This window comes from Nonomuraea sp. NPDC048826 (assembly GCF_043198225.1).
In the GTDB taxonomy this organism is placed as follows: domain Bacteria; phylum Actinomycetota; class Actinomycetes; order Streptosporangiales; family Streptosporangiaceae; genus Nonomuraea.
The window spans coordinates 1-56106 of record NZ_JBICUQ010000009.1 but is presented as its reverse complement, the minus strand read 5'-3'; the positions used below and the strand labels follow the sequence as shown (position 1 = coordinate 56106).

The 56106-nt window shown below is 71.5% G+C and carries 53 protein-coding genes, 1 tRNA gene, 1 pseudogene and 1 riboswitch (1 of these 56 only partly in view); of the genes and pseudogenes, 30 read left to right on the top strand and 25 right to left on the bottom strand.

Features of this window, described 5'->3' with window-relative positions:
* Positions 1-2348, top strand: partial view of a hypothetical protein gene (locus ACGFI7_RS30775; protein ID WP_393410644.1) — the 3' portion only. It extends 106 nt beyond the left edge of the window; only the last 2348 of its 2454 coding nucleotides appear in the window; the start codon falls outside the window, past its left edge; it ends in the stop codon at positions 2346-2348.
* 652 nt (positions 2349-3000) lie between these two features.
* Here the strand turns inward: ACGFI7_RS30775 and mptB are convergent.
* The 3 genes and pseudogenes from mptB to ACGFI7_RS30760 all read right to left on the bottom strand — a co-directional run.
* Positions 3001-3852: pseudogene (gene mptB, locus ACGFI7_RS30770) on the bottom strand (polyprenol phosphomannose-dependent alpha 1,6 mannosyltransferase MptB); the annotation flags it as partial.
* Positions 3853-4726: 874 nt separating this feature from the next.
* Positions 4727-5455 (bottom strand): glycosyltransferase family 2 protein, encoded by a 729-nt coding sequence (locus ACGFI7_RS30765; RefSeq protein WP_393410642.1) that lies wholly within the window; start codon positions 5453-5455, stop codon positions 4727-4729.
* Complete coding sequence (locus tag ACGFI7_RS30760) at positions 5452-5799, bottom strand: STAS domain-containing protein (RefSeq protein ID WP_393410640.1); 348 nt, start codon at positions 5797-5799, stop codon at positions 5452-5454. The genes ACGFI7_RS30765 and ACGFI7_RS30760 overlap by 4 nt, the downstream gene beginning before the upstream one ends.
* Positions 5800-6050: 251 nt before the next feature.
* Between ACGFI7_RS30760 and ACGFI7_RS30755 the strand changes: the two genes are divergently transcribed.
* Complete coding sequence (locus tag ACGFI7_RS30755; RefSeq protein ID WP_393410638.1) at positions 6051-6527, top strand: hypothetical protein; 477 nt, start codon at positions 6051-6053, stop codon at positions 6525-6527.
* A gap of 347 nt (positions 6528-6874) precedes the next feature.
* On the opposite strand, the gene ACGFI7_RS30750 is transcribed toward ACGFI7_RS30755, so the two are convergent.
* Positions 6875-7957, bottom strand: coding sequence for a sensor histidine kinase (locus ACGFI7_RS30750; RefSeq protein WP_393410636.1), 1083 nt, complete (start codon positions 7955-7957; stop codon positions 6875-6877).
* Positions 7954-8652 carry a response regulator gene (locus ACGFI7_RS30745; protein ID WP_393410634.1) on the bottom strand — a complete coding sequence of 233 codons (699 nt, stop codon included), beginning with the start codon at positions 8650-8652 and terminating at the stop codon, positions 7954-7956. Before ACGFI7_RS30745 ends, ACGFI7_RS30750 begins: the two co-directional genes overlap by 4 nt.
* A 94-nt stretch (positions 8653-8746) precedes the next feature.
* Between ACGFI7_RS30745 and ACGFI7_RS30740 the strand changes: the two genes are divergently transcribed.
* The 3 genes from ACGFI7_RS30740 to ACGFI7_RS30730 are packed head-to-tail and all read left to right on the top strand — an operon-like array spanning position 8747 to position 9834.
* Positions 8747-8923: a hypothetical protein gene (locus ACGFI7_RS30740; RefSeq protein WP_393410632.1), complete on the top strand. Its 177-nt coding sequence runs from the start codon at positions 8747-8749 to the stop codon at positions 8921-8923.
* Positions 8920-9141, top strand: coding sequence for a DUF6412 domain-containing protein (locus ACGFI7_RS30735; RefSeq protein ID WP_393410630.1), 222 nt, complete (start codon positions 8920-8922; stop codon positions 9139-9141). The genes ACGFI7_RS30740 and ACGFI7_RS30735 overlap by 4 nt, the downstream gene beginning before the upstream one ends.
* 45 nt (positions 9142-9186) lie before the next feature.
* Entirely contained in the window at positions 9187-9834 is a 648-nt protein-coding gene (locus ACGFI7_RS30730) for a YidC/Oxa1 family membrane protein insertase (RefSeq protein ID WP_393410628.1), read from the top strand.
* Here the strand turns inward: ACGFI7_RS30730 and ACGFI7_RS30725 are convergent.
* On the bottom strand, positions 9818-10249 hold the full coding sequence (locus ACGFI7_RS30725) for an ATP-binding protein (protein ID WP_393410626.1): 432 nt from the start codon (positions 10247-10249) through the stop codon (positions 9818-9820). The two genes, ACGFI7_RS30730 and ACGFI7_RS30725, sit on opposite strands and share 17 nt — an antisense overlap.
* A gap of 142 nt (positions 10250-10391) precedes the next feature.
* Positions 10392-12260: an ATP-binding protein gene (locus ACGFI7_RS30720; RefSeq protein WP_393410624.1), complete on the bottom strand. Its 1869-nt coding sequence runs from the start codon at positions 12258-12260 to the stop codon at positions 10392-10394.
* A 91-nt stretch (positions 12261-12351) separates the two neighbouring features.
* Here ACGFI7_RS30720 and ACGFI7_RS30715 point away from each other — a divergent pair, with 91 nt between their 5' ends.
* Complete coding sequence (locus ACGFI7_RS30715; protein WP_393410622.1) at positions 12352-12912, top strand: methylated-DNA--[protein]-cysteine S-methyltransferase; 561 nt, start codon at positions 12352-12354, stop codon at positions 12910-12912.
* On the opposite strand, the gene ACGFI7_RS30710 is transcribed toward ACGFI7_RS30715, so the two are convergent.
* From ACGFI7_RS30710 to ACGFI7_RS30695, 4 genes are all read right to left on the bottom strand, one after another.
* On the bottom strand, positions 12887-14230 hold the full coding sequence (locus ACGFI7_RS30710; RefSeq protein WP_393410620.1) for a purine-cytosine permease family protein: 1344 nt from the start codon (positions 14228-14230) through the stop codon (positions 12887-12889). The two genes, ACGFI7_RS30715 and ACGFI7_RS30710, sit on opposite strands and share 26 nt — an antisense overlap.
* Positions 14221-14333, bottom strand: a riboswitch (TPP riboswitch). (Overlaps the previous gene by 10 nt.)
* 70 nt (positions 14334-14403) lie before the next feature.
* Complete coding sequence (locus tag ACGFI7_RS30705; RefSeq protein WP_393410618.1) at positions 14404-14727, bottom strand: rhodanese-like domain-containing protein; 324 nt, start codon at positions 14725-14727, stop codon at positions 14404-14406.
* Positions 14728-14775: 48 nt separating this feature from the next.
* On the bottom strand, positions 14776-15654 hold the full coding sequence (locus tag ACGFI7_RS30700) for an Fpg/Nei family DNA glycosylase (protein WP_393410616.1): 879 nt from the start codon (positions 15652-15654) through the stop codon (positions 14776-14778).
* Positions 15655-15674: 20 nt separating this feature from the next.
* Positions 15675-16280, bottom strand: a complete 606-nt coding sequence (locus ACGFI7_RS30695; protein WP_393410614.1) for a TenA family protein — start codon at positions 16278-16280, stop codon at positions 15675-15677.
* A 22-nt stretch (positions 16281-16302) separates the two neighbouring features.
* Between ACGFI7_RS30695 and ACGFI7_RS30690 the strand changes: the two genes are divergently transcribed.
* Entirely contained in the window at positions 16303-16947 is a 645-nt protein-coding gene (locus ACGFI7_RS30690) for a GPP34 family phosphoprotein (protein ID WP_393410612.1), read from the top strand.
* Here ACGFI7_RS30690 and ACGFI7_RS30685 read toward each other — a convergent pair.
* The gene (locus ACGFI7_RS30685) at positions 16944-18164 is read right to left on the bottom strand and encodes an LCP family protein (RefSeq protein WP_393410610.1); all 1221 of its coding nucleotides are present in this window, start codon (positions 18162-18164) and stop codon (positions 16944-16946) included. The genes ACGFI7_RS30690 and ACGFI7_RS30685 overlap by 4 nt on opposite strands.
* 247 nt (positions 18165-18411) lie before the next feature.
* Between ACGFI7_RS30685 and ACGFI7_RS30680 the strand changes: the two genes are divergently transcribed.
* Complete coding sequence (locus tag ACGFI7_RS30680) at positions 18412-19767, top strand: hemolysin family protein (RefSeq protein WP_393410608.1); 1356 nt, start codon at positions 18412-18414, stop codon at positions 19765-19767.
* A complete protein-coding gene (locus ACGFI7_RS30675; protein WP_393410606.1) occupies positions 19764-20780 on the top strand; it encodes a hemolysin family protein in 1017 nt (338 codons plus the stop codon). Before ACGFI7_RS30680 ends, ACGFI7_RS30675 begins: the two co-directional genes overlap by 4 nt.
* 211 nt (positions 20781-20991) lie before the next feature.
* Here the strand turns inward: ACGFI7_RS30675 and ACGFI7_RS30670 are convergent.
* Positions 20992-21074 (bottom strand) — tRNA-Leu (locus ACGFI7_RS30670).
* 200 nt (positions 21075-21274) lie between these two features.
* Here ACGFI7_RS30670 and ACGFI7_RS30665 point away from each other — a divergent pair.
* From ACGFI7_RS30665 to pknB, 7 genes are all read left to right on the top strand, one after another.
* Entirely contained in the window at positions 21275-22015 is a 741-nt protein-coding gene (locus tag ACGFI7_RS30665; protein WP_393410604.1) for an FhaA domain-containing protein, read from the top strand.
* A 17-nt stretch (positions 22016-22032) separates the two neighbouring features.
* Positions 22033-22503 (top strand): FHA domain-containing protein, encoded by a 471-nt coding sequence (locus ACGFI7_RS30660; protein ID WP_393410602.1) that lies wholly within the window; start codon positions 22033-22035, stop codon positions 22501-22503.
* Positions 22500-23768 carry a Stp1/IreP family PP2C-type Ser/Thr phosphatase gene (locus ACGFI7_RS30655; RefSeq protein WP_393410600.1) on the top strand — a complete coding sequence of 423 codons (1269 nt, stop codon included), beginning with the start codon at positions 22500-22502 and terminating at the stop codon, positions 23766-23768. Before ACGFI7_RS30660 ends, ACGFI7_RS30655 begins: the two co-directional genes overlap by 4 nt.
* Positions 23769-25163: an FtsW/RodA/SpoVE family cell cycle protein gene (locus ACGFI7_RS30650; RefSeq protein ID WP_393410598.1), complete on the top strand. Its 1395-nt coding sequence runs from the start codon at positions 23769-23771 to the stop codon at positions 25161-25163.
* Complete coding sequence (locus tag ACGFI7_RS30645; RefSeq protein WP_393410596.1) at positions 25160-26617, top strand: peptidoglycan D,D-transpeptidase FtsI family protein; 1458 nt, start codon at positions 25160-25162, stop codon at positions 26615-26617. The genes ACGFI7_RS30650 and ACGFI7_RS30645 overlap by 4 nt, the downstream gene beginning before the upstream one ends.
* Positions 26618-26638: 21 nt before the next feature.
* The gene (locus ACGFI7_RS30640; protein WP_393410594.1) at positions 26639-28003 is read left to right on the top strand and encodes a serine/threonine-protein kinase; all 1365 of its coding nucleotides are present in this window, start codon (positions 26639-26641) and stop codon (positions 28001-28003) included.
* A gap of 85 nt (positions 28004-28088) precedes the next feature.
* On the top strand, positions 28089-29948 hold the full coding sequence (pknB, locus tag ACGFI7_RS30635; protein WP_393410592.1) for a Stk1 family PASTA domain-containing Ser/Thr kinase: 1860 nt from the start codon (positions 28089-28091) through the stop codon (positions 29946-29948).
* Positions 29949-30101: 153 nt separating this feature from the next.
* On the opposite strand, the gene ACGFI7_RS30630 is transcribed toward pknB, so the two are convergent.
* From ACGFI7_RS30630 to ACGFI7_RS30620, 3 genes are read right to left on the bottom strand one after another with little or no spacing between them, the layout of a single operon-like run.
* Complete coding sequence (locus ACGFI7_RS30630; protein ID WP_393410590.1) at positions 30102-30674, bottom strand: anthranilate synthase component II; 573 nt, start codon at positions 30672-30674, stop codon at positions 30102-30104.
* Positions 30671-30829: a hypothetical protein gene (locus ACGFI7_RS30625; RefSeq protein WP_393410588.1), complete on the bottom strand. Its 159-nt coding sequence runs from the start codon at positions 30827-30829 to the stop codon at positions 30671-30673. The genes ACGFI7_RS30630 and ACGFI7_RS30625 overlap by 4 nt, the downstream gene beginning before the upstream one ends.
* Before the next feature lie 2 nt (positions 30830-30831).
* Entirely contained in the window at positions 30832-31443 is a 612-nt protein-coding gene (locus ACGFI7_RS30620) for a class E sortase (protein WP_393410586.1), read from the bottom strand.
* Positions 31444-31588: 145 nt separating this feature from the next.
* On the opposite strand from ACGFI7_RS30620, the gene ACGFI7_RS30615 reads away from it, so the two are divergent.
* Positions 31589-31834: a cell division protein CrgA gene (locus ACGFI7_RS30615; protein ID WP_393410584.1), complete on the top strand. Its 246-nt coding sequence runs from the start codon at positions 31589-31591 to the stop codon at positions 31832-31834.
* 33 nt (positions 31835-31867) lie between these two features.
* Here ACGFI7_RS30615 and ACGFI7_RS30610 read toward each other — a convergent pair whose 3' ends face one another.
* Together ACGFI7_RS30610 and ACGFI7_RS30605 are read right to left on the bottom strand one after the other, a co-directional pair.
* Positions 31868-32725, bottom strand: a complete 858-nt coding sequence (locus ACGFI7_RS30610) for a rhomboid family intramembrane serine protease (RefSeq protein ID WP_393410582.1) — start codon at positions 32723-32725, stop codon at positions 31868-31870.
* 147 nt (positions 32726-32872) lie between these two features.
* Entirely contained in the window at positions 32873-33409 is a 537-nt protein-coding gene (locus tag ACGFI7_RS30605; RefSeq protein ID WP_393410580.1) for a peptidylprolyl isomerase, read from the bottom strand.
* A gap of 224 nt (positions 33410-33633) precedes the next feature.
* On the opposite strand from ACGFI7_RS30605, the gene ACGFI7_RS30600 reads away from it, so the two are divergent.
* The 3 genes from ACGFI7_RS30600 (at position 33634) to ACGFI7_RS30590 (ending at position 37987) form a co-directional block, all read left to right on the top strand.
* Entirely contained in the window at positions 33634-34077 is a 444-nt protein-coding gene (locus ACGFI7_RS30600) for a hypothetical protein (RefSeq protein ID WP_393410578.1), read from the top strand.
* Positions 34078-34186: 109 nt separating this feature from the next.
* Entirely contained in the window at positions 34187-37030 is a 2844-nt protein-coding gene (locus ACGFI7_RS30595; RefSeq protein ID WP_393410576.1) for an AAA family ATPase, read from the top strand.
* Between the two features lie 54 nt (positions 37031-37084).
* The gene (locus ACGFI7_RS30590; protein ID WP_393410574.1) at positions 37085-37987 is read left to right on the top strand and encodes an alpha/beta fold hydrolase; all 903 of its coding nucleotides are present in this window, start codon (positions 37085-37087) and stop codon (positions 37985-37987) included.
* A 7-nt stretch (positions 37988-37994) separates the two neighbouring features.
* Here the strand turns inward: ACGFI7_RS30590 and ACGFI7_RS30585 are convergent, their stop codons facing one another.
* Positions 37995-38579 carry a TetR/AcrR family transcriptional regulator gene (locus ACGFI7_RS30585; protein ID WP_393410572.1) on the bottom strand — a complete coding sequence of 195 codons (585 nt, stop codon included), beginning with the start codon at positions 38577-38579 and terminating at the stop codon, positions 37995-37997.
* Between the two features lie 64 nt (positions 38580-38643).
* Between ACGFI7_RS30585 and ACGFI7_RS30580 the strand changes: the two genes are divergently transcribed.
* The gene (locus ACGFI7_RS30580; protein ID WP_393410570.1) at positions 38644-39927 is read left to right on the top strand and encodes a cytochrome P450; all 1284 of its coding nucleotides are present in this window, start codon (positions 38644-38646) and stop codon (positions 39925-39927) included.
* On the opposite strand, the gene ACGFI7_RS30575 is transcribed toward ACGFI7_RS30580, so the two are convergent.
* Positions 39890-40060: a DUF3073 family protein gene (locus ACGFI7_RS30575; protein WP_393410568.1), complete on the bottom strand. Its 171-nt coding sequence runs from the start codon at positions 40058-40060 to the stop codon at positions 39890-39892. The two genes, ACGFI7_RS30580 and ACGFI7_RS30575, sit on opposite strands and share 38 nt — an antisense overlap.
* An 89-nt stretch (positions 40061-40149) precedes the next feature.
* On the opposite strand from ACGFI7_RS30575, the gene ACGFI7_RS30570 reads away from it, so the two are divergent.
* Genes ACGFI7_RS30570 through ACGFI7_RS30560 form a run of 3 tightly spaced genes read left to right on the top strand, consistent with a single transcriptional unit; the run spans position 40150 to position 42340 of the window.
* Positions 40150-40482 (top strand): ArsR/SmtB family transcription factor, encoded by a 333-nt coding sequence (locus ACGFI7_RS30570; protein WP_393410566.1) that lies wholly within the window; start codon positions 40150-40152, stop codon positions 40480-40482.
* 43 nt (positions 40483-40525) lie between these two features.
* Positions 40526-41404 (top strand): 1,4-dihydroxy-2-naphthoyl-CoA synthase, encoded by an 879-nt coding sequence (locus ACGFI7_RS30565; RefSeq protein WP_393410564.1) that lies wholly within the window; start codon positions 40526-40528, stop codon positions 41402-41404.
* A 21-nt stretch (positions 41405-41425) separates the two neighbouring features.
* On the top strand, positions 41426-42340 hold the full coding sequence (locus ACGFI7_RS30560; protein ID WP_393410562.1) for an aminoglycoside phosphotransferase family protein: 915 nt from the start codon (positions 41426-41428) through the stop codon (positions 42338-42340).
* Here ACGFI7_RS30560 and ACGFI7_RS30555 read toward each other — a convergent pair.
* Together ACGFI7_RS30555 and ACGFI7_RS30550 are read right to left on the bottom strand one after the other, a co-directional pair.
* Positions 42328-42951 carry an HPP family protein gene (locus ACGFI7_RS30555; protein ID WP_393410560.1) on the bottom strand — a complete coding sequence of 208 codons (624 nt, stop codon included), beginning with the start codon at positions 42949-42951 and terminating at the stop codon, positions 42328-42330. The genes ACGFI7_RS30560 and ACGFI7_RS30555 overlap by 13 nt on opposite strands.
* Before the next feature lie 5 nt (positions 42952-42956).
* Entirely contained in the window at positions 42957-43814 is an 858-nt protein-coding gene (locus tag ACGFI7_RS30550) for an alpha/beta fold hydrolase (RefSeq protein WP_393410558.1), read from the bottom strand.
* 92 nt (positions 43815-43906) lie between these two features.
* Between ACGFI7_RS30550 and ACGFI7_RS30545 the strand changes: the two genes are divergently transcribed.
* Complete coding sequence (locus ACGFI7_RS30545; protein ID WP_393410556.1) at positions 43907-44428, top strand: CGNR zinc finger domain-containing protein; 522 nt, start codon at positions 43907-43909, stop codon at positions 44426-44428.
* Here ACGFI7_RS30545 and ACGFI7_RS30540 read toward each other — a convergent pair.
* Entirely contained in the window at positions 44425-45336 is a 912-nt protein-coding gene (locus tag ACGFI7_RS30540) for an NADP-dependent oxidoreductase (protein WP_393411395.1), read from the bottom strand. The genes ACGFI7_RS30545 and ACGFI7_RS30540 overlap by 4 nt on opposite strands.
* A 166-nt stretch (positions 45337-45502) precedes the next feature.
* Between ACGFI7_RS30540 and ACGFI7_RS30535 the strand changes: the two genes are divergently transcribed.
* The 3 genes from ACGFI7_RS30535 to ACGFI7_RS30525 are packed head-to-tail and all read left to right on the top strand — an operon-like array spanning position 45503 to position 52955.
* Positions 45503-46054 (top strand): hypothetical protein, encoded by a 552-nt coding sequence (locus tag ACGFI7_RS30535; RefSeq protein ID WP_393410554.1) that lies wholly within the window; start codon positions 45503-45505, stop codon positions 46052-46054.
* A 1-nt stretch (position 46055) separates the two neighbouring features.
* Positions 46056-48152: a flotillin family protein gene (locus ACGFI7_RS30530; protein WP_393411393.1), complete on the top strand. Its 2097-nt coding sequence runs from the start codon at positions 46056-46058 to the stop codon at positions 48150-48152.
* A gap of 3 nt (positions 48153-48155) precedes the next feature.
* Positions 48156-52955 carry a DNA repair ATPase gene (locus tag ACGFI7_RS30525; RefSeq protein ID WP_393410552.1) on the top strand — a complete coding sequence of 1600 codons (4800 nt, stop codon included), beginning with the start codon at positions 48156-48158 and terminating at the stop codon, positions 52953-52955.
* Here the strand turns inward: ACGFI7_RS30525 and dapA are convergent.
* Entirely contained in the window at positions 52942-53823 is an 882-nt protein-coding gene (gene dapA / locus ACGFI7_RS30520) for a 4-hydroxy-tetrahydrodipicolinate synthase (protein ID WP_393410550.1), read from the bottom strand. The two genes, ACGFI7_RS30525 and dapA, sit on opposite strands and share 14 nt — an antisense overlap.
* A 71-nt stretch (positions 53824-53894) precedes the next feature.
* On the opposite strand from dapA, the gene ACGFI7_RS30515 reads away from it, so the two are divergent.
* A complete protein-coding gene (locus tag ACGFI7_RS30515) occupies positions 53895-54764 on the top strand; it encodes a LysR substrate-binding domain-containing protein (protein WP_393410548.1) in 870 nt (289 codons plus the stop codon).
* On the opposite strand, the gene ACGFI7_RS30510 is transcribed toward ACGFI7_RS30515, so the two are convergent.
* Positions 54745-55707, bottom strand: coding sequence for a serine hydrolase domain-containing protein (locus tag ACGFI7_RS30510; RefSeq protein ID WP_393410546.1), 963 nt, complete (start codon positions 55705-55707; stop codon positions 54745-54747). The genes ACGFI7_RS30515 and ACGFI7_RS30510 overlap by 20 nt on opposite strands.
* A 98-nt stretch (positions 55708-55805) precedes the next feature.
* On the opposite strand from ACGFI7_RS30510, the gene ACGFI7_RS30505 reads away from it, so the two are divergent.
* Positions 55806-56015 (top strand): hypothetical protein, encoded by a 210-nt coding sequence (locus ACGFI7_RS30505; RefSeq protein ID WP_393410544.1) that lies wholly within the window; start codon positions 55806-55808, stop codon positions 56013-56015.
* Positions 56016-56106 lie beyond the last annotated feature (91 nt).

The window sequence follows — 56106 nt, the reverse complement described above, 5'->3', positions numbered from 1 at the left end:
CCGCCGCTCGGGAGCACATCGCCGCACCGGCCTCCGCCACCGCTCAGGGGCGGGTCGCCGTCATCGGCGTTCCCGGGCTCGAATGGAGCGACCTCGACGAGTCCCGTACGCCGAACCTCTGGAAACTGGCAGGCCAGGGCGGCACCGCCGCACTGTCCACCCGCGCCGTACCACCCCCCGACCGGGGCATCACCTGCCCCACGGCCGGCTGGCTGACCGTCTCGGCCGGCCAGCGCGCCGGCACCCCGGGCCGCGGCTGCCCGGCGGCGCCCGTGCCGCAGCCCACCGGCGACGCCCGCTCGGCCACCGTCCCCGGCTGGGCGGACCTCGTCGACCACCAGGCCACCACCGGGTACGCCGCCCGGCTCGGCACCCTCGCCCAGACCGTCGCCGACGGCGGCGGCCAGGTCGCCGCCGTCGGCCCCGGCGCCGCCCTCGCCGCCGCCGACACGACCGGACGGGTCGCCGCGTACGCCGACGCCCCGGCCGAGCTGGGCGACCTCTCCTCGTACGCGCTGATCGTCATGGACGCCCCGGACCTCGCCACCGCCTGGGCGGAGCAGCCCCTGGACGAGTACGGCGTCCCCGCGGCCATGCCGCCGGACGTCCGCCGCACGGCCGCGGCCGCCGCCGACCGCCGCGTCGGCGCGTTCCTGGCCGCGCTCCCGCCCGGCGGCACCGTGCTGGTGGCCGGGCTCTCCGACGTCTCCCCCGGCGCCCACCTGCACGTCGCCATCGCCACCGGCCCCTCCCTCTCGGGCGCCCCGTACGCCACCGGGCACCTCACGGCCGGCTCGACCCGCCAGGACGCGCTCGTCGCGATCCAGGACCTCACCGCCACCGCCATCCACCTGACCGGCCTCGAACCCCCGAGGCAGGTCGTGGGCCGCCCCTGGCAGCCCGGCGGCCCGGCCGCCCCCACCGTCGGTGAGACGGTCGCCGGCCTGGCGGACGCCGACCTGGCCAGCCAGGTGCTGCGCGAGGTCCGCGGCCCCTTCTTCGCCGTCTTCGTCACCGTCCAGCTCCTCTTCTACGCCTTCGCCGCCCTGGCCCTCCGCCGCCGCAGATCCCCCCGAGGATCGAACGCCACAGACGACCTCCCCCGTACACCCCCAGCGGACGGCCCGAACGACCTTCCACGTACGCACACCCCGGAGGGACCGGACACGGAGGGCGGCGTTGGGCGCACGCACACCCCGGAGGAACCAGGCGGAGCGAGCGACCTCCCGCGCACGAACACCGGGGGGCTTGATCTGGCTGCGGCGTCGCGGTTGCTGGTGGCCGTGCAGGTGGTCTCCGTGTTGAGTGGCGCTATCGCCGTGGCGACGTTCCTGGCGCAGCTCGTGCCGTGGTGGAGCCTGCCCGCGCCGATGGCCGCGCTCATCGTCACGATCCTCGTCATGGCAGGGCTCATCACCGGCCTGGCCTTCGCGGGACCGTGGCGCTCGCACGTGCTCGGGCCGCTCACCGTGGTCGCGCTGGTCACCTCCGTCGCGATGCTGGTGGACGTCATGACCGGGTCCAGCCTCCAGGTGAACGCCGTCTCGGGGTACGAGCCGGTGACCGGCGGACGGTTCTACGGCTTCAGCAACATCGCCTTCGCCATCTACGCCACCGGCACCATCCTCGGCCTGGCGGGCGTCGCCCAATGGCTGCGCGGTAAGGGCGCGCCCCGCTTGGCCGTGCTGGCGGTTTGCGTGTTGTACGGAGGACTGGCGGTCTTCGCGGACGGGTCGCCCGCCTGGGGGGCGGACTTCGGCGGCGTGCCGGCGTTCGTCGCCGGATTGGCGGTCTTCCTCATCCTCCTGGCCGGCGGGCGGGTGTCGATCGCGAAACTGCTGGTCGTCGGCCTGGCGGGGGCCGCGCTCATCGGCGCGATCTCCTTCGCCGACTGGCGGCGCCCGGCCGGGGAACGCACCCACCTCGGGACGTTCGTCCAGCAGGTGATCGACGGCCAGGCGTGGACCGTCGTCGGCCGCAAGTTCAGCGCCATGGTCGGGGTGACCGTGGGGAACTGGTCGCTCACCCTGCTCTCCCTGGTCGCGCTGGCGTTCCTGTTCCTGGTGCTGGCGCGGCCGTCACGCTGGGGGGCGTCGGCGCTCGGGCAGGCGTACGCGCTCGCCCCCACGCTGCGCGCCGGGCTCTTCGGCGCGCTGACCTGTGCTTTCATCGGCTTCCTGATGAACGACTCGGGCATCGCCATCCCGGCCATGGCGCTCACCGTGGCCGTGCCTCTGACGCTGGCGTCGTGCGTACGCGCCCTGCAGCTCTCCACGCCCACCACAGCAGAGCCGCCGTCAGCGCCAGCAGCAGCCACGGAACGACCTGACTCCGCACGACGGTCGTGAGCCATCCCAGCTCGGCCGGCTGCCCGACGACCCGCGCCGGCAGGTAGGCCACCGACAGCACCAGCAGATGGACCACCATGAACCGGTCCAGAGCAGACGCCGCCGCCAACGCCAACACCCCGAACGCCAACCCGTCGTACCAAGGCAACACGTAGGGAGAGGCGAACAGGTAGGCGACCACCATCACCCCCGCAACCACCACAGCCTCGCCACCCCGCCCCGCACCATCACCATGCCGCGCACTCTGGTCACGCACTCCGGCGACCGACCCCAACCGGAACGGCCCCCGGTCTGAGCCCGCTCCGAGAGACCCTCGCCCCGAGCCCTCTTTGGTTGGTTCCAGCCCGGAACCCTCTCCGGTTGGCCCATGCCCGGAGCCTGCTCCTGAAGGCCCTGGCCCCGAGCCCGATCCGGGAAGCTCTAGCCCGGAGTCCGCTCCCCAAGGCCCTTGCCCAGAGTCCACGCCACGTGGCCCTTGCCCAGAGTCCACGCCACAAGGCCCTCGGCCGGAGTCCCCTTCGGTTGGCCCTTGTCCTGGGCCTGCTCCGGAAAGCCCTTGTCCGGAGCTCGCTTCGGGAAGCCCTGGTCCTGGGCCTCTGCCGGAAGGCACTTGCCCCCAGCCTGCCCAGCGGGTGGTGAGGCCGGAGCGGGTGGTTAGGCGGAAGAGGGACCAGGCGATGAGAGCGAGCAGGAGGAGGGAACCGATCTGGATCTCGCCCCGGTAGGCGCTGCCCGTGCCGACGATCGACTGCAGCCAGCCTTGGACCAGCTTCCAGAACGAGGCGTTGGAGACCGACTTGCTGGTGCGGGTGACCGGGGCGAGGGCGTCGAAGCCGGCGAGGGCGTAGCCGGCGATCACCACCGCCAGGGCGACGCCTGCCATCAGGGCCAGGCGGCGGGGGGCGCGGCGCAGCTCCCAGGCGGGGCCGAGGGCGACCAGGCCGGCGTTGAGTTTGATGGCGACCCCCAGGCCGAGGAGCGCGCCTCCGACAACGGGTCGGGTGCGCGCCAGGAGGGCGGCGACCATGCAGGCGATGGCCAGGGTGTCGACGTGCATGCCGGCGACGAGTTGGTAGAGCAGGAGGGGGTTGGCCGTCCACAGCAGCGCGGCCCGTACCCGCGCGGCGGGATCGTCGCGGGTGAAGCGGTCGATCAGCAAGCCGGTGGCGATGAACGCGGCGGCGTTGACCAGGGCCAGCAGGAAGATCGTCAGGCGGAGGGAGTCTCCGGCCAGCCAGCTCGCGGCGGTGTGGAGAGCCGTGGCCACCGGGCCGTAGACCGTCGGCTCCTCGCGCCACGGGGCCTCGACGGCGTCGGTGACCGGGTCACCGGGGAGGTCGTCGGCGCCGTGGGTGTACGGGTCGATGCCGAGGGAGGCCAGGCGGCCGTAGCCGGCGTAGTTGAGATGATCACCCGAACCCGACGGCGGGAGGAAGGCGAGCAGGGCGGCGGCCAGGCAGCCGAGCAGCACGAGCGCCCGGGGCAGGCGGGCGGGAAACGACATGGCCGGGACCGTCAGGGCCGCCAGGAGACCGAGCCCGCCGAGCACCAGGGCGGCTGCGGCCAGGGAGATCACGAGGTAGGGGTGAGGGTCGGCGGCCATCGAGTAGGGCGGCTGCCAGGCGGGGCCGGACAGGGACGGGACCATGGCGGACGGGCCGAGCACGCCGATCAGCGCCGTCAGCAGGAACGAGACGGCGATGCAGACAAGGGCGGGCCACATCAGCCGATGGGAGGTGCTGACCCGCGTGTCGGAAGTCACCCGCAAATTCCAGCACACCCGCCCCAGGACTCCGGCCGCCCGTCCCCACCCTGTGGATAACTTCGTCCTGAAGACTGCTTCGCGCAAGCCCAGTTGTGCGGGAGCACCGTCCCGCCGAATCCCATATGGCAGGAGCACCGGAGGTTACGTCAGCGCCGGGGTCCCCGCATGACGGGAGGACTGCAATGTTGGAGCAAGAGTCTTGGAGGCCCGAGGGCAGCGCTGATCCCCGGGAAGGCCGGAGTCGGAGTACCGGAGGTCATGTCAGTGCCCTACCGGGGTCCCGCATGACGGGAGTCCGAAGGTCCGGGGTCTTGCAGGTTCGGGGTCTTGCAGGACCGGGGTTTGCAGGACCGGGGTTTGCAGGACCGGGGTTTGCAGGACCGGGGTCAGTGCCAGCCAGCGCCGGGTCAGCGCCGGGTCTGAGCCGGAACAACGCAGAGTCCCGCACAGGGAAGACGCAGAGCCCCTCACAGGGTCAACGCAGAGCCCCGCGCAGGGACGACGCAGAGCCCCGCGCAGGGACGACGCAGAGCCCCGCGCAGGGACGACGCAGAGCCCCGCGCAGGGACGACGCAAAGCCCATCACAGGGTCAACGCAGTCCCCTGCACCAGTTCACCGCCGAGGGCGGAGTTTGGCGAGGTTGTCGGCTACCAGGGGTTCGCGGGCTGCCAGCGCCAAGGCCACGTCGCGCAACTGCCTGGCCCTGTGGAGCTGGGAGCGCCAGTCGGAGCCGGTCGCCCGGTGGGCCATGTCGACCTCGACCTCCACCACGCGGAACCCCTTGCGGAGCAGGTCGATGGTCAGGGCCGTCTCCACGCCGAAGCCGTGGGCCAGCGGGCGGGCCGCCTCGAACGCCTCACGGGTGAGGCAGCGCTGGCCGTTGAGCGGCTGGCTGGCCTCGAAGCCGGTGGCGCGGCGGATGCCGTCTCTGGACAGCCGGACGACGATGCCGTGGCCGGCGAGCTTGACCCGGTTGGTGAACGCGGCGATGGTCATGTCGGCCAGGCCGGAGCGTACGGGCTCGGCTAACGCGGCCGCGGCCTCGGCGGTGCCGGCCAGGTCGGCGTCCAGGAAGAGCAGGTGGCGGGCGGCGCCGTCGTCGAGGAGGCGCACGGCCTCGGCGCCCGTCTCCATGGCGGCGGCCTTGCCGCGGTTGCGGCTGTGGCGCACGACCTTGGCCCCGGCCGCGCGGGCGACCCGTCCCGTCTGGTCGGTCGAACCGTCGTCGACCACGACGACGAGGTCGACACCGGGCAGGCCGAGGGCCGAGGTGACGGTGAGGCCGATGCGATCGGCCTCGTTCTTGGCCGGGATGACGACCGCGGTGTCGCCCGCCGTCATGACTTCTCGGAGATGAGGAACTCCTGCGGCACCTCGTCGTGCACGGTGAAGACCGAGTCGAGCCCGGTGACCTGCAGGATCTTCTGCACCGCCGGACGGGGCGCGGCCACCTCCAGGGTGCCGCCCCGCTCCTTCATCCGCTTGAGCGCGGACAGCAGCACGTTCATCCCCGTGGAGTCACAGAAATCCACGGCGGACATGTCGATGACGACCCGGCCGGGCCCCTCCTGGAGCAGACGGGTGAACTCCGACTGCAGGTGGGGTGCCGTATAGAGGTCGATTTCACCGGCGATCACCACGAGGGCGTGGCCGGCATGTGATCGAGTCGAGACCTTGAGCTCCACAGAGGCAGGCTAGCGGCGCGGAGGCTCCTGGTCACGTTGTCACGCCGATACGTGGGTGAAGGCATGAATCGAGGTGGCCGATCCCGAGCTGTGGACGAGAGTGGCCGTTTGGGCTCCATGAAGACGGAGAGTAGGCGAAACTTGACGGTGCGCCACCATGATGGCCGGAGAGGGGGCGGGCCGGAGCTCCGTGATCCGGTCACCACTTCACAGCAGGAGGAGGCTGGGCGAGCTCACGGGCCCGACGACCTATGAACACAGACCAACCGGAAGATCCTCAGCGTCAGAAACTCCGCGAACAGCTGGAGGCCATTCTCATCCGCAGCGAGAAGGCGACCTCGTGGCACGACGAGGCGGCCCGGCTGCGCGGGCTGGTCAACCACGAGGGGTACGTCCCGGTACGCGCCAAGCTGGCCGGGGATGACCTCGACTTCCTGTCGGGGGCCCGCGACGAGCTGCTCATGTTCTCCGAACTGGGGCTTCGCCTGCTCGACCTGCACCAGCCGCGCGACGCGGGCGGCATCACCAGCGACGCCGCGCACCCGATCCTGCGGTGCCGGAGCTGCATGTGGAGATGGCCCTGCCCGACATTTCGCGCGATGTCGGAGTCGTTCGGCTCCACCCCGGAAGCCGCCCTCAAGGAACCTATCCTCCCGGAACCCGCCCTCAAGGAAGCCGCCCTCAAGGAACCCATCCTCCCGGAGTCCGCCCTCCCGGAGTCCGCCTGACAGGCGCCGCCCGCCCCTCACCCGAGAACGCCACCGCCTCCCGAACCAGGAGGCACGTCGAACCGCCTCACACCGAGACACGTCGAGCGCACGCGCACATCGGGCGACACACACCGCCAGCCTCACGCAAGGTACGACGCGCACGCAGCACGACGCACGCGGCACGACGCGCACAGAGCACGACGCACGCAGCACGACGCACGCGGCACGACGCGCACAGAGCACGACGCACGCAGCACGACGCGCGGCAAGCCTCCGCCTCACGCAAGCACGTCCCGCGAGAGGCCGACCCGCACACGCGAAAAACCGCCGAGACCCCGCCGAGAACCGCCGAGAAAACCGCCGCCTCACGCGAGCGGAAGCCGGATCTCGAACCTGCACCCCGATCCCTCGTTAGCCACCCCGATCACCCCGTCGTGCGCCCGCACGATCCCCTGGGCGATCGCGAGCCCCAGCCCGGCCCCGCCGTCCGACGTCGGGGTCCGGGCCGCCTCGCCGCGGAAGGCCACCTCGAACACCCGGGGCAGGTCCTCCTCGGGGATGCCGCCGCAGGAGTCGCTCACCGACAGGCGGGCGGTCGCGACGTCCGCCCCGGCCCGCAGCACGACAGGCCGCCCGCTGGGCGTGTGCTCGATGGCGTTGACCACGAGGTTGCGCAGCGCGCGGCCGAGCGCGCTCGCGTCGGCCGAGACCGGCACGGGTTCGGCCGCCTCCGCGCTGAGCAGCACGCCTTTGGCCCTGGCCAGCGGTTCGGCCCCGGCCAGCGTGTCGGCGACCAGGTCGGCGAGCCCGACCCTGGCCGGCGTGAGCCGCAGCGCCCCGGCGTGGATCCTGGACAGCTCGAACAGGTCGTCGACCATGCCCGACAGCCGTTCCACCTCCCGTTTGATCTGGCGGTGGTAGCGCCCGACCGTCTCGGGGTCGGACACGACGCCGTCCTCCAGGGCCTCCGCCATGGCGCGCATCCCGGCCAGCGGGGTGCGCAGGTCGTGGCTGACCCAGGCGACGAGTTCGCGCCGGGCGCCTTCCAGGGCGCGTTCGCGCGCGTACGCCTCCTCCAGCGCGTCGGCGATGGCCTGGAGCTCGGCGGGCAGCCCGCGGGGCGCGGCGAACGGCGGCTCGCCGACCGCGGCCACCAGCCGCCTGCTCTCCGCCACGACGCGCCTGGCCACCACGAAGGCCACGCCAAGTCCGACGAGCCCGCCGACGGCGACCACGCTGAGCACGATGTCCCTGGCGGGACCCTCGATGATCATCCGCATGGTGATCGCGACGACGCCGGCCAGGGTGGCGGCCACCGCGACGACCACCACGATGGCCAGCATCACGCCGATCGAGCGGGTGCGCAGCCACCACATGACGGCCAGCCCCACCCCGGCCACGAGCAGGCCGAGCCCGGCGGTGACCGCGACGATCATGCCGAGGCTCACGCCGCGCCCTCCAGTGGCTCGTACCGGTAGCCCACCCCCCAGACCGTGACGATCCTGCGCGGTTCGGTCGGGTCGGCTTCGATTTTCTCCCGCAGGCGTCTGACGTGCACGGTCACGGTGGAGGAGTCGCCGAACGACCATCCCCACACCTGGTCGAGCAGCGCCGTCCGGCTGAACGCCTGCCTGGGGTTGCGCATCAGGTAGGCCAGCAGGTCGAACTCTCGGGCGGTCAGCATGACCCGCTCTTCGCCGAGCAGCACCTCGTGGGCGCCCACGTCCACCACCAGGTCGGCGTCGCGGAGCACTCCGGTGCCGCCGGTGATCGCGGCGCCGGACGCCCGGCGCAGCACCGACCGCACGCGTAAGGCCAGCTCGCGCGGGCTGAAGGGCTTGACCACGTAGTCGTCGGCGCCCGTCTCCAGGCCGGCCACCCGGTCGAGTTCCTCGCCGAGCGCGGTCAACATGATCACCGGCACCGGCCAGCGCTCCCTGAGCTTCCTGCACACCTCCAGCCCGTCGATCGCGGGCAGCATCAGGTCGAGCACCATCAGGTCGGGCGGGCTGGTCAGGGCGCGGCGCAGCGCCTCGGCGCCGTCGCCCACGCACTCGACCTCGTGCCCGTCGCGCTCCAGATAGCGCGCGACCACCTCGGACACGGTCGGGTCGTCGTCGACCACCAGGATGCGCGTGTTCACGCCTTCACGGTACGGCGCGGGGATGCCCGTGCGGCGATCACGTCATCGGACGGTAAGACTCGCACGGGGCAGCGGCACGACGTACGGTGGCCTCATGGGTCGAGTCATCATGCTCGTTGCGGGTGCCGCGCTGGCGCTCTTCGTGCTGTTCACCTTCATCATCCCCATGGTTCTGGGGCTGCTGAAGATCGCGCTGATCATCGGGGTGGTCGCGCTGCTGGTCTTCATCGTCGTCACGCTGGTCGGTAAGTCGTCGACGTCGTCCCGGTGACGGCTTTCCTGTTCGATCCGGGGCTCATCGCCGTCACCATGGTGGCGGTCCTGCTGCTCGTCTCGTGGGCGGCCAGGCTGCTGCCGGTCCTCGGCGGCGAGCCCTCCGGATTCCCCCTGGTGTACGCGCGGCGCACGGCCTTCCAGCGCCAGCGCGATCCCGGCGCGCCCGGCAGACCTCGCCCGCGCGCGCCATCGCCCTGCCCCGCTTCCGGTTAGCGGGGCTCGGACCCGAGCCCTGAGGTCTCTGTGTGAGAAGGGCTCATGATCGATTCACTCGTCTCGTTCGTCGTCGGCGTGTCCGGAGGGCACGCCGCTCTCGGCATCGTGCTGTTCACCCTGGCGGTGCGGCTCCTGCTGCTGCCGCTGGGCGTCCGCCAGGCCCGCAGCGCCAAGATCAGGCAGCGCCTCGCGCCCAGGCTGGGCGAGCTGCGCAAGAGGTTCGGGCGCGATCCGGAGCGGCTGGCCAGGGAGACGTCGGCGTTGTTCGCCAAGGAGGGCAGCTCGCCGCTGGCGGGGATCCTGCCGGGGCTGGCGCAGTTGCCGTTCCTGTGGTTGATGTTCCGGGTGGCCACGCATCCGACCGCGCTGGCGGGTCACGACCTGTTCGGGGCTCCGCTGGGTCAGCAGGTCGCGGCCGTGATCGCGCATTACGGTCTGGCTAGTGGCCCCTTTTCGGTCTTCGCTTTGGTGCTCGCGCTGATGGCCGTGGTGGCATGGCTGTCATCCCGTACGATGCGCGCGACGCTCACGGACGACCAGCCGGAGTTCATGCGGAAGCTGACACCGTGGCTGCCGTTCGGCTCGGTGCTGGCCGCGGCGGTGCTCCCCCTGGCCGCCGGGCTCTATCTGCTGGTGTCCACGGCGTGGACCACGGGAGAGCGCGCCGTGCTCGCTACCCGGCCTCTCTGAGGACGTGAACCTGCCCGTTCACCTTCCTTTTGGGCGCGGGCAGGATCGCCCACACCGTTGTCATGTCGCCGTCGTGCCGCACGCCCCAGCTCTCCGCCACGTACTCGACGATGCCCAGCCCGCGCCCGCCCAGCGAGGAAAGGGCCGGTCGGCCCGCCCTCGGCTCGGTGGCGGCTCCCCCGTCGCTGACCGCCACCTCGATGTGTTCGTCGCTACGCAGCCAGGACACCTTCACCATGCCCGAGGGCAGCGGGTGCGCGTGTCGCAGCGCGTTGCTGAGCAGCTCGCTCACCACGAGGACGGCATCGTCGATCGCGGCGCCGAAGACCCCGCAGTCCTGGAGATCGGAGCTGAGACGCTGGCGGGCGACGGCGACGCTGGACGGCGCGTACGGCAGTAGCACCACGCTTGACACACCCACCTCCCCGTCTCCCAGTGCCCCCCGCGGAAGCACCCCCGGTACGACCGAAATGCCCCGTTACTCGATCCCAGAAACCGCATCTCGATCACAGCTTGTACACATCGGACGATAGATCAGCGCAACCATGACCACCTCGTTACCGCCTCGGTGTGTCGGATCCGATAGGCGAAACGTACCTGAGCTGGAGCTTCATCCGTGTGCCGCCCCCCGGTCTGGCATGCGCGCTCACCTCTCCGCCCTGCGCCCTGGCCAGGCTCCGCACGATGTAGAGGCCGAGCCCGACGCCGCCGAACCTCCTGCGGTCGCCGGTCTCCACCTGGACGAACCGTTCGAAGATCCGCTCGCGGTCGGCCGGGGCGATTCCCACGCCCTCGTCGTCGACCACGACGACCACCCGGCCGTCCTCGCGCCAGGCGCCTACGCTGATCAGCCCGCCCTGCGGCGAGTACTTGAACGCGTTCTCCAGGAGCTGACCGAGCACGATGTCGGTGGCCAGCGGATCGCCCATCGCATGCGGCAGATCGGCGGCGACGTCCACGTCGATGCGGTGTCTATCGGACAGTACAGGCAGACCGAGCGTGGCCGCGCGTACCCGTTCGGCCAGGTCGAACGGCTCGTCGCCGACCACCTGTTCCTCGGCCCCGGCGCGGGCGCCGAGCAGCAGGTGGTCCATGAGCCGCCCGAGCGACCGGGAGCGCTCGGCGATCGTGTGCACGGCGGAGCGGCGTTCGGCGTCGCTGAGCTTGTCCCACCGGGCGTCGAGCGTGCTGGCGAAGCCGCCGACGACCGTGATCGGGGTGCGCAGCTCGTGGCTGGTGGTGGCCAGGAACAGGTCCTTGGCCTCCTCCAGCTCCTTGGCCGCGGTGACGTCGCGGAAGTCGACGACCAGCTCGCCGGTCTCCTCGATGCGCGCGCACACCACGTCCAGCCAGCGCCCGCCGGGCAGCTGGTGGGTCACCTTCTCGCCGGGGCCGGGCAGCGGGAACGGCGGCGGGCCGCCCGTGACCTCCTCGGCGCTCACGGCGGTGAGCGCGGCCGCGGCCGGGTTCCACCGCAGCACCCGGCCGTCGCCGTCGAGCACCGCGATGCCGTCGGCGCTGGCGTCGAAGACGGCCCGCTCGTGCGCCCGCTGCCGCACCGCCTCCTGGTAGGCGACCGCGTTGCCGACGGCGATGCCGGCGTGCCCGGCCAGCAGTTCCAGCAGCTCCAGTTCGAGATGACCGGGCTTGCGCCGGGCGAACAGCGCGTAGAGCGCCCCGTACGGCCGGCCGCCGACGGCGGCGAGGCCGAGCGCGACCGTGTGCAGGCCGCTGAGCCGCGCCCACTCCAGCCGGTCCACCCCTTCGGACTCCAGCAGCACGGTCTTGCCGGTGCGCAGCAGGGTGCCGACCAGGCTGGTGCGCAGGTCGGTGGTGGCGTCCTTCAGCGACTCCGGCAGCCGGTAGGTGCTGACCACGCGTAACCGGTCGCCCTCGATGAGCGCGAACCCGCCCGCGTCGGCCCCGGTCAGCTCGGTGAGGCTGGCCGAGATGCGGTCGAGCACGGCGGGCAGCTCCAGCTCGGCGTTGATGTCGCCGACCACGTCGGTGAGCCTGCGCACCAGCCTGGCCCGGCGCGCCATGCGGTCCTTGGCGGCGGCGTCGGCCTGCACCAGGTGGTAGACGCAGACGTAGCCGGCCGTCGCGCTGCCCACGCGCAGCGCGCTGATGTCGGCCCGCACGTCGAGCACGGCGCCGTCGGCGCGTGACCGCTTGGTGCGCAGCGACACCTGCTCGCCGGTGCGGACCCGTTCCAGGGCCGCGTGGTGCTCGGCCGCCAGCTCATCGGGCACGATCGGCGCCCGCCGGCCCAGCATGTCGGCCGCGGGCCAGCCGAAGAGCGCCTCCGCCGCCGCGTTCCACACCAGGACCGTCTGGTCCCTGTCGATCGCGACGACGGCGTTGGGCGAGCTGTCGAGCACCGCGCGGGCCATCTCGTCGTCACTCGAAGCCCTTGCGTCCCCCACGACTCCATAGTGCACGCGGCGTGGCGCCCGCGTCGGGCGATCCGTCCGATACGCTGCGGTCACGGCTGTTCGTACGGGTGGAGGTGAAGACGTGTCGGGCGACCTCGATGCCCTGCTGCGGGTCACGTCCGACACGTATCGCGGCAACACCCCGCCCGACATCGCGTTCGGCACCTACGACGGCGCCGTGGGCAGGCTCGTGCTCGCGGTCACCGCCCGCGGTCTCGTCTCGTGCAGCTACGAGGACGAGAACGTCGTGTTCGAGCGGGTGGCCAAGCAGGTGGGCCGGCTCATCGGCAGCGACGCCCGGCGGCTCGACCCGGTGCGCCGCGAGCTCGACGCCTACTTCTCCGGCCGCCTCCGCGCCTTCTCCACCCGGGTCGACCTGGCCCTGGCCACGCCGTTCGCGCGTACGGTGCTGCAGAAGACGATGGCCGTCCCGTACGGCACGACCACGACGCCGGGCCGCATCGGCGAGCTGATCGGCAGGCCGCGCGCGCTGCGCGCGGTCGGCAACGCGCTCGGCGCCAACCCCGTGTGCGTGATCGTGCCCTGTCACCGGGTGGTGGGCGAGGACGGCGAGCCCGGCGACTACGCGGGCGGCGCCGCCGCCAAGCGCCACCTGCTCACGATCGAGCGGCGCGGCGCCTGACCAGCCCGATCAGCAGCGTCGTCACGGCCGCGACGATGGCCGCGCCGAGCGCGCCGTTCATCCACGGCTCCCTGGTGAAGCCGATGGCGTCGCGCACCCCTGCCCAGAAGCCGTCCCACGGGGCGACGGTCGGGGTCGAGGTGGTCAGCCAGTACGCGGCGAACCCGAAGGCCCACGGCACCAGCATCGACCAGCGGGCCGGGGCGTCGGCGTCGGTGTTCCACCGGCCCGCGCCGCCGAGCAGGAAGTAGTCGACGGCGAGCACGGCGAACATCGGCACGAACACCGCGCCGATCACGCCCAGGAAGGCGCCGTAGGAGGTCACGTCCACCACCAGCGCGATGGCGATGGTGAGCAGGCCGATGACCGTGCTGATGATCCGCCGGTCGACGCGCGGCATGAGATTCTGCAGCGAGACGGTCGTGGAGTAGACGTTGGCGAACGACTGGTCGGCCTCGCGCAGCACCAGGACCGCGAAGAACAGCGCGCCCAGCGGCGCCGCGACGAACGGGGCGAAGACCGCCGTGCTGTCGGCCGCCACCGCCTGCGCCCCGGCGATCGCGACCGCGTACACGCCCAGCGCCAGGCAAGCCACCTGGGCGAGCGTGTAGCCGCCGACCACGCCGGTGAAGGCGGCCCGGCTGGACCTGGAGTGGCGGGCGAAGTCGGCGGCGAGCGGCACCCACGACACCGACAGCGCGATCACGTAGTCGACGGCCGGCGCGAACGCCTCCCAGGACCCGCCGGTCCGCGGCTGGGCGTCGCCCAGGAACTGCACCGCGAACCAGATCATCGCGATGATCACCAGGACGGTGATGTAGCGCCGGATCAGCCGGACGGCGCCCAGCGGCCAGACGCTCAGCACAGTGGTGACCACCCCGGCGACGATCACCCACACCGCGTACGGGACCGTGTCGCCGAAGATGGCCTGGGCGCCCTGGGCGATGACCCAGAGCTCGAAGGCGCCCCAGCCGATCATCTGGACGATGTTGAGCACGGTGGGGATGTACGACAGCCGCGCCCCGAACAGCCCGCGCAGCAGCACCATCGCGGGCTTACCTGTCTGCGTGCCGGGGATGGCCGCCAGCCCCACCATGGTGGTGCCGATCAGGCTGCCGACCACGGTGGCGACCAGGGCGGCGGTCAAGCTCAGCGGCGCGCCGCCGAGCGGGTCGATGAGGAACAGCGCTCCGGAGAACCCCAGCAGGCTGACCGCCAGGTTGGCCCAGAGCGCGCCCTGGTCGAGCACCCCCAGGGTCTTCGGCGGCTCGCCCTCAAGAGTCAGCGGAACTTCGTCGCCATGAATGGCATGCGACATAGCGCACTCCCTACGCCGGCATTACCCGGACAGGTTCATGCGGTCGGCAGCGGCGGTAGCTGCCCTCTCAGCCCGGTTGCCCCGAGCTCCCGCGATGGGCCGAACTCGGCCGGAGATCAACTCCGGCACGCGCCCCCATGATGCACTATTGGTGTGTTTTCGGCCAGTCTGAATCAGGCGACCACGGGCGGCTGACCGGTCTCGCTCACCATGGGCCGCTTGTCGTACTCCCAGGCCTGCATGCCGCCGCCGACGTTGATCGCCTCGCGGCCGAGCCGGTTGAGCCAGGCCGTGACCTGCATCGACCGGCCGCCGACGCGGCACACCACGTAGACGGGGTGGTCGGACGGGACCTCGTCGACCCGCGCCTGGATCTGCGTCATCGGGATGTGGACCGCCTCAGGGGCGTGACCCGCCACCCATTCGTCATGCTCGCGCACGTCGAGCAGGTAGGCGTCGGCGGGCACGTCGCGGACCTCGACCTCGGGAACCGTCATGCGCCCATTCTGCCCCGCCCGGCACGCTGCTCCGCACACCCGGGGCCGCTACTTGAGCAGCTTGGACATGCGGCGGTCGGCCAGCGGCTTCCCGCCGGTCTGGCAGGTCGGACAGTATTGCAGCGCGGAATCGGCGAACGACACCTCGCGAATCGTGTCGCCGCACACGTCACACGGCTGGCCGGCACGGTTGTGGACGCGCAGCCCGGTCTTCTTCTCCGCCTTGAGGTCCTTGGCCGCCAGCCCGCGGGCCCGCTCGACCGCCTCGCGCAGCGTGGTCACGATCGCCTCGTGCAGGTCGGCGACCTGCGTGTCGGTCAGCGTCGACGCGATCTTGAACGGTGACATCCGCGCGGCGTGCAGCACCTCGTCCGAGTAGGCGTTGCCGATGCCCGCGATGATCTTCTGGTCGCGCAGCAGCCCCTTGACCTGGGTGCGGTTGCCGCCGAGGATGCGCTGCAGCGCGGCGACGTCGAACGACGGGCCGAGAGGGTCGGGGCCCAGCGCGGCGACGCCCGGCACCTCGGCCGGGTCCTTGACCACGTAGACGGCCAGCCGCTTCTGGGTGCCGGCCTCCGTCAGCTCGAACCCCGGCGCCAGGCCCTCGGCGTCGGCCGCCAGCCGCACCCGTACGGCCAGCGGGCCCTTGCCCGGCCGGACCGGCTTGGCGCCCGAGAGGTCGTCGCGCCAGCGCAGCCAGCCCGCCCGGGCCAGGTGGATGACGAGGTGGAGGCCGTCGCAGTCGAGGTCGAGGAACTTGCCGTGGCGCGACACGCCCGTGACGGTCAGCCCGCCCAGCGCGGTCACCGGCGGGTCGAACGTCTTGAGCGCCTGGACGCCCAGCACGTCGACGCCCGCGATCGCGCGTCCGACCGCCCGCTCACGCAGGAACGCGGCGAGCGACTCCACCTCGGGAAGCTCCGGCATGCCCTCCAGCCTACGTGGCGCTAGGGCACGTCCCAGAACGCCAGCTCGTGCGCCATCCCCTCCAGGAACAGCTCCTCGGCCCGCACCGGGTCGGGGTCCGCCTCGTCGATCATCCGCGCGATCCGCTCGGTCAGCGCCGCGAACCCCGGATCGGCGTACGTGTCGACCCAGGCGCGGTAGCGCGGCTCCGCGGGCGGGTTCTCCGCCAGGATCCGCCCCAGCGTCGAGTAGCCCCACATGCACGGGTACAGCGCCGCCAGCCCCTCCCCGTACGAGGCCGCCGCCTCCAGCAGGAAGGTCGTGTACGCGACACAGGCCGGCCCCTTCACGGCCCCGTCCAGATCGGCGCCGAACTCGGCCGACAGCGAACGGTGCAGATCCAGCTCCTCGTGGTAGGTCGAGTGCGCCAGGTCCACCAGGTCACCGACGTGCGCGTCGGGCGCCTGCCAGGCCAGCCTGGCGAAGACGCGCACGTAGTCGAGCAGGTAGAGGTAGTCCTGCTCCAGCCACGACCGGAACACGGGCTCGGGCAGGTCGCCCCTGCCGATGCCGATCACCGTCGGATGCGCCAGCTGGGCCTCCAGCAGCGGCCTGCCGATAACGTGCAACTTTTCCGAGATGGTCATGGTCGCACGTTAGTGTCAGAGGATGAGTGTGACGATCGCGGAGGAGATCCTCCTTCTCGCCTTCGGCGAGGACGACGGCAGGCAGTTGCTCTCCGCCATCCAGCTCGACCCCGCCGTGGCCGGGGCGCTCCTGGCCGAGCTGGCGCTCAACGAGCGCATCACGCTCCGCGACAAGAAGGTGACGGTCGTGAACCCCGCCCCGCTGGGCGACGAGGAGCTCGACGGCGCGCTGGCCCGCATCGCCGAGAGCGCCAAGGAGCGCAAGCCCGCCGCGTGGGTGCAGCAGCTCCAGTCGGGCAAGCTCCGCACCCGGCTGCTGACCCGGCTCGCCACCGCGGGCGTGCTGGCCGAGGAGCGCGGCCGGGTGTTCGGCATCTTCCGCACCACCCGCTGGCCCGAGCTCGACGGCAGCGTCGAGGCCCGGGTGCGGGAGCGGGTCGCGGGCGCTCTCGGCGGCGCCGAGCCCGACCCGCGCACCGCCGTGCTGATCGCGGTCATGCACGCCGCCAAGCTCGACCGCAAGGCGTTCCCCGGCGCCGACAAGGACCGGGTCAAGCAGATCTCCGCCGGGGCCTGGGAGGCCGAGGCCGTGGCGCAGACGATCGCCGCGATCAACGCGGGCGTCTCGATCGCCGTCACCACGGCCGCCATCACCGCGATGAGCTAGTTGGCGTCGATGATCTCCTTCGGCACCGGCTTGTCGGCGGCCAGGGCCTCGAACAAGGCCAGGGCGCTGGTCCTGTCCCACTTGACGGCCTCGCCGCCGGCGACGTTCTCGGTGCCGCCGAAGGGCACCACCGTGGTCACCGGGTTGTCGCCCATGGCCAGGCCCAGCGAGAGCATGTCGAACACGCCGGTGTCCTCGTCGACCGCGACCGCCTCGGTGGCGCTCATCGCCAGCGGGATCGAGGTGAACGGGTTGATCAGGGTGCCGGGGCTGGCCGCCTTCTTCACCACCGCGCCGAGGAACTGGCGCTGCCGCTTGGTGCGTTCGTAGTCGGGCAGGTTGCCGCCCTGGCGGGTGCGGACGTAGCCGAGCGCCTGGGCGCCGGTCAGGGTCTGGGTGCCCTTCTTGAGCTTCAGGCCCGCCTTGGGGTCGTTCACCGCGGCGCGCACGTTGATCTCGACGCCGCCGACGGCGTCCACGATCTCGACGAACCCGGCGAAGCCGATCTCCATGTAGTTGTCGACGCGCACTCCGGTGACCGTCTCGACGGTGCGGACCAGGAGCTTGGGCCCGCCGATCGCGTAGGCGGCGTTGAGCTTGTTGCGGCCCTGGCCGGGGATGGTGACGGCGGAGTCGCGGGGCAGGCTGACCAGCGTCGGCCGGTCGCCGCTCTCCGGCAGGTGGAGCAGCATCATCGAGTCGGTGCGCTGGCCCGCGCTGCTGCCGGTGGCGAGCTTCTTGCGCTGGCGCGCCGACAGGCCCTTGCGGCTGTCGGAGCCGACCAGGAGCCAGTTGGTGCCGGGGGTGTCGGCCGGGCGGCCCTCGTACTCGTCCAGGATCCCGGCGGGCAGCCCGCCCAGCCGGCCGTCGATCCAGACCAGCAGGCCGGCGGCGACCAGCACCAGCGCGGCCACGAGCGCCGCGAGGATCTTGAGGATGGTGGAGCCCCTGATCCGCCTGCGCGGCCGCCGGTCCGACGGGGGCGGCGGCGGCTGCTCGGAGCCGCGCCGCATCGGCTTGACGGGGCTGCCGCCGGAGCGAGGCTTGCCGTAGACCCGCGAACTGGCCCGCGGCACGTCGTCGCCGACCGGTGGCGCGGCCGGCTGCGGGAACTGGTGCGCCGGGGCCCCCGCCGCGCGCAGCCCGTCATTCCTCGGCGGCAGCGGGCGGCGCTCGCCAGGCGAGCGCATGGCCCGCGTCCGGTCGTCCTCAGACACTTGGCTCCTTCTTCCCATCGCTTGACATAGACGCTACGTCCAAGACTTCGCTCAGTGCAGTACACCGGCTGATGTTCCGCCACGGAAAAGTACGCAGAACCGGGCAGATATGACCACCGGAAACACAGAGGGCATGCGCATCGTTAGTTTTATGGACCAGATCTAGAGAAAGGATGATCGTGTCCACTGCGGACCCATGGAGTAGCCGCCCGTGCAGGAGCACGGGTACCCCTGAGAGCTCGCGCCGGTGAGCGCTTATCTGGGCCTCCTCGCCCTCTTCCTGCTCACTGCCGCGACGGGCTACTTCGTCGCCCAGGAGTTCGCCTTCGTCGCCGCCGACCGGGCCGTCCTGCGCGAGCAGGCCGCCGCCGGTGATCAGGCCGCGGAAAAGGCGCTCCGGGTGACTTCTCGGCTCTCGTTCATGCTGTCGGGCGCCCAGCTCGGCATCACCGTCACCGCCCTGCTGGTCGGTTTCCTGGCGGAGCCCGCCATCGCCGCGATCGTACGGCCCTGGCTGACCGACGCCGGGCTCTCGGACACCCTCATCACGGGTCTCTCCGTCGCCATCGGCGTGGGCGTGGCCACCGTGGTGCAGATGGTGCTCGGCGAGCTGGCGCCGAAGAACCTCGGCATCGCCAGGCCGGAGCCGGTGGCCAAGTTCCTCGCCGGCTCGACGCTGGCCTACCTGGCCGTGGTCGGCCCGGTGGTCCGGCTGTTCGACTCCGCCGCCACCGGGCTGCTCAGGAAGCTGGGCATCGAGCCCGTCGAGGAGGTGGAGCACGGCGCCACCCCGGAGGAGCTCTCCCGGATCATCGAGGAGTCCACCGAGGCCGGCGAGCTTACGCCCCGCCTGTCGGAGCTGCTGGAGCGCGCCCTGGAGTTCGGCGACCACACGGCCGAGGAGATCATGGTGCCGCGGCCGCGGGTGGTCACGCTCCGCGCCGCCCAGCCGATCTCCGAGCTGCTGGAGACCATGCGCGCCCGGGGGCACACCCGATACCCGGTGCTCGGCGACGACGGCGACGTGGCGGGCGTGACCGGCGTGCGTGAGCTGCTCGCCTCCGGCGTGGAGGAGGGCACGGTCGGCGACATCACCCGGCAGGCGCTGCTGGTGCCCGACTCGCTGCCGCTGCCCGTGGTGCTCGACCGGATGCGCGTCGCGGGCGACGACCTCGTCTGCGTCATCGACGAGTACGGCGGCCTGGCCGGTGTGATCACCGCCGAGGACCTGGCGGAGGAGCTGGTCGGCGAGCTCGTCGACGAGAACGACCCGGACCCGGTGGGCGCCGTGCGGCAGCCCGGCGGCGTCTGGGAGGTGCCCGGCAGCCTCCGGCTCGACGAGGTCGAGCGGGCCACCGGCATCGCGCTCCCCGAGAGCGACGACTACGACACGCTGGGCGGCCTGATCCTGGCGGAGCTGGGGCGGATGCCCGAGCCCGGTGACACGGTCACGGTGCGGACCGTCGTCGAGGCCGACCCGTTCGAGGCCGAGGACGACGACGCGCAGCTGGCCGAGCTGACGGTGTTGTCCATCGCCAGGCGGGTGCCCGAATGGGTGCGCCTGGCGCCGGTCCAGCAGCACGCGGAGGCGACGACCCGATGACGATGATCCTGATCAGCGTGGCGCTGCTGGCGTTCAACGCCCTGTTCGTGGCCGCCGAGTTCGCCTTCGTGTCCTCCCGGCGGCACCGCCTGGAGGAGATCGCGACGGGCGGCAACCGGATGGTCCGCTTCGCGGCCAGGTCGGCCGCCGGCGGCAGCCGCCAGCTCTCCCTCATGCTCGCCGGCGCCCAGCTCGGCATCACGCTGTGCACGCTGGGCCTCGGGTACGTGACCGAGCCGGCCATCGAGCACTATCTGGAGCCGGTGTTCGCGGCCATCGGCGTGGCCGAGCCGCTGCGCATGCCGATCGCGTTGACGCTCTCGCTGGCCCTGGTGACGTTCCTGCACATGGTGGTGGGCGAGATGGCGCCCAAGTCGTGGGCGCTGACCCACCCCGAGCGGGCGGCCCTGGTGCTCACCCTGCCCTTCCGGGCCTTCACCTGGGTGATGAAGCCGCTGCTGTCGACGCTCAACGGCCTGACCAACCTGCTGCTGCGGCTCTTCGGCGTGCAGCCGCGCGACGAGCTGGCCACGACCAGGACGCCGCGCCAGCTCGCCATGCTGGTCGGCGAGTCCGGCCGGATGGGCCTGCTCGACCGGGAGGAGCACGACCTGCTCACCCGGGCGCTGCGGTTCGAGGCGGCGGGCATCGAGCGGCTCATGGTGCCGATCGACCGGGTCGTCACCGTGCCGCCGCAGGCCGGCACGGCCGAGATCCGCCGCGTGGCGGCCGGCAGCGGCCACCTGCGGCTGCTCGTGAGCGACGGCGGCCGGATGACGGGCGTCCTGCACGCCCGTGACGCCCTGCTGGAGCCCGGTCGTACGGCCGGCGAGCTCGCCAGGCCGGTGCCGGAGCTGCCGAGCCTCACACAGGTCCCCGAGGCCGTGGCGGCGCTCCAGGAGGCGCGGGCGCACCTGGCGCTGGTCACCGGGGCCGACGGGACGATCATCGGGATGGTGAGCCTCACGGACCTGCTGGGGCAGCTGCTGGACACCCGCACGATCGCGGCCTGATATCCCGATTGCTCTGCTGTGAGCGAAAACACAGAGAATGCCCCGGCTGGAAGCGGTTTGAAAGCAAGCTGCAACCAGCCGGGCGTATCTTTCGCCGAGCGACGGCCACAAGAGGACATGAAGTAGACGGAAAAGATGAAGCCCCGGCTCTTGCGAACCGGGGCTCTCTTTCGCCAGTGTGGGTCTGCCGATTTCATCGGCGTGACCGAGGTGGGCGAGGAGGGATTTGAACCCTCACGTCCTTTCGGACACACGGACCTGAACCGTGCGCGTCTGCCGTTCCGCCACCCGCCCTTGTGGGTGCGGAGAAACACTAGCACGTAACAGCCACTGGTACTGAACCCGGATACGATCGCATAAGACACGGGAGCGGAGGAGCTGGGCGCGAGTGCGTGAAGAGCGCCGGGGATCTCCACCCCGTGGTTCGAGCGGAGACCGGGCGCCACGCGCGTCTGGGGGCCGCGATCATATGCACGGAGGAAGGGAGGTACCCGGTGGGAGTCCTTCAGCGCTTCGAGCGACGGCTCGAAGGCTTGGTTGAGGGGGCCTTTGCGCGGGCGTTCAAATCTGACCTTCAGCCGGTCGAGGTCGCCAGCGCGGTTCAGCGGGAGATGGACGAGCGGGCGGCGATCGTCGCCCAGGGCCGTACCCTCGTCCCCAACGACTTCGTGGTGGAGCTGTCCACGACCGACGCCGAGCGGTTGGAGGTCTACGCCGACAGCATCAGCCACGAGCTGGCCAACCTCGCCAGGGAGTACGCCAAGGAGCAGGGCTACTCCTTCGTAGGACCGGTCCGGGTCCGATTCGAGACGGCGGGCGACCTGGCTGTGGGGTTGTTCCGCATCAGGTCCGGCGTCATCCGGGGGGCGACGGTCGAGCAGGACGAGATCCGCCAGCCGACGAGCGACCTGCCCCCGTCCCGGCCCAACGCGTTCAACGGGCGGCCCAGGCTGCTCGTCAGCACTCAGGACGATCCGCAGGGCGACCGCTCCTACGAGCTCACCACGCCGGTGACCTTGCTCGGGCGCGGCACCGACTGCGACCTTCGTCTCGTCGACCCCGGCGTGTCCCGCCACCACGCGGAGCTGCGCGTCGAGGGTCAGCAAGTCGTCCTGGTCGATCTCGGATCGACCAACGGCACTTTCGTCAACGGCCAGCCGGTACGCAGAATCGAGCTCCAGAACGGCACGCGAGTGACGCTGGGACGCACGACTCTGGTGTTCCGGCGCGATTAGAGGTAGACAGACGGTCCATGTCCGAGCTCACGCTGGTGCTGATCCGGCTCGCATTCCTGGCGGTGCTGTGGTTCTTCGTCATCGCCGCGGTCGGTGTGATCCGGACTGACCTGTTCGGGTCACGTACGGCTCCCGCCGGCCCGGGCAAGGGGGCCAAACCCGCCAAACCCGTGGCCAAGCCCAAGAGCAGGAAGGGAGAGCCGCGCCAGCTCATCGTGACGGGTGGCCCGCTGCAAGGCACCACCATTAACCTCACGGAGACGCCCATCACCATTGGCCGGGCGAACGACGCCACGCTGGTAGTCAGCGACGACTACGCATCCAGCCGGCACGCCCGGCTCTTTCCCCAGGACGGTCAGTGGATCGTGGAAGATCTCGGCTCTACCAACGGCACGTATCTCGACCGCTCGAAAGTCACCCGCCCGACCCCGGTGCCGCTCGGTGTTCCGATCCGTGTCGGCAAGACAGTCATTGAATTGCGCAAATGACCATCGCACTCCGCTACGCCGCCCGCTCGGACGTCGGCCTCCTCCGCGAAGGAAACGAGGACTCGGCGTACGCCAGCGGCCGCCTGCTCGCCGTCGCCGACGGCATGGGCGGGCACGCACACGGCGAGGTGGCGAGTTCCGTCGCCATCGCCGCGATGGCCTCTCTCGAAGAGGCCCAGCAGGGGGGTGACCTGCTCAACGCCATCGAGGCAGCGGTACGCGACGCCAATCGCAAGCTGCACGAGATGGTGGGACGGGATCCCAGCCTCAAAGGCATGGGCACCACACTCACCGCCATGCTCTGGAACGGCACCCAGGTCGCCCTGGTGCACGTCGGCGACTCGCGCGCCTACCTGCTCAGACGCGGGGAGCTCTACCAGATCACCCATGACCACACGCTCGTGCAGCAGCTGGTCGACGACGGGCGCATCACCCCGGAGGAGGCCGCGACCCATCCGCAGCGTTCGATCCTGCTGCGGGCGCTCGACGGCAGCGGCGAGGTCGACCCCGACCTGACGCTGCGCGAGGCCCAGGTGGGCGACCGCTATCTCCTCTGCTCCGACGGGCTGTCCGGGGTGGTGAGCGCGGAGACCCTGCACGCCACGCTGACCAACCTCGACGATCCGGAAGAGGTCGTACGCCAGCTCATCGACCTGGCCAACCGCGGCGGCGGGCCCGACAACATCACCTGCGTGATCGCCGACGTGCTGGAGATCACCGACGGGCAGGCGGTGCCCGTCGAGGCCGCCGTCGTCGGCGCCGCCGGCATGACCCGGCTGCACGGCGGCGAGGAGCCGGCGCCGGGGCGAGCGGGCGCGGTGACCGCTCCCCAGCCGGCCATCACCGATGACGATTTCGACGAGCCGGTCGCGCGAGCGTCCCGCAAGTCGGGCAAGCGTCGCCGGGTGTGGCCCGTGCTGGTCACCGTGCTGACCGTGGCCGCCGTCGTCGTGGGCGTCGGCGGCTATTTCGGATGGAAGTGGACCCAAGACCAGTTCTTCGTCGGAGCCTGGGCCGACGAAGTGGTCGTCTTCCAGGGCATCCAGCAGGAGTTGGGCCCCGTGCAGTTCTTCAAGGTGGCCCAACACACCGGCAAGGCCCTGTCCCAGCTGTCGCCGCCTGATCAGGCCCTGGTCAAGGACGGCATCGAGGTCGGCAACGTGGCCGAGGGCCTCACCAAGATCAATACGATGAAGTTCGCGGAACCGACCCCCACCGCGAGCACGTCGCCATCTCCGACTCCCACAAGGACGAAACCCCAATAGATGAGCGAAGTGGCCGCAGCCCCCGTGCCCATGCCCGCCAAGCGACGCATGGCCCAGCTCGTCATGCTCGCGTTCGCGGTCGTCATCACCATGGGCGCCTACGCCAACGTCGGGCTGGCGATGGACGGGGCGATCCCCTCGGGCATGCTGACGTACGGTTTGAGCCTGGGCGGCCTGATGCTGGCCGCCTACCTCGTGCTCGCCAAGTTCGCGCCCTGGGCCGATCCGCTGATCCTGCCGTTGGTGACGCTGGTCAACGGGCTCGGGCTGGTGATGATCTTCCGGTTGTCGGAGACCGACTCCAAGCTGCCGTCGGCCACGCTGGCCTCGCCCAACACGCAGCTGATGTGGACGCTCATCGGCATCGTGCTGTTCAGCGCCACCCTGATCTTCCTGCGTGACCACCGCGCCCTGCAACGGCTCACCTACACCGCGGGCGCGCTGGGGATCGCGCTGCTGATCTCGCCGCTGCTCCCGTTCGTCGGCCAGGAGATCAACGGCGCGCGCATCTGGGTCGGCATCTCCGGGGTCGGCCAGATCCAGCCGGCCGAGTTCGCGAAGCTGGCGCTGGTCATCTTCTTCGCCGGCTATCTCGTGGCCAAGCGCGACGTGCTCGCCCTGGCCGGGCGGCGGCTGCTCTTCATCGACCTGCCACGCGCCCGTGACCTCGGCCCGGTGCTCATCACCTGGGGCATCAGCCTGGGCATCCTGGTCCTGCAGAAGGACCTCGGCTCCTCGCTGCTGCTGTTCGGCACGTTCATCGCGATGCTCTACATCGCCACCCAGCGCATCTCCTGGGTGATCATCGGCATCCTGCTCTTCCTGGGCGGCGCGATCCTGGCCGGCATGGTCTTCGACCACGTCCAGCAGCGCTTCGAGGTCTACCTCGACCCGAGCAACCCCGAGCTCTTCGACGCCGTCGGCGGCAGCGGCCAGCTCATGCAGGGCCTGTTCGCCATGGGGTCGGGCGGCATCCTCGGCACCGGGCTCGGCCAGGGCCACCCGGAGCTGATCCCGCTGGCCTTCTCCGACTTCATCTTCGCCGCCACCGGCGAGGAGCTGGGCCTGACGGGCCTGATGGCGCTCCTGATGATCTACGCGTTGATCGTGCAGCGCGGGCTGCGCGCCTCGCTCGCCGCCCGCGACCCGTTCACCAAGCTGCTGTCCGCCGGCCTGTCGTTCCTGCTGGCCTGGCAGATCTTCATCATCGTCGGCGGTGTCACCAACCTCATCCCCCTGACCGGCCTGGTCACCCCGTTCATGTCACAGGGTGGCTCGGCGCTGCTGTCCAACTGGATCCTCATCGCGCTGCTCGTGCGCATGTCCGACGCGGCGCGCAGGCCGCCGCCCCAGGCGATCCAGAACGAAGGATTGACGCAGGTGTTCCAGCGATGAACCGGACTATCAAGCGCGCGGCCGTCGCCTGCCTGGCGATGTTCGCGCTACTGATGATCAACGTGAACATCCTCCAGGGCGTCCGCGCCACGACCCTGAGCGAGGACGCCCGCAACACCCGCAACTTCTACGAGCGGTACGCGGTGCAGCGCGGGCGCATCACCGCCGGCGGCAAGGTCATCCTGGCCCAGTCGAAGGAGACCAAGGGCGACTTCCGATTCCTCAGGGAGTACCCCGAAGGCCGCCTGTACGCGCACGTCACCGGCTTCTTCTCGCCGGAGAGCGAGTCCGCCATCGAGCGCAGCGAGAACGCCCTGCTCGACGGCTCCAGCGCCTCCCTCCTGCTGCAGCGCGGCATCGACCTGTTCACCGGCGAGCCGACCCGAGGCGCGAACGTCGACCTGACGATCAACCCGGAGGCGCAGAAGGCCGCCTACGACGCGCTGCGCGAGAGCGGCAAGCGCGGCGCGGTGGCGGCGCTCGACCCGAAGACCGGCGGCATCCTCGCCATGGTCTCGCTGCCGACCTACGACCCGGCCGAGCTCTCGGGCACCGACAAGGGCACCGTGTTCGGCCGCTACGACGAGCTGGCCAAGGACAAGAGCCAGCCGCTGCTCAACCGCACCATCGAGCGCACCTACCCGCCGGGCTCGACGTTCAAGGTGGTGACCGCCGCCGCCTTCCTGGAGGACGACTCCGGCCGCGGCGCCGACACCACCGTCGACGCCCCGCAGGTCCTCGACCTGCCCAACACCACCGCCGACCTGCCCAACTACGGCGGCGCGGCGTGCGGCTCCGGCCAGGTCACGCTCCGCTTCGCGCTGGAGAGGTCCTGCAACACGCCGTTCGGCAAGATCGGCATCGACCTCGGCTACGACGCGATGCGCGACCAGCTGGAGAAGTTCGGTGCCGGCGAGCCGCTGGCCGTCCCGATGTCGGTGGCCAAGAGCGACTTCGGCCCCAAGGAAGACGCGGCGGCCGTCGCCCAGGCCTCCATCGGCCAGCGCAGCAACCAGATGACGCCGCTCCAGATGGCCATGATCGCGGCCGGCATCGCCAACGACGGCGTGGTCATGAAGCCCCACCTCGTCAACAAGATCACCGACTCCAACGGCGACACGATCGACCAGGCCGACCCGGAGGAGTTCACCGAGGCGGTCAGCAAGGAGACGGCCGACGAGCTCACCGACATGATGGTGAGCGTCGTGGCCAACGGCACCGCGAACCGCGCGCAGATTCCCGGCGTCCAAGTAGCGGGAAAGACCGGCACCGCCGAGACCGCTCAGGGCCAGCAACCGCACGCCTGGTTCATCTCGTTCGCGCCCGCGGACGACCCGAAGATCGCGATCGCGGTGATGGTCGAGTCCGGCGCCGTGCGCGGCGGCGGGGAGGCGACGGGTGGCGGCACGGCCGCGCCGATCGCCAAGGCAGTGATGGAGGCGGTGCTGAAGTGACGGACGGTAACGTGCTGGACCATGCGGCTCGGTAACCGCTATCTCCTGGTCTCCCGCATCGCCGCAGGCGGCATGGGGGAGGTTTGGCGTGCCCGCGACGAGCTGCTCGGCCGCGAGGTCGCCGTCAAGGTGCTCCACAGCCACATCCACGCCGACCCCGCGTTCCGCGGCCGGTTCCGCAACGAGGCGCGTATCACCGCCGCTCTGACCGACCACGGCATCGCGCAGATCTTCGACTACGGCGAGCAGGCCGACCTGGCCTACCTGGTGATGGAGCTGGTGCACGGCGAACCGCTGTCGGCCATCCTGACCCGCAACGGCCCGCTCGGCGCCGAGGTCACCCTCGACGTGCTCCACCAGACGGCCAAGGCGCTGCACGCGGCCCACTCCTCCGGCGTGATCCACCGCGACATCAAGCCCGGCAATCTGCTGGTGACGCCCGAGGGCACGATCAAGGTGACCGACTTCGGCATCGCCAGGGCCCTGGAGGCGGCGCCGGTGACGCAGACCGGCACCGTCCTCGGCACCGCCCAGTACGTCAGCCCCGAGCAGGCGCAGGGCCTGACGCTCACGCCCTCCACCGACCTCTACTCCCTGGGCGTGGTGGCCTACGAGTGCCTGTCCGGCCGGCCCCCGTTCCACGGTGACAGCGCGGTCGCGATCGCGCTGCGCCACCTCAACGAGCAGCCGCCCCCGCTGGGCGTCGACGTGCCCGCCCCGGTGCGCGCCCTGGTGATGGCGCTGCTGGCCAAGGACCCGGCGCACCGCCCCGGCTCGGCGCTGGAGCTGGCCGACCGGGCGTACGTGCTGCGCGAGTCGCTGACGACCGGCGGCGACACCGCGCTCGGCTCGCTCACCGACCCGGCCGGGTTCCCGGTACGCCCCCGGCAGGAAGACCCGGCGCCGGTCGGACCCGGGACGCTGGGCGGCGCAGCGGCCGTCACGGAGGTGCAGGCGCCGCCGCGGCGGCGCCGGGTCGGACGGACGGTGGCGACGGTGGCCGCGGCCGGCACCGTCGCGGCCGTGGGGTTCAGCGCGCTGGCGCTCGCCCCCATCGCGCAGGCCCCGCTGCCGACCACCCCGGAGACGACGAACTCCCCCCTGCCCGCCTCCGTCACGCCCCGGCAGAAACCGCCGCCCAACAAGACCAAGACCAGTCGGCCCCCGGCGGTTACGGTCAAGTCGACAAGGCCGGTAGCCTCACCGTCGGCTACGGTAAGCAAGTCGGCAACACCGACGAGGCGGCCGACGCCGAGCCCGACCCCGACCAAGACCCGTACCCCGACCCCGACGCCGACCCCGACCCCCACCACGACGCCGACGACCCCGACACCTTCCGCCTCGCCGGACCCGGGTGACTCGAACCCGCCGAAGGAGGAGACGTGATGCGCCAACGGGTCGATGATGGACACCGGCGGCCGCCCCCCGAGCAGGCCGGCACCAAGATGAACGGTAAGGGACAGTGCAGGAAATGACTCAGCCTCGGCTTCTCGGAGGTCGCTACGAGCTCGACGGCGTCGTCGGGCGAGGCGGCATGGCCGAGGTGTATCGCGCCAGAGACATCCGGCTGGACCGGGTGGTCGCGATCAAGACTCTCCGGTCGGATCTGGCCCGTGACCACACGTTCCAGGCCCGTTTCCGCCGTGAGGCACAGTCTGCGGCGTCGCTGAACCACCCGGCCGTGGTCGCGGTCTACGACACCGGTGAGGATGTCACCGACGGCACCCCCGTGCCCTACATCGTGATGGAGTACGTCGACGGCCGGACGCTGCGCGACCTGCTCCGCGCCGACCGGCGGCTGCTGCCGGAGCGCGCGGTCGAGCTGGTCGACGGCATCCTGCGCGCGCTCGACTACAGCCACCGCGGCGGCATCGTGCACCGCGACATCAAGCCGGCCAACGTGATGATCACCACCGCCGGCGACGTCAAGGTGATGGATTTCGGCATCGCCCGCGCGATGGCCGACTCTGCCGCCACGATGACGCAGACGGCGCAGGTCATCGGCACCGCCCAGTATCTGTCGCCGGAGCAGGCCCGCGGTGAGCGCGTGGACGCCCGCAGCGACATCTACTCAACCGGTTGCGTGCTCTACGAGCTGCTGACGGGCCAGCCGCCGTTCACCGGCGACTCCCCTGTCGCGATCGCCTACCAGCACGTCCGCGAGGAGCCGATCCCGCCGTCGCAGATCGACCCGGAGATCCCCCCGTGGTGTGACGCGATCGTGCTCAAGGCCATGGCCAAGGATCCCGCGCACCGCTACCAGAGCGCGACCGAGATGCGGGCCGACATCCAGCGGGCCATGTCCGGCATGCCGGTCGACGCCCAGACGATGGCGATGACCGGCCAGTACGGTCAGGGCACCCGCATGATGACGGCCACCCAGTCCGCCACCGGCCCGGCCACCCAGCGCTCCAACGCCATCCCGGACTACGAGTACGGCGAGGGCGGCGGGCGCGGCGGGCGCCGCCGGGCCAACAACGGCGGCGGCAACGCGGTCAAGACCGCCCTGTGGATCATCATCCCGCTGCTGATCATCGGCGCCTTCGTCACCGTGGGCTACGTCATGTTCAGCGGCGGCGGCAGCCCCTCGGCGCCGACCACGGTCAAGGTGCCGGGGCTGGAGTCCAAGGCGCGCGACTACGCCGAGAGCCAACTCCAGCAGCTCGGCCTCAAGCCGGAGGTCACCGAGGAGTTCAGCACCGAGTTCGACAAGGACACGGTGATCAAGACCGATCCGGCCGAGGGCACCGAGGTGGAGAAGGGCGCCACCGTCCAGGTGTTCGTCTCCAAGGGCCCGGAGAAGGTCAAGGTGCCCGCCGGGCTGATCGGCCTGACCGTCGAAGAGGCCAACGCGAAGCTGTCGGAGCTGGGGCTCACCGGCTCGGTCAAGACGCGGGCGTCCAGCCGGGCCCAGGGCAAGGTCTTCCAGACCGACCCCAAGGCTGGCGCGTCGGTCAACAAGGGCGACACGGTCACCCTCTATATCCCGAAGGAGGCCGTGGCCGTCCCGAGCGTGCTGAGCATGACCGAGGAGGACGCGCGCCGCACGCTGGAGGACGCCGGCTTCAAGGTCAAGGTCGTCACCCAGCCGAGCGACCAGGCCCAGGGCACGGTCATCCAGCAGAACCCGGGTGAGGGCGCCAAGCTGCAGCCCAACATGACGGTCACGATCGTCGTGTCGGAGGGGCCGGCCGCGCCGACGCCGACCGAGCAGCCGTCCGACGACTTCCCGACGGACGACGTGCCGAGCGACGAGCCGACCGACGACGACGGCTTCCCGACGGACGACGAGCCGCCGGAGGACAACCCGATCAGCGACGGCTTCGGCTGATCCGGACCTGACGCAAGGGCCGTCACCCCACTCCGGGGTGGCGGCCCTTCGCTTTCACGGGGCGGCGGAGGGGTTACAGACGAAGAACGCCCCCGCCGCTCGGGGGCAACGGCGGGGACGTTCATCTGGTTGTCGCTGTGAGGCTCCGGTTCGTTACAGCGTATTTCGCAGCCAGTTTCCGAGCAGCCGGTGGCCGTGTTCGGAGAGCACCGACTCGGGGTGGAACTGGACGCCCTCGATCGGCGCGGTGCGGTGGCGCAGGCCCATGATGACGCCGTCGGCGGTGCGGGCGGTGACCTCCAGCTCCGGCGGGACGGTCTCCGGGAGCACCGCCAGCGAGTGGTAGCGGGTCATCCGGACCGGGGAGGGCAGCGTGGCGAACACCCCCTTGCCGTCGTGGCTGACGGCGCTGGTGCCGCCGTGCACGAGCTCGGGCGCGCGGGCGACGGTGGCGCCGTAGGCGTGCGCGATCGCCTGGTGGCCGAGGCAGACGCCGAGCAGCGGCTGACCGCGCCGGGCGGCGTGGTGGACGAGCGGGACGCTCACCCCGGCGGCCTCGGGGGTGCCGGGGCCTGGGCTGACGAGGACCCCGTCGAAGCCGTCGGCGTCGCTCACCCGCACCTCGTCGCGCGGGCGGACGTCACAGGTCGCGCCCAGCACCCTCAGGTACTGGACGATGGTGTGCACGAAACTGTCGTGGTTGTCCACGACGAGCACGCGGGTCATCGGCGCACGGTCACCTCGTCGAGCGTCACAGCGGGTTCCAGCAGCGGGAACACCACGTACCAGAGTACGACCGCCGTCCCCGCGGCCAGCAGGGCGGCCCAGAGCAGCCGCCGCCACGGGCCGCCGGGCAGACCGCGCCAGAGCCAGCCGTACATCCTCACGTCCTCCTGGGCTCGGTGTCCTTCAGCACCCCGTACACGATCAGCCGTTGCGCGGCCGAGTACTCGGGATGGCACGTCGTCAGCGTGATGTACGCCCGGACGGGCCGCAGGCCCGGACTGCCGGGCACCGGGGCGACCACGTCCACCTCGTCGGGGTCGACGATGTCCTGTGAGGTGACCCGGTAGGTGTAGCGGGCCTCGCGGGCCTCGACCACGAGCTCGTCGCCGCGTTCCAGCTCGTCGAGGCGGTTGAACGGGGCCGCGTAGGTGGTGCGGTGGCCGGAGACGACGAAGTTGCCGATCTCGCCGGGCATGGCCGTGCCGGGGTAGTGGCCGGGGCCCTTCTTCAGGTGCTCGGCCCGTACGCCCTCGATCACCGCGTAGCGATAGCTCCGGCCGAGTCTCGGGATGCGCAGCAGCGCCACGGCGCCGCCCAGCTCGACGCGGGGCGGGCGGGCGGCGTTCTCGGCGGCCAGGGTGCGCCGCAGCAGCAGTTGCTGGCTCGCCGTGTACGCGCCGGTGCCCCAGAGCAGATAGGCGCAGAACAGCGCCAGGACCAGGCCGGCGGTGATGCTCAGCTCTCCGATGGTCCGCAGCACGACCCGCACGTGACTCAGCGTAAACGGGACGGCACGCGCCGGCGGGGATCGCCATCACGTGCGCGTGGCGACTATTCTGGGGCTCTCTACCACTACCCTTAACGCAGAGCCTGCGGACGATCCGGAAGCCCAGGCCCTCAGCAGGAGTTATCCAGTGCCCAAGTCCAGGACGCGCAAGAAGGCGGTCTACACGCCGCCGCAGAAGTCCCAGCAGGTCAAGGTCAGCCCTCGCTGGCTGGCGCCGACGATGGTCGCCGCGTGGCTCATCGGCATCCTGTGGATCGCCACCTATTACGTGGCGCCGCGAGCACCCTTCATCGGCGATCTGCAGAACTGGAACCTGCTGATCGGGTTCGTTTTCATCATCTTCGGTGTGGTGCTCTCCACCCGCTGGCGTTAGTTCTTTTCCACAGCTTTTCCACAGCTGGGGACGTCAGTTCAGCATCGCCAAGACCATGGGCACCCTGACGACCACGAGCACGGCGAGCAGCACCACGAATCCCGTGATCGCCAGCACCTGCCACAGGGTGCGCTTGTCCTTGGGCGCGTAGGCCAGCGCGCCCGCCAGGGCTGCCCCGGTGATCAGGCCGCCGATGTGGCCGGTCCAGCTGATGCCGGGGACGATGAAGGTGATGCCCAGGTTGATCGCGATCAGCACGGCGATGCCGCGTACGTCCAGGTTCAGCTTGCGGCCGACCACGAACACTGCGCCGAACAGGCCGAAGATGGCTCCCGACGCGCCGACGGTGAGCACTCTCGGGTCGTCCATCCACAGCCCGAGCACCGATCCGCCGAGCGCGCTCACCAGATAGAGCGCGACGAAGCGGGCGTGCCCGAACGCGCGCTCCAGGTAGGGCCCGACCACGTAGAGGGCCCAGCAGTTGAACAGGATGTGGAAGGGCCCGCCGTGCACGAACGCGGCGGTGATCATCCGGTAGTACTCGTCGCCGAAGGCGACCATCACGGAGTTCATGCCCAGGTAGCGGTCGACGTTCGGCACGAGGTAACCGGCGGCGAACACGACCACGTTGACCACCAGGATGGTCCACGTCACGTACGGGGTGCGGACCACCGAGCCGCCGAAGGCCGACTTCGCCTGCCGGATCCCGCGATTGCCCTCGGCCACGCACTCGGGGCACTGGAACCCGACGGCGGCGTCACGCATGCAGTCGGGACAGATGGGCCGGTCGCACCGCTGGCAGCGGACCCACGTCTCCCTGTCGGGATGCCGATAACACGTGGGCACCGCCTCCGCGGGCTGTTCGGGCTGGACGGGCGGCTGGCTGGTCATGTCCGCAGCCTAAAGCCTGTCGACCGTTGCCGCGTCCCCCTGCGCCCCTGCTGGAGGGCGGAGCAGGGCGCCTCGTGGCCCGTCCGGCGCGTCCGGGCCTCCGGGGAGGGGGGCCGAGCGCGGGCCCCCGAAGGCCGGACGGACGCGTCAGGCCGGAACGCGGTCGACGGTGACCGACTCCAGGACGACTTCCTCGACCGGCTTGTCGTTGCGCCCGGTCTTGGTCTTGGAGATGGCGTCGACGACGTCCTGCCCCTCGACGACCTCGCCGAAGATCGTGTGACGACCGTTGAGGTGCGGCGTCGGCACGGTGGTGATGAAGAACTGCGACCCGTTGGTGCCCTTGCCCATCCGCTTGCCGGCGTTGGCCATGGCGAGCAGGTAGGGACGGTCGAAGTAGAGCTCGGGGTGGATCTCGTCGTCGAACTCGTAACCGGGGCCGCCGAAGCCCTCGCCGAGCGGGTCGCCGCCCTGGATCATGAAGTTCGGGATGACGCGGTGGAAGATCGTGCCGTCGTAGTAGCGGCCGGTGCCCTTCTCTCCGGTGCCGGGGTGGGTCCACTCGCGGGCGCCTTCGGCCAGCTCCACGAAGTTGCGGACGGTCTTGGGAGCTCTGTTGGGGAAGAGCTCGACCTTGATCATGCCGCGGTTGGTCTGCAGGTTTGCGATCAGCTTCTCAGCCACGAGACAGCTGCCTTCCTCTATACACGGAATGGAAATTGTGGTGTTTTGATGGCTATGGCCCTATGGCCTTCGCTGCCATCCTCCCACGACGGGCCATGATTGAGCCGCTTTGTATCGGGCAGGTCAGGCGCGGGGCCCCAACGATAGGGGAGGTTGTCGTGTCCCTGACACTGAGAAGACGCCGCCGCGTGGCCATAGAAGTGCCCACCACGTGGACGGGCCGAGTGAAGGCCCAGGCAGTGAAGACCGGCCAGCGTGTGACGCCGATGGCCGACCAGGCCAAGCTGGTCGCCTACAAGAGCGTCGACGACGCCAGGAGATGGGCTGCGCCCAGGCTGGAGAACGCCGCCCACCGGGTCGAGGACCAACTCGCACCGGCGGTCAGCTCGATGCTGAACGAGGCCGCCATCCGAGTGGATCCGCGCCGTTCGCCCAGGTCTCGGCGCTGGCCCATGTTCATCCTGGTGTCCGGTCTGGCGATCGGCGTGGCCGGAGTCATGTTCTATCGGCGCAACGCCCAGCAATGGACGGAGCACATGAAGGACTCCGCGTCCGACGCGTCCCGCTGGGCGCACGAGCGGCCCGACCGGGTCACGCAGTCGTCCACGGACCCGGCGGCCACGCCGATGTCCGAGCGGACCGATGAGGCGTCGCGCAAGATGCCATGATTCGCGGTGAAGGCGCGCTCCCGGTATTCGGGGGCGCGCCTTTTCGTGTATTCGGACATGCAGCAGTACGTGAGATTCATCACGATATTTGGCCTTATAGGGTCGTTTCATGTTGTACGGCAGAGCCACGGAGATCGCCGCGATCCAGGGCGTGATCGACGCGGCGGCGGCCGGCGCGGGACAGGCCCTGCTGCTGCGCGGCGAGGCGGGCATCGGCAAGTCGACCCTGCTCGACCTGGCCGCCGAGCACGCCGGACCCCGGACGACCGTGCTGCGCGCGTGCGGCGCCGAGGCCGAGGCCGACCTGGCGTTCGCCGCGCTGCACCAGCTGCTGCGCCCGGTGACCGGGCTGCTCGACGCACTCCCGGGGCCGCAGCGCGAAGCCGTGGCGGGGGCGCTCGGGCTGGCGGCGCCGAGCGAGGACCGGTTCCTGGTGGCGGCCGGGGTGCTCTCGCTGCTCGCGGAGGCGGCCGCGGACGGGGGCGTCCTCTGCCTGGTGGACGACCTCCAATGGCTGGACCGGGCGTCGGCGGACGCGCTGCTGTTCACCGCCCGCCGGGTCCGCACCGAGCGGATCGGGATGCTGCTGGCGGTCCGGGGTGACGGCACGTACAAAGGTGTGCCCGAGATACGGGTGCGCGGGCTGGACGACGAGAGCGCGGCCACCCTGGTGGACGCCCGCGCCTCGGCGGCACCGGCCGTCCGCGCCCGCCTGATCACCCTCACCGGCGGCAACCCCCTCGTCCTCGGCGAGACCCTGTCGTCGCTGACCCCCGACCAACTCACCGGCCTGCGTCCCCTCCCCGACCCCCTCCCAGGCGGCGCCCAACTCTTCGGCGACCCCATCACCCGCCTCTCGGCCCCGGCCCGGCACATCCTCCTGGCAGCCTCCCTGGAACCGGACACCACCCTGACCCTCCACACCGCCGCCCGGATGCTCAGCTGGGATGCGAAGGAGAAGGTGACGGGGGCAGGGCTGAAGGTCGCGGCGGCTGGGCTGGATGAGGCGGAGCAGGCTGGGCTGGTGGTCGTCGACGGGGCGGTGATCCGGTTCCGGCACCCGCTGGTGCGGTCGGCGATGCATGCCGCGGCCGGGCCGGTGGAGGTGCGGCGGGCGCACGCCGTGCTGGCGGAGCTGGTGGAAGGGGATCGGCGGGCCTGGCATCTGGCCTCCGCCGCCGTGGGTCAGGACGAGCAGGTGGCCGCCGCGCTGGCCGCCTCGGCAGGCCGGGCCCGTGCTCGGGGCGGGTACGGCGACGCGGCGACGGCGCTCGGCCGGGCGGCGGAGCTGACCCCGGACCCGTGGGCCCGCGCCCGCCGCTACACCGACGCGGCCACCGCCGCCTGGCTCGGCGGCCGCCCCGGCCAGGCCCAGACCTACCTGGCCGAGGCCCGCGCCCTCACCACCCCGCCTTCCCTCCCCGACGACCTGTACGACTCGTACAACCCTCTCGATCCGCAGGATCAGCAGGATGGGGATCTGCAAGGTCGGCGGCGTCTGCAGGGTCTACAGGGTCCGCAGGCCCAGCAGGGTCTGCAGGGGGCGCGAGGTCCGTACGAGCACCGCGACCCGTACCACCCCCAGGACCCGACGGACCCCGCGCCCCGGTGGGACGGGTTGCGGCGGGAGGTCAGGCAGTTGCGGGGGCGGTTCGAGTTGAACTCCGGGGATGCCGTCGAGGCCGTGCGGATCCTGGGCGCCGACGACAGCATGGAGTTGCTGGCCGACGCGTCCGAGGCGGCGAGTTATGCGGGCGACGTCCGGGCTCTGGTGGAGATCGGGCGCAGGGCGGCGGCGCATCCGCCGGGGTTTCTGCGGGACGTGGTGGCCGGGATCGGGCGGATGCTCGACGACGGCGGCGGGGTCGCGTTGCTGCGTGGCGCGCTGGAGCGGGTCGACGAACTGCGGGAGGCGGCCGAGTTCCTGTGGGCGTCGGCGGCGGCGAGCCATCTGGGTGAGGCGGATCTGTCGGCCGAGCTGGTCGAGCGGGCGGGCCGGGTGGCGCGCGTGTCGGGCATGGTGGGGCAGCTGCCGGTGGTGCTGGAGTTCGTGTCCACGGCCGAACGGCTCAAGGGCCGGCTGGCGGAGAGCGAGGCCATCGCCGAGGAGGGTCTGGCGCTGGCCAGGGAGGCCGGATACACCAACAGCGAGGCCGCGCATCTGGCGAACCTGGCCGTGGTGGCGGCGTTGCGCGGCGCGGAGGAGGCCTGCCGGGAGCATGCCCGCCGGGCGCTGGCCATCGCGGTGCCGCACCGGGTGGGGTTGCGCGCGGGTGTGGCCTCGTACGCGCTGGCGATGCTGGATCTGGGGCTGGGCAGGTACGACGCGGCGCACGCCCGGTTCTCGGCCCTGGCGGCGACGGGGCATCCGACGGTGGTGTGGCGCTCGACGCCGGACCGGGTGGAGGCGGCGGTGGCGGCCGGCGAGCCGGGGTCGGCCAGGGAGGCGCTCGAGGGACTGGAGCGGTGGGCCGCGCACGCCAGGACCCCCGAGTCGCGGGCGCTGCTGCTGCGCTGCCGGGCCCTGGTGGACGGGGACGCGGCGCTGTTCGAGGAGGCGGCGCGGCTGCACGGGGAGCCGTTCGAGGCGGCCCGCACCGCCCTGCTGCACGGCGAGCGGCTGCGCCGGGCCCATCGTCCTGGGCAGGCGCGGGCGCACCTGCGGTCGGCGCTGGAGACGTTCACCAGGTTGCGGGCGGAGCCGTGGGCCCGGCGCGCGAGCGGGGAGCTGCGCGCGGCCGGGGAGACGGCGGGCGCGCCCGGGGCGGTGGACGTGACGGCGGCGCTGACCCCGCAGGAGGCGCGCATCGCCCGCCTGGTCGCCGAGGGCGCGTCGAGCAAGGAGGTGGCGGCGCGGCTGTTCCTCAGCCCGCGCACGGTCGAGTACCACCTGTACAAGATCTATCCGAAACTCGGCATCACCAGTCGTACGGAACTCGCCCGCCTTCTGTAGAGCCCAGTAGTCCTACGGAAGGCACCGGCGCCGATCCCGGCCAAGCTTGGGGACATGACAGAGAACCTGATCAACGCGAACGGCATCGAGCTCTGGACCGAGGAGTTCGGCGACCCCGAGCACCCGCCCGTGCTCCTGGTGATGGGGTCGATGTCGCAGGGCATCCTGTGGCCGGAGGAGTTCGTCGGCCGGCTGGTCGCCGGCGGGCTCCGGGTGATCCGCTACGACCACCGCGACACGGGCAGGTCGGGCACCGTCGACTTCGACGCGCACCCCTACACCTGGCATGACATCAAGGACGACGTGCTGCGCGTGCTGGACGCGTACGAGCTGGACAGCGCGCACCTGGTGGGCCACTCGGCGGGCGGGCTGCTCGCCCAGTTCGTGGCCGTGGAGTCGCCGGAGCGGGTGCGCACCCTCACCGTGATCGGCTCGTCGCCGCTGGGCGGGCACGAGGGCGAGGTGATCATGCGGGCGCTCACCGGGCAGCCGCAGCCGGAAGGCAGCCTGCCGCCGCCGGCGCCGGAGTTCACCGCCCACTACACGAAGGTGATCATGAGCCCGCCGGCGGCCACCCGGGGCGAGCAAATCGACCGGATGATCGCCGAGGCGCGGGTGCTGAACGGAACGGCGCTGCCGTTCGACGAGGACGCGGAGCGGCGGCTGGCCGAGCGGATCTTCGAGCGGGCCCGGGACCTGGACGCGGCGGCCAACCACCGGCGGGCGGCCGCGGCGGACCCGGGGTTCGAGCCCGAGGGCGTGCTCGGCCAGGTCAAGGCGCCGACGCTGGTCATCGAGGGCACGCACGAACCGGCCAAGCCGGGCCACGGCGCGCTCATCGCCGCGGAGATCCCGGGCGCGGAGCTGCTCATGGTGCCGGACATGGGTCACATGCTGGCGGCCCAGGTGCGCGACGTGGTGGCCGACGCGATCTTGGCGCACACGGCCCGCGGCTGACCCGGACCTAGAGCACGGCGGAGATCGCGGCGAGCGCGTCGACGACCTGGCGGGAGTCGGGCGTGCTCTCCGGGTCGAGCAGCCACTGGATCATCAGCCCGTCGGCGATGGCGATCACCACGGAGACCAGCACCTCGGGCGCGACCGGCAGCTCGACCGCCGACTCGGCGGCGGCCCGCCGCAGGATGCCGACCCCCGCCGCGCGGGCCTGGGCGTACCCGCCGGCGAGGCGTTCGCGCAGCGCCTCCTCGCGCAGGGCGGCGGGGTAGCCCTCGACCAGGCCCATCAGCGTCGGCCGCATGTCGGCGAACACGTCGACCAGCGCCGCCATGGCGCGCTCCAGCAGCTCGCGGGGCGAGCCGAGGGCGTCGGCGAAGACGGCCTGCTCGGTCCGCACGGTCCACGCCTCGAAGCAGGCGATGATCGCCTCGTTGAGCAGGGCGTCCTTGCCGCCGAAGTGGTAGCCGATGGAGGCGAGGTTGGTGCCCGACGCCGCGACCAGGTCGCGCGCGGTCGTGCGGGCGTAGCCCTTCTCCTGCAGGCAGCTCACCGCGCCGGCGAGCAACCGCTCGCGGACCTCTTTTCGTGACACGAGATCCATGCTATCGATATATACAAGCGTCTATGACATACGTACGTATCGAAGGAGAGTCACGATGATCCCACCCGGGTCCCGGATGCCGGCCGCCGTCCAGACCGCATGGTTCCTGCGCGATCCCGCGGGCACGTTCGACCGGTTGCACAGCAGGCACGGCCCGATCTTCACGGTGCGCTACTTCGGGTTCCCGCCCGAGGTGTACGTGACCACGGCCGAGCTGGCCGAGCAGGTCTTCCGCACCGACCGGGGCGGCGGCCTGGCCGGCGCCGCCCGGCGCGACTTCCTGAAGCCCATGGTCGGCTCACACTCGGTGCTGACGCTGGACGGCGACGCCTGGTCACACCACCGCAAGGCGCTCACCCCGCCACTGCGCGCCAGGCAGGTGGCCGGCTACCACGACGAGATCGCGGACATCGCCGCGGAGAAGATCGCGACCTGGCCGCTCGGCGTGCCGTTCGCGCTGCGCGACCGCATACAGGAGATCACCCTGGAAGTGATCATCAGACTGATCTTCGGCATCCGCGACGCCGAGCGCCTCGGCCGGCTGCACGTCCTGCTCCCCCGCCTGATCACGCTCGGCGGGTCGGCGTCCGTCGTGATGCTGCCGTCCCACCTGCGCGGACGCGCCGCGAAGGCGCCTTTCACGCCATACGCGCGCTTCCTGAAGGCGCGCGCGACCGTCGACGCGATCCTGTACGAGGAGATCGCCCACCGGCGGCGGACCGAGGCGGACGGCGCCGACATGCTGAGCGGGCTGCTGGCGGCGGGCTTCACCGACGAGGAGATCCGCGACGAGCTGATCACCCTGCTCATCGCCGGTCACGAGACCACGGCGACCAGCCTGGCGTGGGCGTTCGAACGCCTGCTACGGCTGCCGCACATCCTGGAACGACTGCCCGACGACGAGGAGTATCTCGACGCGGTGGTCAAGGAGGTGATGCGCCTGCGGCCCGCCGTCTATGAGGCTCCCCGGCTGCTCGACGCCCCATTGCGGCTGGGCGACTACGAGGTGCCGGCCGGGTGGTACGCGGGACCGTTCATCCCGCTCGTGCATCTGGATCCCGACGCGTTCCCCGAACCGGAGAAGTTCAGCCCAGAGCGCTTCCTCGACGGGCGGCAGAGCAGGGCGTGGATGCCGTTCGGCGGGGGCCGGCGCTTCTGCGTCGGCGCTCAGCTGGCCCTGCTGGAGATGCGGGTCGTCATCCGGGAGGTGCTGCACCGCCTGGACCTCACGGCTCCGGACCCGGCGCCCGAGCCCAGGCGGCTCACCAACGTCACCCTCACTCCCGCACGACTGACCCGCGTTACTGCGCGCGCCCGGTCTCTTGATCGGACGAGGTAGCGGGGTGCATGTCGTCCCGTCGGTCGTCGGCGCCCAGCTCCTCACGGAGGCGGTCGTAGTCGATGTGATGACTGGTGTACTTCAGCTGGCGAGCGACCTTCGTCTGCTTCGCCTTGGCTCTTCCTCGGCCCATGGCTCAACTCCCTAGTCCCCGCTGCCCATGCTATCCGACAACGTTACGACTTGAAGAATTATGCAACTGCGCTGGATTAGTCTGTCACTATGCACGTGGAGGTCAACCAGGCCAAGGCCGATTTGTTCCGGACTCTCGGCCACCCCGCTCGCATCAGAGTGTTGGAGCTACTCCAGGAGGGGCCACTACCCGTCAGGGATCTCCTGGCCCAGATCGACATCGAGGCGTCGAGTCTCTCCCAGCAGCTGGCGGTCCTGCGCAGGGCGGGCATCGTCACCGCCATCCGTGAGGGCAGCACCGTGGTCTACACGCTGGCCACACCCGAGCTCGCCGACCTGCTGCGCATCGCGCGGCGCATCCTGACCGACATGCTGGCCGACCAGGGCCAGTTGCTCGCCGAGCTCCGGGCGGAGGTCACCTGACCGCTCCCATGGGCCGAAGCCGCCACCGGGTAGGCTTCGGCCCATGGTCTCCGAGCTCTTCGATCCCAAGGCGTGGCAGGCAGTCGACGGGTTCGACTTCACCGACATCACCTACCACCGGGCCGTCGATCAGGGCACGGTGCGCGTCGCGTTCAACCGCCCCGAGGTGCGCAACGCCTTCCGCCCGCAGACCGTCGACGAGCTCTATCGCGCGCTCGACCACGCCCGGCAGACCCCCGACGTCGGGTGCGTGCTGCTGACCGGCAACGGGCCCTCGCCCAAGGACGGCGGCTGGGCCTTCTGCTCCGGCGGCGACCAGCGCATCCGCGGCAAGGACGGCTACCAGTACGCCGACGGCTCGGCCTCGACCGGGCGGCTCCACATCCTCGAGGTGCAGCGGCTGATCCGGTTCATGCCCAAGGTGGTCATCTGCGTGGTGCCCGGCTGGGCGGCCGGCGGCGGCCACAGCCTGCACGTGGTGGCCGATCTCACACTCGCCAGCGCCGAGCACGCCCGGTTCAAGCAGACCGACGCCGACGTGGCGAGCTTCGACGGCGGCTTCGGCTCCGCCTATCTCGCGCGCCAGGTGGGGCAGAAGTTCGCCCGCGAGATCTTCTTCCTCGGCGACACCTACAGCGCGGCCGACGCCCACCGGATGGGCATGGTCAACGCCGTGGTCCCGCACGAGGAGCTGGAGGCCACCGCGCTGGAGTGGGCCCGCAAGGTCAACGGCAAGTCGCCGACGGCGCAGCGGATGCTCAAGTTCTCCTTCAACCTGATCGACGACGGGCTGATCGGCCAGCAGGTGTTCGCCGGGGAGGCGACCCGGCTGGCCTACATGACCGACGAGGCCGCCGAGGGGCGCGACGCGTTCCTGGAGAAGCGTGAGCCCGACTGGTCTCCTTACCCGTACCACTACTGACCCGGGCGGCAGACTGGGGGCGTGCGCATCATCGTGCCGCCGGCGCTGACCGCGTCGCACGTCAAGTTCGACGGTGAGGCGGGGCGCGCCTGGTCGGCGGGGCTGCCCGCGCTGGCCGGGCGCTACCTGGAGGAGTGGGGGCTGCGCCTCGACGGCGAGCCCATGCACGGCGTCGTCTCGCTGGTGCTGCCCGTGGCGCGGGCCGACGGCTCACCCGCCGCGCTCAAGCTGCAACCGGTCACCGACGAGAACGCCACCGAGCCGATGGGGCTGCGCGCCTGGAACGGCGACGGGTCCGTGCTGCTGCTGGAGCACGACCCGGCCACCGGGACGATGCTGCTGGAGCGGCTGGACGAGCGCCGGCCGCTGACGGCGGTGGCCGACGACCTGGCGGCGCTGGAGATCCTCGCGGCGCTGCTGGCCCGGTTGGTGGCGCGGCCCGCGCCCGAGGGGCTGCGGCGGCTCGGCGACATCGCCGGGCAGATGCTCGCCGACGTGCCCGCGGCCCTGGCGAAGCTCCCCCGGGAGGAGGACCGGTCCTGGCTGCGCCGGTGCGCCGACACGGTGGCCGAGCTGGTCGGCGAGCCCGGCGACCAGCTGCTCCACTGGGACCTGCACTACGACAACGTGCTGGCCGGGGAGCGCGAGCCGTGGCTGGCGATCGACCCGAAGCCGCTGGCCGGCGACCCCGGGTTCGATCTGCTGCCCGCGATCCACAACCGGTGGAGCGAGGTGGTGGCCTCAGGCGACGTGCGCCGTGCGGTGCTGCGCCGTTTCGACCTGATGGTCGAGATCCTGGAGCTGGACCCGGCGCGGGCGGCCGGCTGGACGCTCGGCCGGGTGCTGCAGAACTCGCTGTGGGACGTCGAGGACGGCGAGACCCGGCTGCACGACGTCCAGCTCGCCGTCGCCGAGGCGGTGACTCACCGCCAGTAGACCGGGTACCTCGGGCCCGGGAGCACCCTGCCCAGGATCACTCCTCCGGCGATCACCAGCGCGCTGGCGGTCAGCACCGGGTTGAGCAGGTAGACCGGGTCCGGTGCGGTGAGCCCGATCAGCGCCGCCGTGGCCGCGGCGGGCGGGTGCGGGGCGCGCAGCAGGAGCATGGGCCCGATCGACAGGGCGGCGGCCACGGACGCCGTCCACACCGACGGGCCGGCCAGGGCGACGGCTGCCAGGGCGAGCGCCGCCGCGCCGGCGTGCCCGAACGCGATGCTGCGCGGCTGCGCGAACGGCGCCGCCGGGGCCAGCGCCACGATCGCCGCGCTGGCCACGAACGGCAGCGCGAACAGGCCGGGTTCGACGGCCCCGGCGACGGCGGCGAGCAGCAGCAGCCCGGCCAGCGCCGCCACCATGGCGACCACCGCGTCCTTGACCCGGCGGCCCCCGGGCGCCGGGTCAAGAGCGGGCGCCGGTCCAGGAGCGGGCGCCGGTCCAGGAGCGGGCGCCGGTCCAGGATCACGCGCCGGGTGGGGGCCGGGCGCCGGGTGGGGGCCGGGCGCCGGGTGGGGGCCGGGCGTGGTGCGGCGGTTGGAGGGGCGGGTCATCGCCGTCAGTCCGACAGGCCGCGGAGGAAGTCGCGGGTCAGGGCCGCGATCTGGGTGAGCCTGGTCTCCAGCGGGAAGTGCCCGGCGTCCAGCAGGTGGACGCGGGCGTCCGGCACGTCACGGGCGAAGGCCCGCGCGCCGTCCGGGCCGAAGATCTCGTCGTTGCGGCCCCACACGGCCAGCACCGGCGGGCGGTGCGTGCGCAGGTACTCCTGCCACCGCGGGTAGAGCGCGACGTTGGCCGCGTAGTCCAGGAAGAGCGCGAGCTGGACGGCGTCGCTGCCCGGCCGGTCCAGCAGCGCCTGGTCGAACAGCTCCTTGTCCGGGTTGACCAGCGCGGTGTCCGGCACGCCGTGCGTGTACTGCCAGTGGGTGGCCTCCCGGGTGAAGAAGGCGCGCAGCGCCGAGGGGTCGGCGTTCGGGTCGGCCCAGAGCTTCCTGAACGGGTCCCAGAACGGGGTCAGCCCTTCCTCGTACGCGTTGCCGTTCTGCGTGATGATGCCGGTGATCCGCTCGGGATGCCGCTCGGCGAGCCGGAAGCCGATCGGCGCCCCGTAGTCGTGCACGTAGAGCGCGTACCGCCGGAGCCCGAGCGTCTCCAGCGCCCGGTCCACCACGTCGGCGAGCCGGTCGAAGGTGTAGCCGAACTCGCCGGCCGCCGGCGCCGAGCTGTGGCCGAAGCCGGGGTAGTCGGGCGCGATCAGGTGGAACTCGTCCGACAGCTCGCCGATCAGCTCCTGATAGGCGAGCGACGAGGTCGGGAAGCCGTGCAGCAGCACGAGCGTGGGCGCGGACGGGTCGCCCGCCTCCCGGTAGAAGACGTCGAGCCCGTCGACGCGGACGGTGCGGTAGCGGATGGCCATGCGAGCCCCTTAACCAGTGAAAGCGATTTAGACAGTTAAGTGATAACATGGTGATCCGCAACCAGTCAAATGGCTTTCAGAGGTTAATCAGCGTGAGACTCCGCCCGCTCAGGACCGAACCCGTGGGGCTGGACCTGGTCGACACCGTGTGGATCGACGACGTGCCGCTGCTCGACCAGTTCGACGACCCCGACGGCGTGCGGGCCTGGCTGGCCGATCACGACCTGCCGGGCGGCGACGACCCGGAGCGCGTCCGTGATCGGCTGGTCCAGGCCCGCGACGCGATGCGCGCCCTGCTGGAGCGGGGCGAGGAAGCCCCGCTCAACGCGGTGCTGGCGCACGGCGCCCGCCGCCCTCAGCTGCGCGGCGGGGAGCCGTACGAGGCCGTCGTCCTGGACGATCCGCTCTGGCACGCGGCCTGGGTGGCGGCCGCCGATCTGGCCCGGGTGCTCGGCGAGCGCCCGGAGCGGGTGCGGAAGTGCGCCAACCCGCGCTGCGTGCTGTGGTTCCGCGACGTGAGCAAGAACGGCGGCCGCCGCTGGTGCTCGATGGACGTGTGCGGCAACCGGGCCAAGGTCGGCCGGTTCAACCAGCGGCAGCGCGCCCGTTCCTAGCCGATCGTCAGGACGATCTTGCCCGCGCCGTGACGGGCCTCGATCTCGCGGTGCGCGTCGGCCGCGCGTTCCAGCGGGTACGTGCGCCGTACCGGGAAGCGCAGTCGGCCCTCGGCGTACAGGGCGGCGTAGCGGGCCAGGCGCTCGGCGCTGCGCGTGCCCCGGGTCAGCTTGACGCCCAGCTCGGCCGCCCTGCCGTGCTCGACCAGGGTGAGGATGCGGTCGCGGTCCTTGACCAGCTCCAGCGACACCTCCAGGGCCTCGCCGCCCGCGCCGTCGAGCGCCGCGTCCACGCCGCCGGGGGCGAGGGCGCGCACCCGGTCCGCCAGGCCCGCGCCGTAGACGACCGGGACGGCGCCGAGGTCGCGCAGGTAGGCGTGGTTCTCCTCGCGGGCGGTGCCGATCACGGTGGCCCCGCGCATCCTGGCGACCTGCACGGCGACCGTGCCGACCGCTCCGGCGGCGGCGTGCACGAGCAGCGTGTCGCCCTCCCCCACGCCGAGCCCGTCGAGCGCCAGCTCGGCCGTCTGCGCCCCCGCGGTCAGACCGCCGGCCGGCTCCCACGGCATCGAGGCGGGCTTGGGGGTCACGTCGCCCGCGCCGACCACCACGTACTCGGCGTAGCAGTGGAGCAGCGAGAACCCGAGCACCTCGGCCCCCGGAGCCGTCCCCGTCACGCCCTCCCCCACCTGGTCCACCACGCCGGCGAACTCGTTGCCGGGGATCCGCGGCAGGTCACCCGTCACCCCCGGCGGGGTCCACCCGGCCCGCACCGCCGCGTCGAACGGCTGCACCCCGGCGGTCCGCACCCGTACCCGCACCTGACCCGGGCCCGCCTGAGGGGCGGGCAGTTCCATCACGCGCAACACGTCGGGGCCGCCGAACTCGGCGAAGGCGGCGGCCCGCATCATCTCATCGGTCATGCGTGCAAGCGTGATTCCTCAACCGCGCTTGAGGTCAAGCGAGCCGACGAAACGCAACTTATGCCTAACCGTTCGGGAACTTTTCGCTTTACTCCTTCTTTATCTGTATATAGTCCGACAGACGGAGCACCGGGGGACGGGGCATCGAGTATTGAGCGAGTTTCTGCAGGTCGCACTGGCCTTCCCGACGGCCGTCTTCAGCTTCCTGCTGATCGTGGTCGTCGCGTACTGGATCGTCGTGATCACCGGGCTTTTCGACCTGGAGGGCGACGCGTCGTGGCTCGGATTCGGCGGCGTGCCGGCCGGGGTCACCCTCTCACTGCTCGTCGCGCTGGCATGGCTGCTGACCCTCGTCGGCAGCCAGTTCGTCACCGGCCCGCTGCTGTGGGCCGTGCCGGTGCTCGCACTCGGCGGAGCCTGGCTCGGCACCCGTGGCCTGCTGGTTCCGCTGCGGAGGCTGGTGCCTGACGGACCCCAGCCCTCGCGCGCGGACTTCGTCGGCCAGATGTGCGTGATCCGCACCGGCCGCGCGACCTCCGACTTCGGCCAGGCCGAAGTCACCGCCGCGGACGGCTCCTCGGCCGTCGTCCAGGTGAGGACGACCGGCCAGGACCGGCTCACCCGCGGCCAGACAGCCCTGATCTTCGAATATGACGCAGACGGCGAGTTCTTCTGGGTCATGCCTTACGAAAGTGAGCACTGAATTGGATGTGATCTCCACCGGATTCGGCGTCTTCATCGCCGTCGTCGTCATCATCGTCCTCGGCCTGCTGATCCTCATCAGCCGCCTTTTCCGCAAGGTGGAGCAGGGCAAGGCGCTGATCATTTCGAAGATCAACAGGGTCGACGTGACCTTCACCGGCGCCGTGGTTCTCCCCGTCGTGCACAAGGCCGAGACCATGGACATCTCGGTGAAGACCATGGAGATCGAACGCACCGGTCGCGAAGGGCTGATCTGCCGGGACAACATCCGCGCCGACATCAAGATCACGTTCTTCGTCCGGGTGAACAAGACCGCCGAGGACGTCATCAAGGTCGCCCAGGCCATCGGCACCGAGCGGGCCAGTGACGAGAAGACGCTGCAGGAGCTGTTCAACGCCAAGTTCTCCGAGGCGCTCAAGACCGCGGGCAAGCACCTGGACTTCGTCGACCTCTACACCAAGCGCGACGAGTTCCGTGACGAGATCGTCCGGATCATCGGCACCGACCTCAACGGCTACAGCCTCGAGGACGCGGCCATCGACTATCTGGAGCAGACCGCGCTGCACCAGCTCGACAAGAGCAACATCCTCGACGCGCAGGGTATCCGCAAGATCACCGAGCTGACGGCGATCGAGCACGTGCGCACCAACGAGTTCCAGCGCACCGAGGAGAAGGAGATCACCCGCCAGAACGTGGAGGCCCGCGAGGCCATCCTCGAACTGGAGCGCCGTCAGGCCGACGCCGAGATCAAGCAGAAGCGCGAGGTCGAGACGATGAAGGCCCGCGAGGAGGCGGAGATCTACCGGGTGCAGGCGGAGGAGCGGCTGCGCGCCCAGACCGCCGCCATCAAGACCGACGAGCAGCTCGGCGTGCAGCAGGAGAACCGCAACCGCGAGGTGGCCGTCGCGGAGAAGAACCGCGAGCGCGTGATCGCCATCGAGTCCGAGCGCATCGAGAAGGACCGCCTGCTGGAGGTCATCGCCAGGGAGCGGGAGACCGAGCTGTCGCGCATCGCGAAGGACAAGGAGGTCGAGACCGAGAAGCGGTCGATCGCCGAGGTCATCCGCGAGCGCATCGTCGTCGACAAGACGGTGGCCGAGCAGGAGGAGGCCATCAAGCGGCTGCGCGTGGTGGAGGAGGCGGAGCGTACCCGCCAGTCCGTCATCATCGCCGCCGAGGCCGAGGCGCAGGAGAACCTGGTCAAGGACATCAAGGCGGCCGAGGCCGCCGAGGCCGCGTCGAAGTTCAAGGCCCGCGAGGAGCTGGTGCTGGCCGAGTCCAGGCAGCAGGCGGCCGAGCTGGACGCGCGGGCCAAGATCCGGCTGGCGGAGGGCCTGCAGGCCGAGGCGGCCGCGACCGGCCTGGCCGAGGTCCAGGTCAAGGAGCGCGACGCGGAGGCGATCGAGAAGGTCGGCCGGGCCGAGGCGCTGGTGCTGAACGAGCGGCTGCAGGCCGAGGCCGAGGGCGCGCGGGCGATGGCGCTGGTCGAGGGCGAGCGGCTCAAGGCGCAGGCCGCGGGCGAGCAGGCGATGGCGCTGGCCAACGCCGCGGCCGTGGGCGAGAAGCTGAAGGCCGAGGCGGAGGGTCTCACCGAGAAGGCCGCCGCGATGGCCGCGCTGGACGAGGCCAGCAGGGCGCACGAGGAGTACCGCCTGCGCCTGGAGACCGACAAGGAAGTGCGGCTCAAGCAGATCGACGTCTCCCGCCACCTGGCCGAGTCGCAGGCCAGCGTGCTGGCCGCGGGGCTGGCCAACGCCAACATCGACATCGTCGGCGGCGACACGACGTTCTTCGACAGGGTGGTCGGCTCGATCACGGCCGCCAAGACGGTCGACAGCTTCATGGGGCACTCCGAGGTGGCGAGCTCGCTCGCGGGCCCGTACCTGAACGGGAGCGCCAACCTGGTCGAGGACCTCAAAGGCGTCATCGGCGGGGTGAGCAGCGAGGACCTGAAGAACCTCACCGTGTCGGCGCTGCTCCTGCGGCTCATCCAGCAGGGCGGGCCGGAGTCCGGGCCGCTCGGCGAGCTGCTGGACACGGCGCGCCGGCTGGGCGTGGCAGACAAGCCGGTGGCCGCGCTCTCCGCGTCGAAGGTCTGACGCGTGACGGACCAGGTCGGCTTGGAGGCCGGCACCTACGAGGTGCTGCGGAACCGGCTCGGCGCCCAGGCCAGGGCGCTGGCCGGGGCCGCCGAGGCGGTCAACGCGGCCCGGCTGGAGGTGTTCGGCGGGGCCGAGCTGCGGCTGCTGGGCACCGAGCGGATCCGCACCGAGAACAACTGCGTGCCCCGGGACATCGTGTCCCTGGGCGAGGTGATGCTGTTCGGCTACAACGTCTTCATCGGGCTCAAGCCGGAGACGTCGGTGACCGACGTGTTCGCGGTGCACCGCTTCACCCGGGAGGGCGACGGGTTCCGGTTCGAGCAGGGCAAGCTGGAGGCGCTGGGCGACCCGGCGTTCAAGAAGGACTTCGCCGAGCTCTACCGGTACTACAAGGAGACCCGCCTGAAGCAGCTCAGGCGGGTCGAGGGCAAGCTGCTGGCGGTGTTCAGGACCGGGCCGGCCGACATCCGGGTGCTGCGCTGGGCGGTCAGTCCCACCGGAGTCCCGAAATATCTGGATAACAGGGGTGAGCGGGACCATGTCTTCCCGCCCTCCCACGATTTCACGTGGACCCCTGCCACCCGCGACGACCACGTACTCGGCCGGCACCCGCACATCGACATCCAGGGCGAGGTGTTCGTCGAGACGCTCGGCGGCGACCTCACCATCAAGGTCGAGAACAACACCGAGACCGGCGAGGGCATCTACGCCGAGCCGGTCGCCGAGCCGCTGCAGAGCCTCGCCGACGCCGACGTCGAGCACGCCAGGGTCGGCCCGCTCATCCTCATGCGGATCAGGCCGTACAAGGAGGACGCCTGGCGGCACCTGGTCTTCAACACCCGCACCAAGGCCGTGACCCGGCTGGACGGCATCGGCCAGGCCTGCCAGCGGCTGCCCGAGGACCAGGGGCTGATCTTCCCCGGCGGCTACTACCTGACCACCGGGGCCAGCAAGACGTTCGACACGGACGTGGCCGACCTGGAGTTCGAGCGGGTCGTGCGGGCCCCGAACGGCGAGGACGTGCTGTACGTCTTCCACGCCAGGGGCGACGGCCGCTCGCTGCTGCTGCCGTACAACGTGATCAGGAAGGAGGTGGCCAACCCCATCGTCTGCCACGGGTACTCGCTGTTCGACGACGGCACGATGGTGGTCTTCCGCGCCACCTCCGAGGAGCCCACGCGGGTGCACCCGATGCAGGTGTGGCAGACCCCGTACGTCTCCGACACGTACGCGGCCGGGCAGCCCACCGGCACCGGCCCGCTGGAGCGGATCGGCAACGCCGAGCTGGTCCGGGGCATCTCCGACTGTCTGTCGATCACCCGCATGGTCGAGGAGATGGCGCCTTCGGCGGCCACGTTCGAGGCGCTGATCGCGGCCTGCACGCGGGCCTTCGACAGCTACCACTGGCTGGGCGAGCACGGCCTGAGCGAGCCGATCGCCGACGTGCGCGCCACCGCCGAACAGGTGCTGGACGAGTACGAGAACGTCGAGCAGCTCACCGCCCAGGCCGCCGCCACGCTCGCCGAGGCCGAGGACGAGGTGACCCGCCTGGTCCGGCGGACCGGCGCGGACGCGCCCGGGACCGCCGACGCGTGGGTGAGCCTGCTGGCCACGCTCCGTCGCGCCCAGGGGCACCTGGTGACGCTGCGCGAGGTGCGGTACATCGACCTGCGCCGGCTGGACGAGCTGGCCGCCGACCTGGGCGGCGCGCTGGACGAGGCCGGCCGGGGAGCCGTGGCGTTCCTGGAGGGCGCCGACGCGTTCACCGGCTACCACGCGGCCGTCGAGGCGCTCGCGGCCGAGGCGGCGGCGATCGGGACCGCCGCCGAGGCGGGGCCCGTCGCCGACCGGCTGTCCGAGCAGGCCGAGGGCCTGGAAGTGGTCACCGAGGTGGTCGGCTCCCTGGACATCGCCGACGCCACCGTGCGCACCGCCATCCTGGGCCGCATCGCCGAGGTGCTCGGCGGGGTCAACCGGGCGCGCGCGATGCTCGACGGCCGCCGCCGTGAGCTGCTCGGCAGCGAGGGCCGGGCCGCGTTCGCCGCCGAGTTCGCGCTGCTCGGCCAGTCGATCACCGGCGCGCTGGCGATGGCCGACACCCCCGCGCGCTGCGACGAGCAGCTCGGCCGGCTGATGCTCCAGATCGAGAACCTGGAGTCGCGCTTCGGCGAGATCGACGACTTCGCCGACCAGCTCACCGGCAAGCGCGACGACGTCTACGAGGCGTTCTCGTCCCGCAAGCAGAGCCAGCTCGACGCGCTCGCCCGGCGCGCGGACCGGCTGTTCGGCTCCGCCGACCGCATCCTGGCGAGCGTCACCCGCAGGATCGCCACGCTCGGCTCGCCCGACGAGATCAACACGTACTTCGCCACCGACCCGATGGTGTCCAAGCTCCGCTCGGTCGCGGCCGAGCTGCGCGAGCTCGGCGACTCCGTACGGGCCGAGGAGCTGGACGGGCGGGTCAAGGCGGCGCAGCAGGAGGCCGGGCGGGCGCTGCGCGACCGGCTCGACCTGTTCGCGGACGGCGGCGAGACGATCAAGCTGGGCCGCCACCGGTTCGCGGTCAACACCCAGCCGATCGACCTCACGCTGGTGCCGCACGACGACGACATGCGGCTGGCCATCACCGGCACCGACTTCCGGTCGCCCGTGCCGGGCTCGTTCGCCGACACCCGGCCCTTCTGGGACCAGCTCCTGGTCTCCGAGACGAACGAGGTGTACCGGGCCGAGTATCTCGCGGCGTCGCTGCTCGACCGGGCCGTGCCCGGCGACGACCTGGCCCGCCTGGTCAGGGAGGCCGCCGCGGCCCGCTACGACGAGGGCTACGAGCGGGGCGTGCACGACCACGACGCGGCCGCGATCCTCGACGCGCTGCTCCGGCTCCGCGACGGCGCCGGGCTGCTGCGCTACCCGCCCGAGGCGCGGGCCTCGGCGCAGCTCTTCTGGGCGCACGGCGTGGACGAGGTTTCACGTAAAACATTGGCCACCCGGGCCGCGTCGCTGGTGCGGGCCCGCGAGGTCTTCGGCCCCGGCCCCGCGCTCGCCACGCTCGCCGCCGAACTGGGCGCGCTGATCGCCGCCTTCCTGGCGACGGTCGGCCTGCCCGACACCGACGCCGCGGCGTCCGGCGACTACCTGGTGGAGGAGCTGGCCGGCACGCCCGCCGGGTTCGTCACCAGCAAGGCGGCGCGCGACCTGCTCGACGGGTTCCACCACACGCTCGGGCCGTCCCGGGCCCGCGGGTTCGAGTCCGACCTCAAGGCCGTCGCGCTGCCGGAGCGGGTGCAGCTCGCCCGCGCCTGGCTGGGCGCCTACACGCAGGGGCCCGAGCTGGCCGAGGCCGTCGCCGTGCAGCTGTGCGACCTGCCCAGGCACGACTCCAGCGCCACCGTCACCGCCACCGTGGAGGGCCTGCTCGGGTCGCACCCGCGGATCGCCGACAGGAAGCTGGAGATCCGGCTGGACGAGCTGCTGTCCAGGACCCGGCACTTCGCCGCCGAGCGGGTCCCGGGCTTTCGCGCGTTCCAGAAGCGGCGCACCGAGCTGGTCGCCGCCGAGCGGGACCGGCTGCGGGTGGAGGAGTACAAACCCAAGGTCATGAGCGCGTTCGTGCGCAACCGGCTGCTCGACGAGGTCTACCTGCCGCTGATCGGCGACAACCTGGCCAAGCAGCTCGGCGCGGCGGGCGAGGGCAAGCGCACCGACCAGATGGGCCTGCTGCTGCTCATCTCGCCGCCCGGCTACGGCAAGACGACGCTGATGGAGTACGTGGCCAGCCGGCTCGGGCTGTTGTTCGTCAAGGTGAACGGGCCCGCGCTGGGCCACGACGTGACCTCGCTCGACCCGGCCGAGGCGCCGAACGCGACCGCCAGGCAGGAGGTGGAGAAGATCTCGTTCGCGCTGGAGGCGGGGAACAACACGCTGCTGTACCTGGACGACATCCAGCACACCTCACCGGAGCTGCTGCAGAAGTTCATCTCGCTCTGTGACGCGCAGCGGCGCATCGAGGGCGTCTGGAACGGCCGCACCCGCACCTACGACCTGCGCGGCAAGCGGTTCGCCGTGTGCATGGCCGGCAACCCGTACACCGAGTCGGGGCAGCGGTTCCGCATCCCCGACATGCTCGCCAACCGGGCCGACGTGTGGAACCTGGGCGACGTGCTCTCCGGCCGCGACGAGCTGTTCGCGCTCAGCTACATCGACAACGCGCTCACCTCCAACCCGGTGCTCGCGCCGCTGTCGGCCCGCGACCGGTCGGACGTCGAGCTGCTGGTCAGGCTGGCCAGGGGGGACGCGACGGTCCGGCCCGACCAGCTCAAGCACCCGTACACCAAGCCGGAACTGGACCAGATCCTCAGCGTGCTGCGCAAGCTGGTGCGGGTCCAGCAGGTGGTGCTGGCCAACAACCGGGCCTACATCGCCTCCGCGGGCCAGGCCGACGCCTCGCGCACCGAGCCGCCGTACCGGCTGCAGGGCTCGTACCGGAACATGAACAAGCTGGCAGAGCGGATCGTCCCGGCGATGAACGACGACGAGCTGGAAGCGCTCATCGACGACCACTACCTGGGCGAGGCGCAGACGCTGACGGCGGACGCGGAGGCGAACCTGCTCAAGCTGGCGGAGCTGCGCGGCCGGCTCACGCCGGAGCAGGCCGCCCGGTGGGCCGAGATCAAGGCCGCCTACCTGCGGGAGAAGGCGCTGGGCGGCGACGCGGACGACCCGATGAGCCGGGCCGTCGGCGCCCTGGGCCTGCTCGCCGACCAGGTGCGGGACGTGGGCTCGGCGATCAGGGACCGGTGAGACCCGCCGCCGCGCGGTCGGCGGCGGAGATCGCCTCGCGGCTCGCGGGCAGCAGCGGCAGCCGCACGTCCGGGGTGGGGATGAGACCCCGGGCGTGCAGCACGCCCTTGATCACGGTCGGGTTCGGCTCGGCGAACAGCGCGGCCGACACCCGGGCCAGCCGGTGCCCCAGCGCCCTGGCCCGGGTCGCCTCGCCAGCCCGCCAGGCGGTGACCAGCTCCGCGAACGCGTCCGTGGCGAGGTGGGCCGAGGCCAGGATGCCGCCGGCCGCGCCCATGGCCAGGAGCGGCGAGACGAACACGTCGTCGCCGCCCAGCACGTCGAACCCGTCGGGCAGGTCGCCCAGCAGGTCCACCGCGTCCTGGTCGACGCCGCCCGCCGCGTACTTGACGGCGGCGACGCGCGGGTGCCCGCCGAGCCGCCGCAGGGTCGCCGCGCTCACCGTCTGCCCGGTCCGGTAGGGGATGTGGTAGATCACCAGCGGCACCGGCGTCTCCTCGGCCAGCGCCTCGAAGTGCGCGACCACGCCGCGCTCCGACGGCCGCAGGAAGTACGGCACGGTGACGAGCGCCGCCGCCACCCCCTCGGGCAGCTCCTGGAGCGCCCGGCCGACCGAGCGGGTGTCGTTGCCGGTCACGCCGACGGTCAGCGGCACCCCGCGCTCCCGGCAGGCGGCGGCGCACGTCTCGATCACGCGGCTCCGCTCGTCCGGCGTCAGGGCCGCGACCTCGCCGGTCGTGCCCAGCGCGACGAGCCCGGAGGCGCCCTGGCCGAGCATGTGGTCGGCCAGCTTGCCGAGCGCGTCGAACGCCACCTCGCCGTCGGGGCCGTACGGGGTGATCAGGGGTACGTGGATTCCGGTGAACATGTCCTCAGCCTGACCTGCCCGGACACGTAAGGTCCAGCGACGATTTCTACGCTTCACCGTAAGATGAGCTGATGCTCGACCCTCGCAAGCTCCACCTCCTGCGCGAACTGTCCCGGCGCGGCACCATCGCGGCCGTCGCCGAGGCCGCCGCCTTCACCCCGTCGGCGGTCTCCCAGCAGCTCAGCGCGCTCGAACGGGAGGCGGGCGTGCCGCTGCTGGAGCGCACCGGCCGCACCGTGAGCCTCACCCCCGCCGGTCTGCTGCTCGTCGAGCACGCCGCGGCCGTGCTCGAACAGCTCGAACGCGCCTCCGCCGCGCTCGCCGCCGCCCGCGGGGGCCCGTCCGGGCCGCTGCGCGTCGGCGCGTTCCCGACCGCCGCCCGGGTCCTGCTGCCGCCCGCGCTCGCCCGGCTCGCCGCCGACCACCCCGGGCTGGTGCCGATGATCTCCGAGATCGACCCAGCCGACGTCTCCGCCGCCCTGCGCGCCGGGGAACTCGACGTCGCGCTCGTGCACGAGTACGACTTCGTGCCCCCGGTCACCGACGAGGCCCTGGAGACCGAGCCGCTGTTCGCCGAGCCGATGTACCTCACCGACCGGCCCGCCATCACCGCCGCCGCCGGCGACCCGTGGATCGCCGCCACCCCCGGCACCCTGTGTCACACGATGACGATCAGGGCCTGCCAGGCGGCCGGGTTCGAGCCCGACGTGCGCCACCACCTCGACGACTTCGACACCGTGCTCTCCTTCGCCGCCGCCGGTCAGGGCGTCGCACTGGTGCCCCGCCTCGCCGCCCTGGCCCCGCCGCCCGGCGTCCGGCTCACCCCGCTCCCCCTGCGGCGCCGCACGCTGGCGGCCTTCAGACGCGGGTACGGCGGACACCCGGCCGTCAAGGCCGCCATCGCCGCCTTCCACGACGCCCTCACCCAGCTCGACCTCTGAGCACGGCGTCCAGCACCGCCGCGGTGCCCGCCCGGTCGGAGGCGTCGTAGGCGCCGGCCGTGACCGCGACCACCAGCTCCCGCGACGGGACCACGAGCAGGCACTGGCCCCCGTTGCCGGTGGCCATCACCGCCGCCGGCTCACCCGTGTCCACGTACCAGTGGTAGCCGTAGTGGCGCTCGCCGGAGATCGGCACCCGCGGCCGGAGCATCTCCTCCAGCCACTTCTCCGGCACCACGCCGTCACCCCGGCGCAGCAGCAGCCCGCCGATGGCCGCCAGATCGCGGGGCCGCAGCCGCAGCCCGGCGGCAGCCAGCGGCGCCCCGTCGGCTCCCCTCGTCCAGTCGAACCCGCCGATGCCCAGCGGCTCGAACAGCACCCGCGCCGCGTACTCGTCCAGCGGCCGGCCCGCGCCCCTGGCGATGATCTTCCCCAGCAGCGCCGTCGCCCCGCCGCAGTAGGCCCATCGCGTCCCCGGCTCCTCGACGATCGGGCGCTCCAGGACGTACCGGTACCGGTCCGGCGCGTACTCCATCGCGATCTCGCTGTTCGCGGTGCTCGTGTACGGCGCGCTCTCGTCCCAGGCGAGACCGAGCGTCATGGTCAACGCGTGCTCGACGGTCAGGGCCGCCCTGGCCGGGTCCTCCGCCAGGTCGCGATGCTCGGGGAACGGCTCCAGCAGCCGCGCACGCGGATCGGGCACGAGCCCGTCGCCGAGCGCGATCCCGTACAGCAGCCCCACCACGCTCTTGGTGATCGACCGCAGGTCGTGCGGGGTGTCCGCGTCGAACGTCACGTGCCCCAGCGACTCGTTCAGCCGGAAGTCCTCCCCGGCGCCGTACCGCTCCGCCACCCGCTCGCCGCGCTCGACCACCACGACCCCGTGCACGTTACGCGCCTGCCCGGCGCTCAGCACGGCGTCCAGCCGCTCCGCGATCTCCATGACAACCTCCCGTACGTGGATCAATCTCCTCATACCGTGTCAGAGTCGAACGCCTGGGTAGCGGAACCGACGCGAGCGCGAGCATCCAGGCAGGTGACATGCACAGGACGGACCCCTTTCCCTTCGAACTGTCCGTGACGGTCAGCGAGCGGACCCCGGCGGCCATCGAGGCGGCCGCCTACCCCCTGGCGCAACGGTTCTTCGGCCCCGACGCCGAGGTGCACGTGGTCAGCGCCAAGGTGGCGCCGGACCCGGAGCACGACGACCGCTTCACGGCCACCGTCGTCTTCCGCCGGATGGTCACCTAGGCCGTGTTTCGAAAGATCATGTGTGGGGCGTGTCGGTGATCGTTGAACGAAGAGGTCTCCGGTAGTTGGTTCAACGACCAAGAAGAACGAA

What these genes read in the sequence shown, in the direction of transcription:
- ACGFI7_RS30765 (WP_393410642.1), bottom strand. Translation starts at nt 5,455, where the DNA reads ATGACGGCGGGCGACACCGCGGTCGTCATCCCGGCCAAGAACGAGGCC.
- ACGFI7_RS30755 (WP_393410638.1), top strand. Translation starts at nt 6,051, where the DNA reads ATGAACACAGACCAACCGGAAGATCCTCAGCGTCAGAAACTCCGCGAA.
- ACGFI7_RS30740 (WP_393410632.1), top strand. Translation starts at nt 8,747, where the DNA reads ATGGGTCGAGTCATCATGCTCGTTGCGGGTGCCGCGCTGGCGCTCTTC.
- ACGFI7_RS30730 (WP_393410628.1), top strand. Translation starts at nt 9,187, where the DNA reads ATGATCGATTCACTCGTCTCGTTCGTCGTCGGCGTGTCCGGAGGGCAC.
- ACGFI7_RS30710 (WP_393410620.1), bottom strand. Translation starts at nt 14,230, where the DNA reads ATGTCGCATGCCATTCATGGCGACGAAGTTCCGCTGACTCTTGAGGGC.
- ACGFI7_RS30705 (WP_393410618.1), bottom strand. Translation starts at nt 14,727, where the DNA reads ATGACGGTTCCCGAGGTCGAGGTCCGCGACGTGCCCGCCGACGCCTAC.
- ACGFI7_RS30700 (WP_393410616.1), bottom strand. Translation starts at nt 15,654, where the DNA reads ATGCCGGAGCTTCCCGAGGTGGAGTCGCTCGCCGCGTTCCTGCGTGAG.
- ACGFI7_RS30695 (WP_393410614.1), bottom strand. Translation starts at nt 16,280, where the DNA reads ATGACCATCTCGGAAAAGTTGCACGTTATCGGCAGGCCGCTGCTGGAG.
- ACGFI7_RS30690 (WP_393410612.1), top strand. Translation starts at nt 16,303, where the DNA reads ATGAGTGTGACGATCGCGGAGGAGATCCTCCTTCTCGCCTTCGGCGAG.
- ACGFI7_RS30675 (WP_393410606.1), top strand. Translation starts at nt 19,764, where the DNA reads ATGACGATGATCCTGATCAGCGTGGCGCTGCTGGCGTTCAACGCCCTG.
- ACGFI7_RS30660 (WP_393410602.1), top strand. Translation starts at nt 22,033, where the DNA reads ATGTCCGAGCTCACGCTGGTGCTGATCCGGCTCGCATTCCTGGCGGTG.
- ACGFI7_RS30655 (WP_393410600.1), top strand. Translation starts at nt 22,500, where the DNA reads ATGACCATCGCACTCCGCTACGCCGCCCGCTCGGACGTCGGCCTCCTC.
- ACGFI7_RS30650 (WP_393410598.1), top strand. Translation starts at nt 23,769, where the DNA reads ATGAGCGAAGTGGCCGCAGCCCCCGTGCCCATGCCCGCCAAGCGACGC.
- ACGFI7_RS30645 (WP_393410596.1), top strand. Translation starts at nt 25,160, where the DNA reads ATGAACCGGACTATCAAGCGCGCGGCCGTCGCCTGCCTGGCGATGTTC.
- ACGFI7_RS30640 (WP_393410594.1), top strand. Translation starts at nt 26,639, where the DNA reads ATGCGGCTCGGTAACCGCTATCTCCTGGTCTCCCGCATCGCCGCAGGC.
- pknB (WP_393410592.1), top strand. Translation starts at nt 28,089, where the DNA reads ATGACTCAGCCTCGGCTTCTCGGAGGTCGCTACGAGCTCGACGGCGTC.
- ACGFI7_RS30630 (WP_393410590.1), bottom strand. Translation starts at nt 30,674, where the DNA reads ATGACCCGCGTGCTCGTCGTGGACAACCACGACAGTTTCGTGCACACC.
- ACGFI7_RS30625 (WP_393410588.1), bottom strand. Translation starts at nt 30,829, where the DNA reads ATGTACGGCTGGCTCTGGCGCGGTCTGCCCGGCGGCCCGTGGCGGCGG.
- ACGFI7_RS30610 (WP_393410582.1), bottom strand. Translation starts at nt 32,725, where the DNA reads ATGACCAGCCAGCCGCCCGTCCAGCCCGAACAGCCCGCGGAGGCGGTG.
- ACGFI7_RS30595 (WP_393410576.1), top strand. Translation starts at nt 34,187, where the DNA reads ATGTTGTACGGCAGAGCCACGGAGATCGCCGCGATCCAGGGCGTGATC.
- ACGFI7_RS30590 (WP_393410574.1), top strand. Translation starts at nt 37,085, where the DNA reads ATGACAGAGAACCTGATCAACGCGAACGGCATCGAGCTCTGGACCGAG.
- ACGFI7_RS30580 (WP_393410570.1), top strand. Translation starts at nt 38,644, where the DNA reads ATGATCCCACCCGGGTCCCGGATGCCGGCCGCCGTCCAGACCGCATGG.
- ACGFI7_RS30575 (WP_393410568.1), bottom strand. Translation starts at nt 40,060, where the DNA reads ATGGGCCGAGGAAGAGCCAAGGCGAAGCAGACGAAGGTCGCTCGCCAG.
- ACGFI7_RS30570 (WP_393410566.1), top strand. Translation starts at nt 40,150, where the DNA reads ATGCACGTGGAGGTCAACCAGGCCAAGGCCGATTTGTTCCGGACTCTC.
- ACGFI7_RS30565 (WP_393410564.1), top strand. Translation starts at nt 40,526, where the DNA reads ATGGTCTCCGAGCTCTTCGATCCCAAGGCGTGGCAGGCAGTCGACGGG.
- ACGFI7_RS30555 (WP_393410560.1), bottom strand. Translation starts at nt 42,951, where the DNA reads ATGACCCGCCCCTCCAACCGCCGCACCACGCCCGGCCCCCACCCGGCG.
- ACGFI7_RS30550 (WP_393410558.1), bottom strand. Translation starts at nt 43,814, where the DNA reads ATGGCCATCCGCTACCGCACCGTCCGCGTCGACGGGCTCGACGTCTTC.
- ACGFI7_RS30540 (WP_393411395.1), bottom strand. Translation starts at nt 45,336, where the DNA reads ATGCGGGCCGCCGCCTTCGCCGAGTTCGGCGGCCCCGACGTGTTGCGC.
- dapA (WP_393410550.1), bottom strand. Translation starts at nt 53,823, where the DNA reads ATGTTCACCGGAATCCACGTACCCCTGATCACCCCGTACGGCCCCGAC.
- ACGFI7_RS30515 (WP_393410548.1), top strand. Translation starts at nt 53,895, where the DNA reads ATGCTCGACCCTCGCAAGCTCCACCTCCTGCGCGAACTGTCCCGGCGC.
- ACGFI7_RS30510 (WP_393410546.1), bottom strand. Translation starts at nt 55,707, where the DNA reads ATGGAGATCGCGGAGCGGCTGGACGCCGTGCTGAGCGCCGGGCAGGCG.
- ACGFI7_RS30505 (WP_393410544.1), top strand. Translation starts at nt 55,806, where the DNA reads ATGCACAGGACGGACCCCTTTCCCTTCGAACTGTCCGTGACGGTCAGC.